Genomic DNA, 57,381 nt, shown 5'->3' with positions numbered 1-57,381 from the left:
CGCGGGCACCCGGTGGAGCAGATCTGGCGCAAGCTGCGCATGTTCCGCATTTTCACGGGCACCAGCGAGATCCAGCGCAATACCATCGCCAAGGCCATCCTCGACCCGGCAGCCTGAATGCCGACCCACGGCGACGCGGCTGCAGACCGCGCGCCGGCCAGAACAGGAGACAAGCATGAACCGTCGTCAGTGGCTTGCCACGGCGGGCGCCGCCGCACTGGGCGGCATGGCCTGCCGCACCGGCCTGGCTGCCGCCCCCGCCTATCCCTCGCGGCCGATCCGCCTGATCGTGCCGTTCATTGCCGGCACCGCGCCCGATGCGTCCGCGCGCAGCCTGGCGGCCGAGCTCGGGCCGCTGCTGGGCCAGTCGGTGGTCGTCGAGAACATCGGCGGCGCCGGCGGCATCATCGGCGCCCGGGCGCTCAAGCGCGCCGAGCCAGACGGCTACACGCTGGGCGTGCTGGCCAACCAGCACGTCATCAACGTGCACCTGTACCGCGATCCGCCCTACGACGCGACGCGGGACTTCACGCCCATCACCACGGTATCCGGCGGCCCGGTGGTACTGGCCGTGCCGGCCGCGTCGCCGTACCGGACCGCGCGCGAGCTGGTGGACGCGATGAAGCGCCAGCCCGGCGCGCTGAACTACGGTTCGGGCGGCAAGGGTTCGGTGGCGCACCTGGCCGTGGAAAGCCTGCTGCACCAGACGCGCACCGAGGCCGTGCACATCCCGTACAAGGGGGCCAGCGAGATCGTCACGGCGATGGTCAGCGGCCAGACCCAGTTCGGCATGCCCGTGCTGTCGACGGCCGCGCCGTTCCTGCGCAACGGGCAGATCCGGCCGCTGGCCGTGTCGTCGGCGGCGCGCTCGGTCTACTTCCCGGACGTGCCGACGCTGGCCGAGGCGCTGCCACCCGGCTTCGTGCTCGACAACTGGAGCGGCGTCTTTGCGCCGGCCGGCCTGCCGCCGGCGCTCACCAAGCGGCTGTTCGACGCCATCGCCACGCTGCAGGCCAGCGGCAAGCTCGACGCATCGACCAAGGCCAACTCGGGCGAGCTGCGCAAGAGCGCGTCGCCGGCCCAGTTCGCGCAGATGGTGGCGGCCGAGAACGCGCGGTACGGCAAGCTGATTGCCGAGATCGGCATGCGCGGCGAGGCGGGCTGAGCGGCGCGGCCGGGATCAGAACGACCCGACCAGCGTGCCCAGCACGATGACGGCCACCAGCGCCAGCAGCGGGCCGACGATGCCGACCATGACGATGCCGCCGTAGCTGTCGCGATGGGTGGCGCCGCATGGCGGCGCCGCGCAAGCGCAGGCTGCGCTTTCACGCCGGCTGGGATACGATGTCGACCGATCCCGCAGCCGCCCTCGCAAGGAACCGCCGCTTGTCAGAAGTCCTCCGCCCCGCTCCCGCCGACGCATTTCCCACGTTCGAGACGTCCGATTTCGCGGTGGAAGGGACGTTCTACTTCGATATCGTCCGGCTCGAAGACCGCGACGACATTCCGCGCGGCTTCCTGCATCGGCACAACTACTACCACCTGCTGTGGATGACCCGCGCCAGCGGCACCCACATGCTCGACTTCGCGCATTTCGACGTGCGCGACCATTCGGTGTTCTTCCTCTCGCCGGGGCAGGTGCATGCGTGGACGTCGACGGTCAAGCCCTACGGCTACGTGCTGAACTTCAGCACCGACTTCTTTGCCCGGATGTTCCCGCGCGCCGACGACGCGGCCAGGTTTCCGTTCTACCAGCCCACGCGCGGCCACAGCGCGCTCTACCTGACATCCGGCCAGCACGACGCCATGCTGCCGCTGCTGGCCGAGATGGAGCGCGAGGCACGCGACCGGCAAGCCGGCTTTGCCGACGTGGTGCAGGCGTGCCTGCTGGTGCTGCTGACGCGGCTGCGCCGGCTGTGCCCCGAGGGCGAGCAGGCCGGCGAGGCGGGCCCGCGCCAGGCGCTGGCGCGGCGCTTCACGATGCTGGTGGAAACCCACTACCTGCGCTTTGGCGCGGTGGGCCAGTACGCCGAGGCGCTCTGCGTGAGCGAGCGGCAGCTCAACGACGCGGTCAAGCAGACCATCGGCCGCACCGCCAACCAGGTGATTCAGGAGCGGGTGGTGCTGGAGGCCAAGCGGTGGCTGTCGAACACCGAGACCGGCATCGCCGAGATCGCTTTCCGGCTCAATATCGAGGATCCGGCCTACTTCGCGCGCTTTTTCAAGAAGCAGACCGGCCTGACGCCGGGCGACTTCCGGCGCAAGCACTGCCGCCCGCTCACCTGAGCGGCGCGAAAAAGTGCAATACAACGTCTGAACTGTCCTAACGCCGCTGGCGCGGGCCTGCCTAAAGTGTCCCGACAAGAAAACCAGAGGAGACAACGATGTTCAGCGCAGCCGCCCGGCTGCGGCGCCTTGTCGTGGCCGCCGCACTTGCCTTCACCACCTTCCATGCCATGGCCGAGTATCCCGACCGTCCGCTGCGCGTGATCGTGCCGTTCGCCCCTGGCGGCGCCACGGACGTGATTGCCCGCACGGTGGCCCAGGCCATGTCGGCCCGGCTCGGCCAGTCGGTCGTGGTCGAGAACAAGGCCGGCGCCAACGGCAATATCGGCGCCGTCACCGCCGCACGCTCGGACCCCGACGGCTACACGCTGCTGATGGCCACGTCGAGCCACGCCATCAACGCGTCGCTGTACCAGAAGCTCAACTACAGCCTGACGCGCGATTTCGTCGCGCTGTCGAACCTGGCGTCGGTGCCGCTGCTGCTGGTGGTCAATCCATCGGTGCCGGCCAAGTCGGCCAGCGAGCTGGCGACCTATGCCAAGACCAATCCGGGCAAGGTCAACTACGGCTCGGGCGGCACGGGCACCGCATCGCACCTGGCCGGCGAGCAGTTCAGCACGCTGACCGGCGCAAAGATGCAGCACGTGGCCTACAAGGGCGGCTCGCAGGCGCTGAACGACCTGATGGGCGGCCAGGTGCAGGCCATGTTCGCCAACCTGCCCGAAGTGCTGGCGCAGGTGCAGAGCGGCAAGCTGCGCGCGCTGGCCGTGACCGGCACCCGGCGCCACGCCGCGCTGCCCGACGTGCCCGCGTTTGGCGAGACGGCCTACCCGTCGATGACCATGCGGTCGTGGTTCGGCCTGTTCGTGCCGGCCGGCACACCGCCCGCCGTCGTGGAAAAGCTCTCGCACGCCATCGTCCAGAGCGTGGCCGATGCGGCCGTCAAGGAACGCCTGAAGGGCCTGGGCGCCGATCCCGTGGGCGACGAGCAGCCCGCGTTCCAGAAATACGTGAACCAGGAAGTGGCGCGCTGGGCCGTCCTAGTCAAGCAGTCCGGCGCCAGCGTCGACTGACCCAACCCTCCGCCATTCGAGACCGAAAGGAAACCTCATGCTGTACGACGTCCGCACCTACACCTGCCGCCCGGGCACCATCAAGAAGCATCTGGCGCTCTACGCCGAGCACGGCTTCGACACGCAGAGCCGCCACCTGGGCAAGCCGCTGGCCTACATGCAGACGGAGACCGGCGACGTGAACAGCTACATGCACATCTGGGTCTACGAGAACGCGGCCGACCGCGAGGCCCGCCGTCAGGCGCTGCAGAAGGACCCGGCCTGGGCCGACTACCTCAAGCGCAGCGCCGACGCGGGCTACCTGATCCGCCAGGAGAACCGGCTGATGACGCCGGTTTCGTTCTTCCAGCCGTGAAGCAGTGAGCGGCCACGCGGCCGCCAGATGGACTGAGGGAAGCAGGGCGCGCGCCTTGCTTCCCTTTTTTATTTTTGGCCTCGCACCCGCAGCGCTGTACGGCCCGAAGCGGCGTCAGGCATCCACCCGTCATCCATCGCCAGCCATTTTGTAATCGCGATATGGCGCGCTGTTCAGCGCGGGCAATTTCTACCGTTACGCCGTTGCAACCGTTTTCGTTCAGGGTCCGGGAGCCTTGGACAATGCAGAACGGCGGCCTAAGCTCGCCTCAGGCGCCCATGTTGACGGGAGCCTCAAGACAACGATTGGAGACTCCCCATGAAATCGCTGAAGAGATGGCTCGGCGTCACGCTCGCCGGGCTGATGGCCCTTGGCCTTGCCGCATGCGGCGGAGGCGGTGACGACGACCCCGGCATCGCGCCAACGGTCCAGTTGCTTTCGTCGCAACCCGAATACGTCACCGGCGGCACCGCGCTGATCGACATCGGCGTGCCCACGTCGGTCAACAACGACCGTCCGCTCAGGGTGCTGCTGAACGGCAACGACGTCACCGCGCAGTTCCGGCCCAGCCCCACCGACCCGTCGCACCGCGAGGCCGTGCTGAGCGGGCTGGCCAACGGTGCCAATGCCGTGGTGGCCAGCGTCGGCAAGGCATCGAACACGCTGACGATGACCAACTATCCGATCACCGGCCCGGTGATCTCCGGCCCGTGGCAGACGCCGTTCGTATGCCAGACCAGTTCGTTCCAGCTGCCCGACGGCAGCACGCTCGGCGCCCCGCTGGACGAGAACTGCAGCGTCGCCACGCGCGTGAACTACCTGTACATGCCCACGCAGGGCGGCGCGCTGAAGGTGATGAGCGATACGTCGGCACGCCCGGCGGACGTGGCCACCGTCACCACGCTCGGCGGCGCGCAGGTGCCGTTCATCGTGCGCGTGGAAACAGGCACCGTCGACCGCGGCATCTACCAGAACGCCGTGATCCACGACCCGACCAGCGAACCGGCCCCCACGCCCACGTCGCCGCCCAAGGCATGGAACCGGCGGATGATCGCCATCGAGGGCTTTGGCTGCCCCGGCGGCTGGTACATCCAGGGCAGCGCGCAGGGCAACATCCAGTCGGCCGGCTTCGACTTCAGCCTGCTCAACACGCAGCGGCTGGCCGAAGGCTATGCGATGTTCGCCAACACGCTGCAGCATGCGTCGAACAACTGCAATGCGGTGCTGGCCAGCGAGGCCGCGATGATGTCGAAGGAGGCCACCATCGAACGCTTTGGCGTACCGCTCTTTACCGTGAGCGCGGGCTGCTCGGGCGGCTCGTACGGCAGCGCCCAGCCGGCCGACCGCATTCCCGGCCTGTTCGATGGCGTGCTGATCTCGTGCACGTTCCCCGACCCACTGTCGATTGCGTTCTCGGGGTCCGACGGCCACCTGATCACGCACTACATCACGCTCAATCCATCGGCGCTGACTGACACGCAAATCGCGGCCGTGACCGGGTACAAGAGCCGCAAGGCGTTCGAGGATGCCGCCAACCAGGCCCAGCGGACCGACCCCGTGCCGGGACGCGTGGACTACGCGGGCTACAACTCGGGCGTGTTCAACGCGGCGGTGCCGGCATCGCTGCGGTATCACCCGGTGAACAACCCCACCGGGGTCCGGCCGACGGTCTATGACGCCGCGCGGAACATCTACGGCGTGGACAAGGCCACCGGCTTCGCACTGCGGCCGTTCGACAACGTCGGCGTGCAGTACGGCCTGGCCGCGCTGAACAGCGGCGCGATCACGACCACGCAGTTCCTGGACCTCAACGAGAAGGTGGGCGGCTACGACCAGGATGCCAACTACGTGCCGAACCGCGTGGCCGGCGACCCCGGCGCCATCCTGCGCGCGTACCAGAGCGGCCTGCAGCTCGGCACCAACGGCGGGCTGGCCAGCATCCCCGTGTTCGACGTCACCGGCATCTACAACGAGGACACCGCCTACCACTACCAGTGGTTCCACTTCGCGCTGCGCGAGCGGATGGTGCGAGCCAACGGCGACAGCAACAACCACGTCATGTGGCGCGGCAACCCGGTGCCCGCCGACACGGCCTGGAACACGTTCATCACCTGGGTGGCCGCGTACAAGGCCGACGTCACGACCACGGCGCAGAAGGATAAGGTGGTGACGTACAAGCCGGCCAACGCGGTGGACGGCTGCTGGAGCAACGCGACGACGTTCACGCAGGAGGTGCAGACGCTGAGCCAGATCGCCAACACCACGTGCAACGGCCTGTTCCCGTCGTGGACGGCGCCGCGCATCGTGGCGGGTGGCCCGGTGGCGGCCGACGTCATCAAGTGCGCGCTCAAGCCGATTGCCGCCACCGACTACGCGGTGATGTTCACAGGCGCCGAGATGACGCGGCTGCAGGCCATCTTCCCGAACGGTGTCTGCGACTGGTCGCGCCCCGGCATCAACCAGTCTGGCGTGGTGCCGAACGGATCGTTCGGGCCGTCGCCGGTGAACCTGGTCTTCGACATCACGAAGTCATAGCCGCCGCAAAAGCTGGCGCATGCAGGCCGGGCACCCGCCCGGCCTTTTTTCTGGGCAACCGATAAATCGATCCAAACAATCAATTTATCAGCACAATGCCCAGCACCTATAGTCGAGGCGCCCTCCGTCGCATGAACGGACGGCTTCGACAGATAAAAGACCGAGGAGACACCCGATGGATGGACGTGCACAGGGCCGGCACGCGGCGGCGCTCGCGCTGGCGGCAATGCTGGCGGTGGCGGGCTGCGGTGGCAGCGACGACGACAACGGCGGCGGCAACACCGGTGGCACCGGCGGGGGCACGGGCGGCACGCCGCAGGCGCGCACCCCGGCGCAGACGCTGACGATCACGGGCCGGCAGGACTTTGCCGGCACCTACGGCGACGTGGGCCAGTACGAGCAGGTGACCGGCACGCTGCGCGGCGAGGTAGACCCGAAGGACCCGAAGAACGCGATCATCCAGGACCTGGCGCTGGCGCCGGTCAACGCCAACGGCATGGTCGAGTACACCGCCGACTTCACGATGCTCAAGCCCAAGGACATGAGCAAGGCCAGCGGCGTGCTGCGCTACGACGCGCCGAACCGCGGCAACATCCTGACGATGCCCAACCCGGCCGCGACGCCCAGCGACGCCGTGTACTTCGAACGCGGCTACGTGATGCTCTACTCGGCGTGGCAGGGCGATGTGCCGAAATCCAGCCCGGCCCGCCTGACTGTGTCGGTACCGGTGGCCAAGAACGCCGACGGCACGTCGATCACGGGCACCTATCGCACCGAACTGGTCCCCAGCACGGCCACGCCCGCGATGTCGCTGCCGGGCGGCGTGTTCAACGGGACGATGATCCCGTACGCGCCGGCCAGCCTGGACAACACACAGCCCGGTTATTCGCTGACGCGCCGCCAGAACGAGACCGACGCGCGCGTGGCCATCCCGGCCGCCGACTGGAAGTTTGCCAAGTGCGACGCCAGCGCGCCGTTCCCCGGCACGGCCGATCCGGCCAGCATCTGCCTGCGCGGCGGCTTTGACCCGCAGTACCTCTACGAACTCGTCTACGTGGCCAAGGACCCGAAGGTGATGGGCGTGGGCCTGGCCGCGCTGCGCGACACGGTGACGTTCTTCCGCGCCAAGGCCGCCGACAGCGCCGGCACGCCGAATCCGCTGGCCGGCCGCATCCGCTACACCATCGGCCAGGGCACGTCGCAGTCGGGCAATGCGATGAAGACGTTCCTGCACCTGGGCTTCAACCAGGCGCTGGACGGGTCGAAGGTGTTCGACGGCATGTACGCCCACGTGGCCGCGCGCCAGACCAACATCAACACGCGCTTTGCGGTGCCGGGCGGCGGCGGCGGGCTGCGCACCGACCACACCGCATTCGGGCAGACCGCGCCGCGCGGGTTGGACAAGGACTATGTGGACGACGTGGCCGGCAAGGCCGGCGGCGTGATGACCCGCTGCGCGGCCACCAGCACGTGCCCGAAGTTCTTCCTGGGCCTGTCCGGCACCGAGTTCTGGCAGTTGCAGGGCTCGCCGGTGCTGACCGACGCCAACGGCTTCGCCGACCTCAAGCAACCGGACAACGCGCGCATCTACTACTACACCGGCACGCAGCACGGCGGCGCCGGCGGCACGGCCAGCATCAACTACGCGCCCACGCGCAACGTCTATCCGGCCGGCACCGTGATCCACTTCAACGACACGTTCCGTGCGCTGTTCCTGGACCTGGAGGACTGGGTGGTCAAGGGCACCGCGCCGCCGCCGAGCCAGGTGCCGACGCTGGCCGACGGCACGCTGGTGCGGCCGGCCAGCCTGGTCTTCCCGGCGATGAAGGGGCTGTCCTGGCCCGTGGGCGGTGTCTCGACGCCGATCCCGGACTTCCAGTACCTGGCGCGCTACAACGGCTACGCGCTGCTCGATTTCGGGCCGCAGTACCGGCGCGAGGACGAGTCGGGCATCGCGACCATCCTGCCGCCCGCGAACCTGAACCGCGACTACGCGATCCTGGTGCCGCAGGTGGACGCCACCACGGGCATCCCGCGCGCCGGCATCCGCTCGGTGGAGGCACGGGCGCCGCTCGGCACCAGCATCGAGTTCAACTACGTCGCCACGCCGGGCATCGTGGACCTGTCGAACCTGACCGGCGCGTTCATCCCGTTCCACAAGACCGAGGCGGCCCGCATTACCGCCGGCGACGGACGCCCCTCGCTGGAATCGCTCTACACCAACCAGGCCGGCTACGTGGCGGCGGTGACCGCCGCGGCCAGCGACCTCGTCGCGCAGCGGCTGCTGCTGCAACGCGACGCCGACGCCATCGTGGCGCGGGCCGTGGCAAACCCGGTGCTGCCGTGATCGGGTGAAAGGGGGGCCGGCTTGCCGGCTCCCGCTGGATAACGAATTGCTGGCTCAGGTCGTGCCCAGCCGTTCGCGCGTGCGGCGGGCAACGTCGCGGGTCCACGGCGAAGCGGCCCAGTACCGCGCGGCGAACTGCTCGATCTCGGCGCGGTACTTCAGTGACAGGCCGATCATGTCGAGCCCCTCGATGAACATGCGACGGTGCCGCTCGGACAGCGCGAAACCGTGCGTGCCGATCGGCGTGGTGACCTGCATCGTCTCGACGTCGACCGACACCGTGTTGCCCGCGTACGCATCGACGGCGTCCATCAGCGCCTCGATGACCTCGCGCGGCAGCATGACCAGCAGCAGCCGGTTGTTCATCGCGTTCGAGTAGAAGATCTCGCCGAAGCTCGGGGCGATGACGGCCCGGATGCCGAATTGCTGCAAGCCCCAGACCGCGTGCTCGCGGCTGGATCCACAGCCGAAGTTGGCCCCGCCGACGAGGATGCGCGTGTCGGCATACGCGGGGCGGTTCAGCACGAAGTCCGGGCGCGGCTTGCCCTGGCCGTCGAAGCGCTGGTCGTACAGCACGCCCTTGTCGAGCCCTGCCTTGTCGATGCCGCGCAAGAACTGCTTGGGCATGATCTGGTCGGTATCGAGGTTCTCGAAGCGGATGGCGGCCGCCTTGCCGGTGATGCGGGCCTGCTCAGACATGTGCGGTCTCCAGTTTGCGGACGTCGGTGATCTTGCCGGTGATGGCCGCCGCGGCCGCCATGGCCGGGCTCATCAGGTGGGTAATCGCGCCGCGTCCCTGCCGGCCCTCGAAGTTGCGGTTGGTGGTCGACGCGCAGCGCACGCCATCGGCCAGCACGTCGTCATTCATCGCCAGGCACATCGAGCAGCCGGGCTGCCGCCATTCGAAGCCGGCGGCTGTCAGGATGTCGGCAATGCCTTCGCGCTCGGCCTGTGCCTTGACCGCGCCAGACCCCGGCACCACCATCGCGCGCACGCCGTCGGCCACGCGCCGGCCACGCACCACGCCGGCCACGGCGCGCAGGTCCTCGATGCGGCCATTGGTACAGGAGCCGATGAACACGTGCTGGATGGCCGTGCCTTCGAGCGCCGTTCCGGGCCGCAGGTGCGTGTACGACAGCGCCCGTTCCACCGAGCGCTGGCCCGCCTCGTCGATCTGGTCCTCGGGGAACGGAATGTGGCCGGACACCGGCACCACCTGGTCCGGGCTGGTGCCCCAGGTCACGTGGGGCTCCACGTCGCTCGCATCGAAGGTGAAGTCGAGGTCGAACACCGCGCCGGCATCGGTCTGGAGCGAAGCCCAGTGCGCCTGCGCGGCGGTGCGCTGATGCGCGTCCATGTCGGCGGCGCGGCGCAGCACGTAGTCGATCGACACGGCATCCGGCGCGATCAGCGCGCCGCGCGCGGCGGCTTCCACCGTCATGTTGCACAGCGTGAAGCGCGCTTCGACGCTGAGCGCCTGGATGGCCGAGCCGCAATATTCGACCACGTAGCCGCGCGCGCCCTGCGCGCCGATCCGGCCGATGATCATCAGGATCAGGTCCTTCGCGGTGGTGCCGGCCGGCAGCGTGCCGTCCACGCGGATGCGCATCGTCCGGGCCATGCGGTAGACCAGCGTCTGCGTGGCCAGCACGTGCTCCACCTCCGACGTGCCGATGCCGAAGCCCAGCGCGCCCAGCGCGCCATATGTGGTCGTATGGCTGTCGCCACACATGACGACCATGCCGGGGCGGATCATGCCGTGCTCGGGCGCCACCACGTGCTCGATACCCTGTAGCGTGTCATTGGTATCGAACAGCGGGATCTGGTGCTTTTCGCAGTTCGCGCGCAGGTTTGTCGCCTGCAGCGACGATGCCGGATCGGCGATCACGCGGATCTTCGTCGGGTGCGTGGGGATGATGTGGCTGACCACCGAGACGTTCTGTCCCGGCATCAGCACGCCGCGCCCCTGCTCGTGCAGCCCGGCGAATGCCTGCGGGCTGGTGTACTCGTTCATCAGGTGCAGGTCGCAGAACAACAGCACGTTGTCGTCGTCGATCCTGGCGACCGTGTGGGAATCGACCAGCTTGTTATATAGGGTACGTGGAGACATATTTGGCCTGTTTCACAATCATTCGGCGGTAATGCCGCGTTGCCGGATCAGCTGGGCCCATACCGGCAGTTCCTGCTCCAGCCGCTTGCGTGCCGCTTCCGGCGTGGTGGGCATCGGATCGAAGCCCTCCTTGGTCATGCGGTCGCGGGTGGCGTCGGCCGTCAGGGCGGCGTTGAGGGTGGCGTTCAGCTTGTCGATGACCGGCTTGGGCGTGCCCGCCGGCGCGAACACCATGAACCACGTCTCGAAGTTGTAGCCCGGCAGGCCGGCCTCGGCGGCCGTCGGCACATTGGGCAGCAGCGGCGAGCGCCGGGACCCGGTCACCGCCAGCGCGGTCAGCTTGCCGGCCTGCACATGCTGCTGGGCGGCCGAGATGACCGGGAAGCTCATGTCGACCTGCCCGGCGATGGTGTCGACCAGGGCCGGGCCGCCGCCGCGATACGGCACGTGGACGATCGACACATTGGCCACCGACTTGAACAGCTCGGCCGACATATGGAACGTGCTGCCGTTGCCGGCCGAGCCATAGGTCAGCTTGTCCGGCCTGGCCTTGGCCAGCGCGATCAGCTCCTGCAGGTTCTTGGCCGGGATCTTGTTGTTGACCACCAGCACGTGCTGCGACCCGGCCACCATGCCGATGGGCGCCAGATCCTTGAGCGTGTCGTACGGCATGCGCGGGAACAGGCCGGGGTTGATTGCCAGCGACACGGTTTGCAGCCCGATGGTGTAGCCATCGGCCGGCGACTTGGCCACGGCGTCCACGCCGATGTTGCCGCCCGCGCCCGCGCGGTTGTCGACGACGATCGTGCCGCCCAGGTTCTTGGCCCAGGCATCCGAGATCAGGCGGGCGGCGATATCGGCGCTGCCGCCCGGGGCGTAGGGCACCACGAGGCGCACAGGGCGCTGGGGAAAGGACTGCGCAAACGCGCTGCTCATGGCGGCGGCACACGCGATGCCAGCGGCAAGTCGATGGAATGTCATGGGGGTCTCCGTCCGGGTCGTTGTTGTGGAAAGCATCGTAGCACTTGCCCCCAGAAGCATAATTTAGGCAGAATCACATCTTTATTGCCTGCAATTCACCAATGGACGCGTTCTCCGACGTCGCCTTTTTCATGGCGATCAACAGGTTCGGCAGCATGGCTGCCGCCGCGCAGGAACTGGGCGTGACGCCGTCCGCCGTCAGCAAGCGGCTGCTGGCGCTGGAGTCGCGGCTGGGCGTGCGGCTGCTCAATCGCACCACGCGGCGCATCAGCCTGACGCCCGAAGGCGAGTCGTACCTGGTGGAAGGCGGCCGCATCCTGGCCGAACTGGAAACGCTGGAACGGGCGGTGGCCGGCAACAGCAGCACGCCCCACGGCCTGCTCAAGATCGGCGCGACGCTGGGCTTTGGCCGGCGGCACATCGCCCCGGCGCTGGCCGCGTTCGCGCAGGCGTTCCCCAAGATCGAAATCCAGCTCTACCTGAGCGAACGGCCGCTGAACCTGACCGAACTGGGGCTCGACGCCGTGATCCACTTTGGCGACCTGCCCGACGTGCGGCTCACGGCCCGGCTGCTGGCCAACAACCGGCGCCTGCTGGTGGCCGCGCCGTCGTACCTGGCACGCGCCGGCCTGCCGGCCACGCCGCGCGACCTGAGCCGGCACAGCTGCATCTTCATCCGCGAGGCGGACGAGACCTTCGGCACCTGGCACCTGCGCAACGGCACCCAGCAGGAGACCGTCAAGGTGCGCGGCACGATGAGTACCAACGACGGCGAATCGGCCGTGATCTGGGCGCTGGAAGGCCAGGGGCTGGTGGTGCGCTCGGAATGGGACATCGCCGACCATCTGCGCAACGGCAGCCTGTGCCGCGTGCTGCCGCAATGGCACTTCGCGCCGGCCGACATCCACCTGGTCTACAGCGGCAGCAGCTCCCGGTCCGACAGGATCCGGGTACTGGTCGACTTTCTGCTGGAACGGTTCGAGGCCCACCGCCAGGGCAGGCCGGGGGGTGAGGGGCGGTGGTGAGGATCGGGGACGTTCGCAGCCGCAACCGGCCAGTGCCTGTCCCCCGGCAAGCGTCCCGCCTACCGCACAAACACCCCCAGTCCCTCGTGATCGTAGTACTCCAGCCAGACCTGGTCGCTGGAGAACGTCGCGCGCGAGATCGTCCCCGGCGTGGCGTTCTCGTTGTGGAGCGTGAAGGTGAAGACGTCGCCGTCCCAGTGGGTCAGCGGCAGCACCAGCGGCCGGGCGCCCAGCGTCATGACCAGCGCGCCGCCCTGCTCGGCCACGGTCAGCGGGCCGTAGTAGTCGTTGCGATAGGTGCCGGTGTACGTGGACAGCGCGCGTGCCGGCAACGGGTTGGCCGGCGGCGACTGGCCCACCAGCCGGCCCTCGGGGACGAGCAGCGGCGCGAAGGCTTCAGTGAAGATCGCGTTCCAGTCGCGGCGGAAAGCGCCGTACTGGACCAGGTCGAGAAACTGGGCGTTGAGCGTTTCCGGGATACCGATCGGATAGCCGTTGGTCAGCGTGACGATGGCCAGGTTCAGCGACGGCACCGCAGTGAAACTGGTGGCCGCCCCCACCGCGAAGGCGCCCGAGTGGTTGTAGGCGGTCAGGCCCAGCTCGGTCGTGCCGACGTTGAAGCCGTAGCCGTAGTAGCCGGCGGGCCGGCCATCGACGGGCGGGCTGCTTTGCATCTGCTGCGTCAGCGCGGGCGCCAGCGCAGCGGCATCGACGATGCGCTGGCCGCCGTACTCGCCGCGCGCCAGCAGCATGATCAGCCACTTCGCCATGTCGTTGACCGACGAGCTGACGCCGCCCGCGGGCGATTGCGCGTCCGGCATCGTGCCCATGCCCTGCACCCAGGCGCCATTGACCTTCACGTGGCCGAGCGCGCGGTTGTCGCGCGCGGCGAAATCCGCGTAGCGCGAACTGGTGCGGGTCATGCCCAGCGGCTGGTAGATTGCCTGCGCGGACAGCGTGGCCCAGTCGATGCCGGCCGCCGTGGCCACGGCCTCGGCCGCCGCGGTCATGCCGAAGTTCGTGTACTCGTAGACCGCGCGCAGCGGATGCACCGGCAGGTAGCGCAGGCGCGTGAGCACTTCGCGCCGGTCATAGCCCATGTCTTCGAGCCGGTCTCCGGCGTGGTCAGGCAGGCCGGAGCGATGCGCATAGAGGTCGCCGACGGTGACCGCGGCGGTGGAATCGGGGTCCGATAGCTGGAACCATGGCAGTTGCCGGACCACCGGCGTGTCCCACTGGATGCTGCCCCGGCCCACCTGCCGCGCCACCACGGTAGCCCCGATGGGCTTGGAGACCGAGGCAAGCTGGAAAACCGTGTCGGCATCGACGGGCGCGGGATCGCTGACCAGCCGGCGGCCAAACCCCTTCGCATAGACGGTCTGGCCGTTGCGCACCACGGCCACGGCCATGCCGGGCACGCCGGAGCGGGTCATCAGGTTGCTGGCCAGCGTATCGAGCTGGGCGATGGCCTGCGAGACCTGCGCGTCCGGCACCGGGGCCGGACCCGGCGCGGGCGCGGGATCGTCATCGCCGCCACAGGCCGGCAGAGTGGGAATCAGCAGGCCGCCCAGTGCGGCGCCCAGGAAGCGGCGGCGATCATGCATGTTGCCCACGGTGGTCTCCCGGCAAGGCGCGGCAAGCGCGGATGCTTGGAATTTACTGTAAGCGCTGGCCGATGGCTTCCACGCCGTGCGGCGCACCGGCCCGTCAGCGTGGGGCAACGCACAGACAGGGCAACCGCGACGGCCCAGGCCAACCGGCGTATGATCGGCCACGTAGCGCCCTCGCCCGCCGGATCGCCGCGATGACTCCTCGCCCCCATCTGTCTCCCAAGCTTCACCTGACCGCGACGCATGGTTTTGCGCTGCACGACAGCCGGCAGCCGTCGTTCCGGCGCGAATGGCATACGCATGACTGCGGCATGCTGCTCTGGCCGCGCATGGGCCGGCTCAAGGCCGTGTGGGACGCGGCGCCGGACGATCCCGATACGCGGCACGCCGCCGCGCTGGTGCGTGGCACGGCTGTGCTGCTGCCGGCATCGACGTCCCATCTCACCGCCTCCGAACACGCGCGCCAGCATCACGGCGAGCTCTACCTGCCGCCCGACCGCATGCCGGGCGGCCACCGGATGGGCGCCATGCATCTTGACGCGCCGACCATTGCGATGCTCGAAGCGTTGCTGGCGCCGACGGTGACGCCGTCGAGCGCCGCGTGGCTGGTGCGTGCCATCGTCGAGCAGCTGGTGACGAGCCGGCCGCTGGCGATGCCCGGCGAGCCGGCATCGCTGGCCCGCCGCATGATGCGGCGCTTCACCCAGGCGCTGGAGCGCGACCTGCCGCTGCCAACCATCGACGCGGTGGCCGCCGAACTGGGCGTTTCGATCCGCCAGTTGCAGCGTGCATGCCAGACCGAATGCGGCGCCAGCCCCGTGGCCCTGCGCCGCCGTGTGCTGGCCGCGCATGCGCGGGCGATGATGGCTGCCGGCCGGTCTGCGGCCAGCGTCAGCGTGCAGCTTGGTTTTGCATCGAGCGGCCACCTGCACCGGCTGCTGCGCGACACGGCGGGGCCGGGCTAGCCAACCCGTTGCAATCGATCAGGCGCGCGCGACGAGCGCGTCGATCTCGATCTCGGTCCACGCGCAGTCGGGCAGGCTGGCCACGCCCAGCGCGCTGCGCGCCGGCAAAGGCTGGTGCGGAAACGCCACGCGCAGCACCGCCGATGCGGCGTCCAGCACCGCCGGATGCCGCGTGAAACTTGGCGCCGCGCGGATGAAGCCGCGCAGCCGCACCACCTGGATCACGCGCGACAGATCGCCGTTGCACGCCTGCCGCAACGCGGCCAGCGCATTCAGCACCGCGACTTCCACGGCCTGGCGGGCTGCAGGCACGTCGTCATCGGTCCGGCACTCGCCCGCCATGGCCACACCATCGCGGCGGCAGACCTGACCCGAGATCGACACCCATTGCACGTCGGCGCCGGCCGGTATCGCGCAGAACGGCGCATAGTGACCCCTGGGCGCCGACACCGGCGGCAAGGCCAAACCCACTGCCGCCAGCCGGGATTCGGGCGATTCCGGTTGAACCGGTGGCTGCACGCTCATTGCCCGCCCCACGTCGACGCACCGCTGAGCCAGCAGCCCACCGTGTTGCCCTGTGCATCGAGCCGGGGTGCCACCAGAATCTCCGACGGGCTGCCCATCGCGTCGCCCTGCCATACCGCAATCGATGCGATGGCGGCGCTGCCCAGCAGGCCCTGGCCGGCCAGATAGCCCCAGAGCGCGGCCGCCGCGATGCCGGTGGCCGCATCCTCGGGATAGCCCGACGACTTCGGGAACTGGCGGGCATGCACCACGCGCCGGCCGTCCGGCAGCGTGTCGCCCCAGGCATAGGGATAGAGGCCCGTGGAACCGATCGATGCGCACAGCGCTTCCATGGTGGCGAAGTCGGGACGCAAGGCATCGAGCGCGGCAACCGATGGCAGCTCCACCAGCGTCTTCACCCGGCTGGTGGCCGCGTTGGTGGCGGGCCACGATCCGGCGGGCAGGCCCATCTGCGCCGCCACGCGATCGCACTGGTCCGGCGCCAGCGCTTGCGTCCGCACCGCGGGCTGCGAGATCCATGCGCGCTGCCCCGCCTCGTCCCAGCGCGCCTCGACCACCCCGCTCAGGGTGTCGATGCGCGCGGTCGGCGTGGTCCAGTCGCCCCACTGCCGCAACGCCCAGAGCGTGCCGACGGTGGCGTGGCCGCACATTTCCATTTCGTGCTGCGGCACGAAGAAGCGAAAGCGCCAGTCGCAACCGTTGGCGCCGGGCAGCACGAACGCCGACTCGTGCCCGTGCCGGGCCGCCACGGCCTGCATGGCGTCCGCGCTCATGCCTTGCGCGTCAGCCACCAGCGGCACCGGGTTGCCGCCCTGTCCGTCGCGCACGAACACGCGCACCATGTCCACCTTATTCACCCGTGGCTCCCACCGACTTCGCAATCGCGCCCCAGTACGGAATGTCCTTCTGGACCGCTGCCTGCAGCGCGGCCGGCGTACCGGGACGCGCCGTCACGCCCTTGCCGGCCAGGTCGTCGGCCACGGCCTTGTCGGCCAGCACCTTGTTCAGCGCCGCGTTGAAGCGCTCGACGATGGCCGCCGGGGTGCCCTTCGGGAACGCGATGCCGTACCAGAGTTGCTGCTCGAAGTCGCGCACGCCCTGGCTGGCGAACGTCGGCACATCGGCCAGCAGCGGCGTGGGCGCCGTCGTGGCAATCGCCGTGATCTTGCCGGCCTTGATGTATGGCGCCAGGCCCACGGGGTTGTCGAACATGATCTGCACCTGCCCGCCGATCAGGTCCGTATAGGCCGGCGCGGCACCGCGATACGGCACGTGCACCAGCGGCACGCCCGCCAGCTTCTGGAACTGCTCGCCCATCAGGTGCGACACGGTGCCCACGCCCACCGAGCCAAAGCTGTGCTGCGACTTGTCGGCCTTGAGCCGCGCGATCAGCGCCTTGGCATCGCGCGCCTGCAGCGTGTTGTTGACAGCCAGCACGTACGGCGACGTGCCGATGAAGCCCGCGTAGCTGAAATCCTTTGCGGGGTGGTAGGGCAGCTTGGGATAGAGCGCCACGCTGACCGCGTGCGTGCTGGTGGTCACCACGCCGGCCGTGTAGCCGTCGGCCGTGGCGCGCGCCACGTACCCCGAGCCCAGCGTGCCGCCCGCGCCGCTGCGGTTGTCGATGACCACGGGCTGGCCCAGTTCGCGTTGCAGTTGCGGCTGGATCGACCGGACCACGAGATCGGTGCCGCCGCCCGCAGGAAACGGCACCACGATGACGACGGGCCGCGCCGGCCACGTTTCGGCGTGCGCGGCGCCGGTGCTGGCCGCAAGGGTCAGGCCGAGCGCCAGCGCGGCGTGGCGCACGGCGCTGGCGGGAAGGGACAGGATCGACACGGGTTGGCTCCTTGCTTGACGTGCAAGCAGTCTAGGCACGGGGTGCCGGGCTATCGAACCGGAACACGACGGCGCGCGATCCGGAATGCGACAGGGGCGGCGGGATGCGCTGGGACTTTGGTCCAATGGATGGACGGCGGCGAACGGCCTACCGTGTGCGGAGTCGATTCCCGATCTCTGGGGGAGGCACGAGCATGCCGACTGTCCATCCGCCCCAAGTCGTCACCGCCGCCGCGCCCGCGCCGGGCCTGGATGTGGTGGACCGGGTGTCCGAAATGTGTTTCGGGCTCTACATGGCGCTGACGTTCGTGGGCGCCGTCGCCTCGGCCTCGGGCGGGTCTGACACGCCCGAGACCATGCTGCGCGCGGCGCTGGGCTGCAACCTCGCCTGGGGACTGGTCGACGCCATCATGTACCTGGTGCGCACGCTCGCCGGGCGCGGCATGTTGCAGAAGCTGGCGGCCACCGTGCAGGACGGCAACCCGGCCACCGGCATCGCTGCGATCCGCGACGCGCTGCCCCCGGCCATGAACCCGCACATCGCCGACGACGACCTGGAGCCAATGCGGGCGCGGCTGGCAGCGGGCGCCACCGTGGCGGCGCGGCCTTCGCTGAACCTTCGCGATGGCCTGGCGGCGATCCGCATCTTCTGCATCGTCGTGTTGTCGACGTTTCCCGTGGCCCTGCCGTTCGTGCTGCTGCACGACGTGGGTACGGCGCTCATCGTGTCGAGGGTGCTGACGCTGATCATGCTATTCGTCGGCGGCGCCGCGCTGGGCCACTACGGCGGCATGAACCCGTGGCGCGCCGGGTTCGGCATGATGGCGCTGGGCGTGGCGGTGACCGCGGCGGTCATCGCGCTGGGGGGCTGAGATGCGGGCGGGGTGGGCCTTGGTCGGCCTTGCACTGGCCTGCGGCGGGGTCCAGGCCCAGCAAGTGGCCGTCGACCCGCCCGACGCCGGCGGCGACGCGCCGGCGGCCTGGAGCTTCCTGGCGACCGGCTTCTGGAACATGCCCCGGCCGGAAGGCAACTACGGCTCGGGCATCTTCGCCGCCGACCGTGGCGCGCTTCACCTGGAAGCGCGCATCAACTACGAGGCGCTGGACGCCAAGTCCGGCTTTATCGGCTGGTCGTTCTCGGGCGGCGAGAAGATCCAGTACAAGGTGACGCCCATCGTCGGATTCGTGGCGGGCAGCGCCCACGGCCCCATTGCCGGCGTGGAGGCCAGCCTGTCGGTCGGCAAGTTCGACTACTACATCGAAGCCGAATACCTGCCGGGAACGGGGTCCACCACGCCCTACACCTATGCCTGGAGCGAACTGGGCTTCCGGCCGGTGCAATGGCTGCGGCTGGGGCTGGTCGCGCAGCGCACCCGCATCTACGGCGGCGACCGCGAGTTCCAGCGCGGCGGCATGCTGCAACTCACGTACGGCAAGGTCACCGGCAGCGTGTACTGGTTCAACCCGAAGTCGCAGGAGCAGGTGGTGATTGCCGCGGTGACCGTGGCGTTCTAGCGGATGTGGCACGGTGCAAGGGACGTCCGCTTTTCGACCTTGCGGGACAAATGACGAATACTGTATATTTATACAGTATCTCGTGGCTGCCGTTTCTGGCGCTGCGCGTCCTCACCCCACATCGAAAAGGCCATCATGTTCGTGGATCGCACCGAAATCATCAACGCCGCCAAAGCCCTGCGCGCCAGCCAGGAAGAATCCCGGTACAGCCGCCTCGTCGCGCTTGCGAACAAGCAGCTCAAGGCGATGCACAGCGCGATCCAGAAGGGCAAGGAAGAGTTCGAGACCACGCTGGTGCTGGAAATCAACGAAGACAACCCCCAATCGGCACTGGAACCCCGCGCCCAACGGCTCGCCGACGACCTGCGCGCACAGGGCTATGCCGCCACGGTGAGCACGTTTGCCGAAGTGAACACGGACCGTTTGAACTGGACGCCGAATATCACGGTCGTCATTGGGCTGGGGGAGATTGCGGAGGGGGTTGCGGCGTAGGGTTACCAGCGGGACAGGTCCGTTTTTCTCAGGCGGAGGGAGGGCGCCAGACGGGCCCAGCCCCCCCTAATCGCCGTTACCAGCGATAACGTACGCCGAGTTTGGCGCCGATTGCATTGCTGTCGCCGAAGTCCTGCACGCTGGTGCGCGCCAGCAGTTCGCCATAGACCGTGTAGCGGTCGTCATCCCAGTTCAGCGAAGCGCCGATGCCCAGGCCAGCCCACAGCGCCTGTTCCTTGCTGACGACACTGAGGTCGGCCACGCGTGCCGACGTGCCGTGCAGGAAGTCGTAGTACAGGTTCGTGATGCCATAGACGTGCGAGCGGCTCGTCTTGCCGTTGCCGGCCGCCCACCTTGCCTCGTGGTCGAGCGACACGCCCAGGCGCGAGACCAGGCTGTTGCCGTTGTCGCGCGACACGTTGGCGCCGTATTGGTCGGTGAAGGCGTCGAACCGCACCTGCGACCAGGCGAGCTGTGCCTGCGGCGTGATCGACCAGTTGCCGCCCAGCGCCAGCTGGTGGCCGGCTTCCAGGCTGGTGGCCACGCCGCTGCCCCGGTTGCCATTCGCCAGCTTGGTCGCCAGCGTCGACGAACGGATATCGGTGTCGTACCACGTCACCGTTGCGCGGGCATCGACATAGGCACCATTGTTGCCGTACCACGTGGCCGTTCCGCCAAAGCCATAGCCAGTCGCATCGACCGAACCGTTGCCCAGCATCGACGATACGTTGGAATTGGCGATGCCGTAGTGGAAGGTGGGGCCTACCACCAGCGTGCCGGCGTCGTTCTGGATGACCGGGGCGTCAACACCGCCCTCGAACTTCCACATGCGGACGTTGTAGCTGGCGCTGGTGGTGCTGGTCGACGGGTCGACATGGGTGGTGGAGCCCTCCACACGCGCCCACGCGCCGCGGCCGATGATCGGCTTGCCGGCGTCCTGCTCGGCCTGCACCGAGGCGTTCGGGGACCACGAGCGATTGCCCACGCGCTGCTGCAGCGTGCCAAGTTCATTGAAGCGCTGCAATACGCTGGAATAGGCTTCATACAGCGGCACGGTCGGGGCCAGCAGCGGGGCCGCAGCGGTGGCCGTGCCCGAGTTGCCTGTCGGGGCTGTTTCGGCCAGCGTCGAACGCAGATACCAGTCGCCATCGTCGGGCGTCGATACGCCGTTCTTGGCCAGGCGATACGCATACGCACCCGCCAACACCGCCTGCTCGCCCTGATAGGTATAGTCGCCGGCCAGTGTGAAGGTGCCATGCGATGCGCCTTGCACGTCGATGATCTTGATCCCCTCGACGGTCGGAGCGCCGGTGCCGCCGACCTTCACGGCGCGGATCTGGCTGGTGCCAGACGTGTCGCCGGTGACCACCATGCGTCCGGTGGCCGAGCTATCGCCGCCAAATACCGTATTCACGCGCACGGTGCCGCCATTGCCGATGTAGTTGCCGGCGATGGTCAGCACGCCCGCGCCGCCGCCCGGCGTGACCGTGCCGCTGTTGGTGACATTGCCGAAGATCGTGCCGCTGCCGGACAGCGTACCGGCAGCGTTGACCGTCACGGGGCTGGTGATCGAGCCATCGATGCCCAGCGTGCCGAGGTTGACGATGGTCGGGCCGGTGTAGGTGCTGGCCGCCGTCAGCACCGTGGTGCCGGTGCCGTTCTGGGCTAGGCCGCCGGCACCGGAGACGATGCCGCCGTAGGTGTAGCTGTCCGAGCGGTTGAAGGCCAGCGTGGCGCCGTCATTGACGACGACATTGCTGGCCAGGCTGCCGCTGTTACCGCCATTGCCGATCTGCAGCGTGCCTTGTTGCACCGTCCACGGCGTGGTCACCGTGCCGGTCCCGATCAGCGCCCACGTGCTGGTGCCGGTCTTGGTGAAGGTATCGAAATAGCGGTACTGTGCCGCGTCGCCGATGGTGGACACGTCGAACACGCTGTTGGTGGCGCCGCCAAGGCGGAAGGCGTCGTTGGTATCGGTGGCGCTGGCGACCACGTTGCCGATGATGTTGGAGCCGGCCTGCAGTTCGAGCGCAGAGACGCCTGTGCCGGTGGCAAATTCGATGGCATTCGCGTAGCCGGTGCCGGCGCGGATGGTGCCGGAGTTCAAGATCGTAATGGAAGGCGTGCCCGATTGAACATAGACCGCCACGTTGCCGACCCCGCCCTCGACAAGACCGGAGTTGTCGAGCGAGGCCCTGACACCGCCCGTGAAGCGGATGCCACGGCCGCCGCCCGCGCCGCCGCTCAGGTCGGCACCGCCTCGAATGGTGCCTTGGTTGACGAGGCTGCTGCCCGTGGTCACGTTCACGTTGACGCCGACTCCCGCCACCCCGCCAGTACCATCGCCTCCCACAATCAGACCCGTCGCCGAATTGACGAGATTTGCCCCGGTCGACAGCGACACGCCGGAACCCAAGCCGCTCACGCTCAGATCGGCGCCGGTCGCACTGCCTCCCTTGATCGAGCCATTGTTCACCAGGCTGGTGTTGGCCAGCACCGACACGGCTGCGCCGCCACCGCTGCCGGCCACCGTGGAGTCGCCGCCAGTCACGGTGCCATTGATGACAGCCTGGCCGCCGCCGTTGAGAACGAGCGCGGTGTTCGCCGTGGCGCCGGCCGTGCCGGCATAGTTCCCGTTAAAGATAAGCGGCGCCGCGGTCGACGTGACAAAGTTGCCCACGGCGGCATCATTCTTGGAGAGTACAAAGCCGTTCGTGTCGATCGTGATCGGCTTGGTGGGGGCCGGGACTGCCAGGACACCGGACACTGTAAAGCTCGCAGTCAGGCGAATGACCGCGCTCTGGTCCCCGTCAGCATTGGCCGCCGCCATGGCGGTCTGCAATTCGGCCAGGTTTGAGGCGAAGTACTCGCCGGCGGACGCCCCTATCGGAAATAGCAGTGCGACGCCGAGCGCGATAGCAGAAGCTTGCGGCGCGCACACCCCGGCGCGTCGGATTCCACGACAAATGTTGGACTGCATGGATCTACCCTTATATGTATTGTTTTTGCTACAAAGACGTAGCGGGGGTGATGGTAGATCACGCCATGACGTTATGTAACGGCTGCAAGCGGAAGATGTCGCGGGACGGCTACGGTTATCAGCGTGGCCGAACCGCTCACGTCCCGCCTGTCTTGCAACGCTAGAACCTCCAGCGCAAACCCACCGTGCCAGTGTGGTCCTGGTTGCCGCCGCCGAACTGGCCGGTATAGCGCAAGGCAAGCGTGGCCATGGGCGAGATGGCGAAGTCGGCGCGTAGTTCGGCCAACGCCGCGTTCTGCGCGATCGGCGCGCCGGTCACTGTGAACGGTTGGCTACCGTCGAAGGCGAGCGTGGTAGCCGGGCGGATATCGCCGAAAGCATGGCGCCAGCCCGCTCCCACGTAGACTGCCGCGTCAGTACCAGCCACCCGGCCACGCGCGCTGGTACGCAAGCCAAGCGTGGTCGTGGTCAGCGTGTTGCTGTCGCCGGGGCTGTGCAGCGCCGCCGAGCCGCCCGTTTCCGCAAAGCTCCGCGTGCGTGTGTCGCTCCAGGCCACGCCGGCGTACGGTTCGAGCTGGGTGGCCGCCGATAGCGGCATGGCGAAGCCAGCTTCCGTAAAGACTTGCGCCGTGCTGGCGTGATAGCTGGCCGTCAGGGACTGTACCGTGCTGCCGCCCAGATTCGCCTGCCGGTCCGTGTCGGCGTCGTGCCAGCTATAGGCGGTGCCGAACAGCCACTTGAGCTTGCCGCCGCCGAGCGTGAACGCGCGGCCCCCATACAGCGTGGCGCTGAACGAATCCGTGATCGCGCGCGAGGATCGCTCGCTCACGCGCAGCGTGCTATTGGCGTAGCCGAACGCTCCGCCCACGCGCCAGCCCTGCCCTACTGCGCCATCGCCACCGAGATAGAATCCGCCGGTCTGCTGGCTTGCGGACGCTGCATCAGCGCTCCCGTGGAAGCGTTGCCAGTTGCCCAGTACCTCCACCCACAGCGGCTGGGCAGCGGAGATAGGCATCGCAGCGGCCGGCACGGCGCCGCCCAGCTGCGCAATCGGCGCGCCGGGCAGCATGCCGGCAGACAGGCTGTCGTTCAGATGCGCGACCGGCACCGCCCGTGCCCCACCCGCCAGGGTCATCAAGCCCGTCGCCACGCTGGCGTGCGCTTCGCCGGAGAGGCTGTCGAAGACGGCGGGCGGCGCACCCGCCGGCAACGTCACCACGGCTTCGTGCACGGGGTTGCTGTCCGGCAAGGTCTCCAGTGCGTTGGCCACGGCACGCTGGTTGCCCGTCACGGCCGCATCGGCAAAGCGCATCGGACGCGGGGTGGCACCGCCCGTGCCGCCCGTGCCGCCTGTGCCGGCCCCAGGAGCCGGATCGACCGGCGAACCAGGTTCCGGCGCCGTGACATCTTTGCGCGTGAGCGCCAGCGTGACCTCGTTGGCGCCGTAGGTCAGGGTCGGTTCAAGGAACGCGTAGTTGGAGGCCGTCGAGGCAAAACGCCCCTGCAGCGCCCCGGCAGTCAGGATGGTGTAGCGACGGGTGGAGGCAAAGTTGCCGTCAGGGCCCACATGGACCGCCGCACCCGCGAGCGTCGCCGTGCCGCTGACCGCCACGCGATCGCTTGCCGACGAAGCTGGATCGGCCTCGATGCGATAGGTCGAGCCGGCGGCCAGCGTCAGGTCGCCATGCACGGTCAGCGTGCCGATGGAATTGCCTGGGGCCAGCGTGCCGCCCGACGCAATCACGGTATTGCCCACGCTGCCCACCCCGCCGAGCGTCGCACCGTTGTTCACCGTGACCGCACCCATCACACTGCCATTCACCGCCAGCGTGCCCGCGTTCACCGACGTCGCACCGGTATAGGTGTTGGCACCGCTCAAGGTCAGCGTGCCAGTGCCCACCTTGATGAGCCCCCCGCCGCTGCCGCCCCCCGCGCCGCCATCCTCGATCGTGCCGCTCACTGTCGTCGAGGCATTGTCACCACCCACCGTGAGCATGTTCTGACCAAGCTGGAAGCGGCCTGCCCCTGCAATGGCGCCGGCACTGATCCGGTGGTCAAGCGTCGGACCGAACGTGCCTGAGAAATCGACCCGGCCACCTGCCTCCGCTACGAGCGAGGCGTTGCCGCCGGTACTCCAGCCCCAGAATTCGGTCAGGCTGCCGCTACGGGTGGTGACCCGGCTGTTGCCGCCATTGCTGCCTTCCTGGAATGACATCGTGCCGCCGTCGTTGACGATGGTGGCATTGGCCGCCGTGCTGCTGCCCAGCAGATAGGTGAAGCCGCCGAGGTTCGTCACCTGCGCGTTGCCGAGCGTCCCGGCGCCGAAAAGCTGGATGTAGCCGGACCGATTGGTGAGCTGACGTCCACCGAGGTCAAAGTTGCCGTACAGGCGCAGCGTGGCGCCCCCGTCCACACTCACCGCCCCTGTGCCGAGCGCACCGTTGACGTTGGCGCTTAGCATGCCGGCATTGACCTGCGTGCCGCCGGAATAGGTGTTCACGGCGTTCAGATCCAGCGTGCCGCCCCCGGTCTTGGCGAGGCTGCCTGCACCGTCGATCGCACCGCTGTGGGTCAGCGTACCGTTCGCAACCTCGAAGGTGCCGCCATCCGCGCCCAGCGTGGTGCCCCGCGCGGTCGTCATGGTTGCCGTGGTCCGCAGCGTGCCGCCGTTCAGCGCCAGCGTGCCGGCTGCGTCGCCGAGGTTGGCGTCCGAGGCAACCGCCAGGGTGCCGCCCAGGATTTTCCAGTTCGTGACGTCGGTATTGGTCCCGGCAAGCGTCCACACCGACGCACCAATCTTCTCGAAATGCTCGAAACCGCGGTAAAGGCCAGCGTTGCCAATGCCGCCGGCAAGCGTGGAAGTGCCAGTGTCGCCGGCCAGCACGAATGTGTCGTCTGTGCCGTTGGCCTCGATTGTTCCCACGGCGCTGTTGGTCCAGAACTCGAAACGGTTTCTACCGTTCGTGAACTGGACAGCGGCCGCGCCGAAGCCGCCTGACAGGATGGTCCCCTTGTTGACGATGGTCAGGTTGCTGCCGCGCACGCCCACGCCAGACGCGCCTGCGGTGCCGAAGTTGGCACGCGAACCATCGTTGTTCATGCCGCCCAGGCCACCGGCGCCCCCGGAGCCCCCTGCGATCGTGCCCTCGTTGAGCAGCGTCGAGCCGCTGGCGAGCTCCATGCCGGTGCCGCCCTTGCCGCCGCTGCCGCCTTGGCTGGCGTACAGGTCGTAGACACCGTCTCCGCCCGATCCCCCTGCCCCGCCGCCGCCGCCGAACACGACCGCACTTGCTTCGATATGGACGGTGGCCGCACTGGTCACCGACATGCCGACGCCGCCGTCGCCGCCATTGCCCGCGCCCTGGAAGTTCGCCGTCGGCTTGGAACCGCCGCCATTGCCACCATTGCCGCCTCGGCCGGCGGACACCACGGCGCCCGCCTTGACCGCGATTTCCGCACCGCCAGCGTGGACCGCGCCATACCCGCCCTCGCCGCCACCGCCCCCTGCGCCCAGGTAGGCCGCAGGCGGAGACGACGCATCGCTACCGCCATTGCCGCCCGTGCCGCCGCTCCCGCCCAGGATCGCGGTAGAAATGGCAAGCGGTGCAGAGCCCACGATCAAGCCGTCCGCGCCACCGCCGCCGCCGCCGCCGCCACTGGCCGCAAACGCGAGGTTGTCGAAGGCACCGTCGCCGCCAACGCCGCCGCTTTGCCCCGGTGCGGTCCCTGCTGCGCCGGCTGTATTGCCGGGCACTGTCATGTACTGGCTGATGCCGCCTTGGCCGCCGGCTGCATTGCGCGCGCCACCGCCGCCACCCGTGCCATCCCCATCCAGGACGGTCGGTCCGTTCTGGCCAGACGCGCCCTGGGCGAAGCCGCCCAATCCGCCTGGTGTTGGAGCGCTATACCCGCCGGCACCGCCATTGCCACCGGCGGCTTGCACCGGCGTCGCGGCGAGGGACATCGAGAGAATGGAAACGGCGCCGGCAATGGCGCGCAAGCACGGCTGTTCACCGGCGGCGAGGCGTAAGCGTTTTGTCATGCAGATTTGTGGCCGGCCAGGCCGGCGACCCTTTTTCCCTGCGCGGCCGCCAGCTGGTTGCCAGCTATGCACGCGCCATCGTCGTTTTAGTTCTTGCGGTCGGGCTCCCGTGCGAACGGTCGTGGCTTGGGCATCAACCCGAGCCATGCACAAGGAGGCCATCCTCGAAGCGGGATTTTCTCAACTCCGACGGTGGAAAGATACGCTTTGCCGACCTGTCACCCTGATGCCTGCCCTGGTTGTCGCTTTTGAACGACTCCGCTTCAGTGGTTCAGACGCGCGGCAGATGGGTTGCGACAGCGGTCAGCCGCGTCGCCTCATTGGCGCTGTAACGCGCCACCGCTCGCCCTCAACTCCCCCGCCAACCGCCTATACTCCCATCGTCCCTTCACCCCTTCATGAACTATGGAATACGCTCCTGCCATCAGCCAGCTTGCTGGCCTGCTTGCCGATCCCGGCCGGGCGGCGATGCTCTGGGCGCTGATGGACGGTAGTGCGCGGCCGGCGGGGGAGCTGGCGGCGATTGCCGGGTTGTCGGCGTCGTCCACCAGCGGCCATCTGGCGCGGTTGTCGGAAGGCGGGTTGCTGGCCGTGGAATCGCGCGGTCGCAACCGGTATTACCGGCTGGCAGCGCCGGAGATCGGGGTGGCGATCGAGGCACTTGCGACGGCGTCGCTGGCCAGCCAGCCGCCGCGTCTGCGGGCTGTGCCGGTGTCGCGCGCCACGCCGCCCGCGTTGCGGCAGGCGCGCACCTGCTACGACCATCTGGCCGGGGAACTTGCGGTGGGGCTGTTCGAACGAATGTCGCAGGCAGGGTGGCTGGCCGTGGCGGGCACGCGCGTGGATCTGACGGCCGATGGCTCGCAGGCGCTGGCGCTGCTGGGCATCGACCTGGCCGCCGCGCGGCGCAAGCGGCGGCAGTTTGCGTGCACGTGCCCGGACTGGAGCGAGCGCAAGCCGCATCTGGGCGGCGCGCTGGGTGCCGCCCTGCTGGAGACCATGCTCGACAAAGGCTGGATCGAACCGACCCGCACGTCGCGCGCGTTGCGCGTGACGCCGCGCGGGCATCGTGAAATCGTAAAAGTGGCCGCATGAACGGAGACCACTGGCCACCAAGGAGCCACGGATGGCAATAGAACTGGACGACGACGCGCAAGACGCCGTGAGCCGGCTGTTCGCGCTGATCAACCTGGGGGACACCCAGCAGACCACGCGGCACTTCGCGCTGTTCGAAGAAGCGCTGGAAGACGCCGAGGAGGACGAGGCCGACGCCGACATGCTGCTCTTCCAGATCAAGGAGATCATCGACTGGGAGGCCGGCTTCTATGTCGACTGGAAGGATGCCGAGTCCTTCATCGGCTGCCTGAACCAGCTGTGCGAGCGGATCGACCTGGAGATCGACTGGGGCACCGACGACCCCGAGGACGAGGACTTCCTGGAAGGCACGAGCGTGCCCGAGCTGATGGAGCTGGCGACCGACCAGCTACGCGTGGCCGGCTACACGCTCTGGAACTGGGATACCGGCGGCGACGCCTACGCGGGCTGGATCACGCGCAGCGAGGACGACGACGAGATGCTGGAGATCGCCGACACGCTGGCCTTCGACCTGCGCAGCGGCGACCAGCCCTACTGACCCGGCCCGCCGCGCGGGCCCTGCTCAGCCGAGCGTGGCGATGGCGGGCGCGCCGTCGGGGTCTTGCAGCGACGCGGCCAGTGCCTCCGGCACCAGCGCGGACGCATCCGGCTGCAGGGTCGCCGCCAGGCGCGTGACCGGGCGGCGCGTCTCCGGCACGCCCAGCGTTTCCTCCAGCGCGTTCAGGAACGCGCGCACGCTGGCCGGCATCAGCTTGCGCGCGGGCATCAGCACGTAGACCTTGAGCGGCGACGACGAATAACCGGGCAGCACGCGCACAAGCTGGCCCTGCACCAGTTGCTCGTGGACGAAGCGCGGCGACAGCCGCGTCACGCCCAGCCCGTCGACGGCCGCCTGCAGCCGCACCTCGGCGTTGTGCGTACAGATGCGCGGCTGCACATCGAGCGAGTACGTCTGCACGCCGTCGCGCTCGAATTCCCAGTGCGAGTCGTCCAGGTTGCCGACGGTCGGCCAGCCCTGCAGGTCCTGCGGCGCGTGCGGCAGCCCGCGTTCGCGGATCAGCGAAGGCGCCGCGTAGAACGCCCGCTCGATCAGCACCACGCGCTTGCTGGCGAACGAGCTGTCGTGCAGGCCGGTATCGGTCATGACGAAGGCCAGGTCGTACCCGTGGCGGATCAGGTCGGGCTGGTCCCAGGCCATGTCGAGCTGCACGCGCAGCGACGGATGCAGCTTCAGCAGCCGGTTCACGGTCGGCGCCAGGTGCTGCGAGCCCACCTCGTACGGCGTGGCGATGCGCAGCGTGCCGCTGACCTCGGCGCTGACCGACGCCGCTTCGGCGCTGATCTCGCGCAGCGCGCCAAACAGCGGCGCCACGCGGTCGTACAGCTGCTGGCCGCGTTGCGTCACGCGCACGCGGCGGGTGGTGCGCTCGAACAGCCGCACGCCGAGCTGGCCCTCCAGCCGCGCCACTGCCGCGCTGGCTGACGACTTTGGCACTTCCGCCAGTTCCGCCCCCTGCGTGAAGCCGCCGCCTTCCACCACGCGGCAGAAGATTTCCCAGTCCTTCCAGTCGATCGTTTTCATGCAGGCCCTTCGAAGCGAGATACCGGGAAAACCCTTACCCGATGGGCCGCGATTGTCCCACAACGCGAACAATCGTGAAGTCCACGTGCCCGGTAGGGACATTACGGGATGGTGACAGCGCGATGACATCCCGCCCTGTAGAGCGATTTATTCGCACCTTCCTTGACGGTTGACCGGGAAAACCTACATTGAGAATCAATTGCATCCCGGCCTAGGATGCTTGGCATTGCCCGATGGGCTTTTTTGCGAGGAGTCGAGCCATGTACAAGAAGATCGCCGCCGTAGCCGTCGCCGGACTGTTCTCCACCGCCGCGCTGGCCGGCGCCAACTGCGCCAAGCATCCGAAGTCCGAATGGATGCCCGAGGCCGATGCCAAGGCCAAGATTGCCGCGCAGGGCTACAACATCAAGAAGTTCAAGATCGACGGCAACTGCTACGAGATCTACGGCACCACCAAGGACGGCAAGAAGGCCGAGATCTACTTCGATACCAAGACGCTCGACATCGTCAAATCCGAAATCGAGAAGTAGACATGGCCACCCCGGCGGATCGGGTCCGGACGTCCGACTCGATTCGCGTCTGGGACCTGGCCGTCCGCTTCACGCACTGGAGCGTGGCGGCCATCGTCCTCTATGACGTGATCGACGATTCCGGCGACCAGATGCACCGCGTGCTGGGCTACGTGGCGGCCGGGCTGGTGCTGTTCCGCATCCTGTGGGGTTTCATCGGCACCGAGCACGCGCGTTTTCGCGCGTGGCTGCCGCGCCCTGCCGGGGTGCTGGCGTACAGCCGCGCGCTGCTGCGCGGGCGGGCGCCCCGGTTCATCAGCCATACGCCGCTGGGCGCCGTGACGATGCTGGCGATGTGGGCGCTGATCCTGGCGCTGGCCGTCACGGGCTGGATGTCCCGGCTCGATCCGTTCTGGGGCGAGGACTGGCCGATCGACATCCACCGCTGGCTATCCAACACGCTGCTCGGGCTGGTCGTGCTGCATGTGGCGGCGGCCATTGCGATGAGCATCAAGGGCCGGGAGAACCTGATCGGCGCGATGCTCACCGGATACAAGCGCCGGGGGCGCGACTAGTCGCGCGTCGGCCATGGCGTGGCGGTGGCCTGCGGCGGCGCGGTTGCCAGGGCTGTGGGTGTCGCCGGTTGGTCGGCTGGCCCTCTCCCCCAACCCCTCTCCCGCGCGCGGGAGAGGGGAGCACCCAGACGGCATTTCAAGCGTGATCGGTTTGCTCCCCTCTCCCGCCTGCGGGAGAGGGGCCGGGGGTGAGGGCCGGCCGCCCAACAGCCGCCATCGCCAGCAGAAAATGAAAAAGCCCTGCTCGATGAGCAGGGCTTTTGAATTGGTGCCCAGAAGAGGACTCGGTCACCCATGCGCGACCCCGGGGTTGCGCTTGCAAGCGCAACCCATTCGAGTCCTCGCGGGCAGTCCTCAAGGACTGCCCTTTCTGGGCCTACAAATGAAAAGACCCTGCTCGTTGAGCAGGGTCTTGGAATGGTGCCCAGAAGAGGACTCGAACCTCCACAGTGTTGCCACCGCTAGGACCTGAACCTAGTGCGTCTACCAATTCCGCCATCTGGGCTTCGTTTCGCTGCATTGCTGCTGCGACGCGAGCCGCGAATTCTACAGAAGGTTTGGGAATTTGCAAGCCCTTTGTGGCAAGGGCGTGAAATCAGCTGTTCTGCACGCCCAGGTACAGGCTGCCGTCGAGCACGTAGCGGTTGCGGCCGGCGCGCTTGGCGCGGTACATCGCGCTGTCGGCGCGGTGCAGCAGCGGCTCCAGCCGGGCGGCGTCCGGCACCGCGCATACGGCGCCGACGCTGATCGTCACGTACGGCTGCACCGGCGTGCCGTTGTGCGCGATGCCCAGTTCGCGCACGGCGGCCACCATGGCGCGGGCGACGGCGCGGGTTTCTTCCATCGACGATTCGGGCAGCACCACGGCGAATTCCTCGCCGCCCAGGCGCGCGCAGAACTGGGCGCCGCGCAGCACGCCGACCAGCGCCGCCGCCACCTGCCGCAGGCATTCGTCGCCGCGCGGGTGGCCGTAGAGGTCGTTGTACTGCTTGAACAGGTCGACATCCAGGATCAGCAGCCCCAGCTCGGTGCCCCGCTCCCATGCGCGCGACACGGCCGCGTGCGATTCGCGCTGGAAGTAGCGCCGGTTCGGAATGCCGGTCAGCGCGTCGATGTCCAGGTCGGCCTGCACGCGCGACAACTGCTCCGCCGTCTCGCCAAGCTGCGTGGCCAGCGCCAGTTCGCGCGACTGGTAGCGGCTGACGTCGCGCATGAACACCAGCAGGCCGATCTGCCGGCCGTCCATGCGGCATACCGGCTCCACGGCCACCTCGTAGCCGGCGCCCTCGGGAATTGCCGAAGCACCACTGCCCGGCTCGCCGAGCGCGCGATGCCAGAGCGCCGGCGGCATCTGCCCGCGCCGCAGCTCCGGCACCAAGCGCGCGGCGGCCGGGTTGAACTCGACCACCCGCCCGTCGCCGCCCAGGATCACGCAGCCCTCGCGGATCGTGTCGAACACGCGCAGCCGGGCGTAGTGGCCGGTGTCGTCCAGGTGCGTGCGCAGCGCGCAGAACCAGACCAGCAGCGTCATCAGCGAGAAGGTCGCGGGTGTCAGGTCGCCGCCGAGCGGGCCCGTCCAGCGATAGAGATAGGCGATGTGCGCCGCCAGCGGCAGCATCAGGCCGGCCATCAGCACGTTGCGGCCGCGTACCGACAGCGCGTCGTTGGGCACCTCGGCCGTGGCCAGGAAGAACAGGCTCAGGCCGAGCATCGCGTAGGTCCACGCCGCCACGGCCGTGTACCCGATGCCGTGATGGAATACCGCGCCCGGTGACACGCCGGGCGGCATCAGCTCGATGGACGTCCAGATCAGGTGGTGGCGCTCGTTGGTGAAGACCAGCACCAGGCTCAGCAGCGCGGCCAGCACCGGCACCCACAGCATCGACCACGGTACGACGTAGCGCGGACGGCTCAGGTGGACCATCGCCACCAGCCAGCCGATGGGCACCGCCACGATGCCCGCGTACTGAAACTTGGCCCAGAAGATGCGCCCCGCCAGCTCGGTCTCGCTGATTTCCAGCAGCCGGCCGCCGCTCCAGATGGCCGCCCCGCCGGCCAGCACCAGGAATGCGCGCACGGTGGGATCGTCACGGCGCGGCCAGGCGGCAACGGCCATGCCCGCACTACACACCACGGCAATGGTCAGGCAAAGGACGAGAGGATACGAGGGCATTGACGATGGGGCCGAACCGGAAGGCCGCCCCGTGTGGCGGTGCGGGGGGCGAGCCATTATAGGCCGGCGCCGGGCCGGCCCGGCGGCTACTTCCGGCTGCGCTCGCCGCCGCGGGCGTCCTGGATGATCATCGTCCGGTCCAGCACGCCGTTGTCGTCAAAGTAGGCGCTGAAGTGCGCCGGCACGTAGCCCGGCAGGTACATGCGATAGGACCATGCCTCGCGCTTCATCAGCGAGTAGTACTGCACCGGCTCGCGCGGGCGGCCCCAGCGCTCCAGCACGTCCTGCTTGGTCCAGACGCCGGGCCGGGCCGTGTAGATCTCCGCCTCGGTCAGCGTCTGGCGGAAGCCGGTCAGCCGGCCGCTGGCGTCAAAGTCGGCCACGTAGATCTCGTAGCCGTACGGCTGCTTGGAATAGATCCAGCGCTGCGTGCCGTTGGCGAGCTGGAACGTGTCGGTGGGCGCGCCAAACGTGTCGCGCACGGCCGACTGCGGGCTGCCGATCAGCTTCTGCCCCGTGTCCACCGGTTGCAACGATGCGCAGGCGCTCAACGCAACGGCCGCGGCGATGGCGGCCATCCAGACAGGGAATCGAATCGGCATGGCGGGCTCCGGAGAATCTGTGCGGGGACGGACGTGCCAAGCATACTCCACCTGCCGCGCCGCGCACTGCCCGCCGGCCGCCCGCCGGATCAGGGCCGCGCCTGCCGCCACGGCACGCGCACGATCTCACGGTCGTCGATGGGCCAGTGCAGCGCCGCGGCCACCACGCCCAGCGCCATGGCCCCCATCCACACCAGATCATAGGAACGCGTCAGCTCGAATACCAGCCCGCCCAGCCACACCCCCAGGAACGATCCCAGCTGGTGGCCGAAGAACACGAAGCCGAACAGCGTGGTGATGTAGCGCACGCCGAACACCTGCGACACGATCCCGCTGGTCAGCGGCACGGTGCCCAGCCACAGGAACCCCATCACCGCCGCAAACCCGTACAGCGTCACCGGGCTCAGCGGCAGCAGCACGAACAGCGCCATGGCTGATGTGCGCGCCAGGTAGATGCCCGCCAGCAGGTACTTCTTCACATGCCGGCCGCCCAGCCAGCCAAACGCGTAGGTGCCGCCGATATTGGCCAGCGCGATGATGGCCAGCGCAATCATCGCGCTGGCCGGCGCCATGCCCTTGTCGCGCAGGTAGGCCGGCAGGTGGTTGGCGATGAACGCGAGCTGGAAGCCGCACGCCAGGAAGCCCAGGTTCAGCAGCCAGAACCCCGAATGCCGGAACGCCTCGGCAATGGCCGCGCCCATCGGCGGGTGGCTGCCGCCCGCATCCGCGCCGGGCGCGCGGTCCTGGAACGGCAGCGCCAGCGGCAGCAGCACCAGCGCCGCCACCGCGAACACCATCAGCGCGAGTTGCCAGCCCGCCACCGACAGCAGCGCCTGCGCCGCCGGCACCATCAGGAACTGGCCGATGCCGCCCGCCGCCCCGGCAATGCCGAGCGTCCGGCTGCGCGCCGCGGGCGGCACCATGCGGCTCAGCGCGCCGTAGACCACGCCGAACGTCGTTCCCGACTGCGCGATGCCGACGAGGATGCCCGCCGCCAGCACGAACGCGGTGGACGACGGCGCCATCGACATGCCCCACAGCCCGGCCGCGTACAGCGCCAGCCCGCCCAGCATCACCTTCCACGACCCGAAGCGGTCCGCCACCATGCCCGTGAACGGCTGGGCGATGCCCCACACCAGGTTCTGCACGGCCATGGCAAAGCCGAAGGCCTCGCGCGTCCAGCCGCGCTCCGCCACCACGGGCAGCAGGAACAGGCCCTGCACGTGGCGCACGCCCAGGGCCAGCCCCATCACCAGCCCGGCCGCCAGCAGCAGGAAGGCGGGCCCGCGCCACCACGGCGCGGCGTCGGGCTGCGATGCGCGGGCATCATGCGTGGCAGGGGTGCGGATCATGGCGGTCTCCCGGAACGGGGTGGTTGATCCTTGCGATTTCATGCGATCGGGGCGCGCCGCGCAAACGACTCTTCGGGCCGCCAGGCATTCCCACGGCGCATGGCAGACGGTCGGCATTCCGTGCTGTAATGGGTGCCCGTCCCCGCCATGCCCGAGTCGCCCGCCATGTCCGTCCCCCTCGTCCGGCTGTTCCCGCTCGACCTGCTCAAGGGCTTCGTGGCCGTGGGCCGGCGCATGAGCATCACGCAGGCGGCCGACGACCTGTGCCTGACCCAGTCCGCCGTGAGCCGGCAGATCCGCGCGCTCGAAGACCAGCTGCAGGTGCGGCTGTTCGTGCGCCAGCATCGCGGCGTGGCCTTCACGCCCGAGGGCGAGCGGCTGTTCCGCAGCGCCGACGGCGCCGTGCAGCAGTTGCAGGACGTGGCCGCCGAACTGCGCAAGCGCGACGGCCGCCAGCCGGTCACGGTGACGGCCAGCATCGGCGTGGCGGGGTTGTGGCTGCTGCCCCGGCTGGGCAGCCTGCAGCGCCGCCATCCGCAGCTCGACGTGCGGCTGTCGGCCAGCAACCAGATCAGCGACCTGCGCGCCGACGGCATCGACCTTGCCATCCGCTACTGCCCGGCGTCGGCCGCCCCGTCGCACGCGATCCGGCTGTTCGACGAAACCATCGCGCCCGTGGCCAATCCGTCGCTTGGCGTGGGGCGGCTGGCATCCGCCGAGGCACTGGCCGACCTGCCGCTGCTGGAATTCGACGATCCGCGCCCGTGGCTGCACTGGCGCAACTGGCTGGGCGCGCAGGGCTACCGCCACGCCAGCCGGCGCGGCATGCTGCGCTTCAACCAGTACGACCAGATGATCCATGCCGCGCTGGCCGGCCAGGGCGTGGCGCTGGGCCGGCTGGAACTGATCCGGGCGCTGATCGACGGCGGCCAGCTCAGCGTGATTGCGTCGGCCGGCGCGGCCATGCCCAGCCCCAACGCGTTCTGGCTGATCCACGCCACCGAGACGCCGCGCGACGACGTGCGCCACGTGGCCGACTGGATCGCCGAGGAGGCCGCGGCCGTCAGGTCGGGCGCAGCACCAGCCGCTGCTGGCCGCCCGGGATGATCTGGCATTGCGCGGTGCTGCCCGCCGCCGTGCGCAGCGCGCTCAGGAAGTAGATGCCGTCCGCGTCCACGCGGCAGCGCTGGCCGGCCAGCAGGACGACGTCGGCCGATGGCCGCGCCGGGCGCCCGGCGTGGCGGACTTCGGCGGTCATCCACAGCCGGCCGGCACGGCACGCCACTTCGGCGCCCGCGCGCAGTGTCACCGGTACGCAATCCGCGTCGATCAGCAAATCCCAGGTCATGGCAGCTCCGTTTGCATGCCTGGAGTGTGGCAAAGCGGCGCCGGCCTGCCATGACCAATCGGGCGCCCAGCCATGACTTTGGCGCCACGGGACCTACGAAGGGGCTACAGAAACGGGGCGGGCTGTCCGTTAAGATGGGCGTCGGCGCGCAATCTATCGGCCCCCAGCGGGCCACACACCATGGACCCCATCTCGTTCGAATTCGTCACGGTCGAAGAAGCCCGGAAGGTGCTGGACGACGGCCCGCCCGCCATGCCGGCCGTCGACTGGAGCGAGCTGCGCCAGCCCGACAACCCGGTCAACCTGTCGCTCACGCCCACCGCGCTGCGCTGGCTGGCCCAGTTGCCGCGCGAGGTGCGCCCGCTGGAGCTGTTCTATGCCTACCCGCGCATCGGCAACCAGCTTGGGGCGCTGGGCAACGCGGCGGCCGTATCGGCGTTCCTGGCCGGGCTGCTGATCGACGACCGGGGCGGCCGGCAGGGCTTTCCGGGCGGCATCGCCGGCGAACTGACCCGGCTGCAGGACTTCCTGCTGCAACTGCTGCAGCCCGGCGGCGGGGCCGACCTGCCGGCGGCATAGCGCGCGGCCTAGAGCTGGTCTTCCACCGGCAGCCACTGCAGCACGCCGATCCCCATCCGCTGCCAGACGTTCATGTCCGGCTCGGAATCGAACGTTTCCTCCTTGCCATTGTTGCGCGTGGTCCACGTCAGCGATTCGGCACCGTTGGCATCCTTCTTCAGTTTCACCCGGTAGGCGATGTCGATCAGCCGCCGGTCCATGTCCTCCACGAGCTGCCGGGACAGCGCCGGGCTGTCCAGCACCACGCCCATCTCGGTATTGAGCTTGATCGAGCGCGGGTCCAGGTTCATCGAGCCGATGAACAGCAGGTGGCGGTCCACCGCATACGCCTTGGCATGCAGGCTGGCCCGGCTGGACGCGAACATGCGGTGCTTGGTCGACCGGCTGCGCGCCAGTTCGGCATTGGCCGCCGTGGCCTTCAGCTCCCACAGCTCCACGCCGGCCCGCAGCAGCGCCTTGCGGCGCGGCGCGTAGCCGGCATGCACGGCCGACACGTCGGTGGCCGCAAAGGAATTGGTCAGCACGCGCACCTTGACGCCGCGCCGGGCAATGCCGGCCAGCCACTTCTCGTTCTCGTCGTCGGGAACGAAGTACGGCGACACCAGCACCAGCTCGGTCTGCGCCTTTTCCAGCATCGCGCGCAGTTGCGGAATGGCATGCGTGGACGGGTCGTCCTCGTCTTCCTCGATCTTGTCCGCCTTGTCCGCGATGACCCGCGCGCCGCCCATGAAGCCGGGCAGGTGGCCCACCTCGATCCCCTTGGCCAGGCCGGAATCGAGCAGTTCCTGCACGAACGGGCTGGCCCGCGCCAGGTCGCCGCGCGCCTCGATCCGCTTGCGGAACGCCTTGAGCTCCTCGGGCGCCTCCTTGCCCTCGGGCGTCAGCGTGGCCACCGGGTAGGCCATCTCGCTGTTCCAGTATTCGTCGAAGACCTTGCTGGCGGCCGGCACGACCGGCCCGGCCACCATCACGTCGAGGTCGCTGAACGCCATGTCCGGCTTGGCCGAGAAATACGCATCGCCGATGTTGCGCCCGCCCATGATCGACACCAGGTTGTCGACCGTCATCTGCTTGTTGTGCATGCGCCGGTTCAGCCGGCCGAAGTCCCAGACCATCTCCAGCCAGCGCGCCTTGCGGTTGGCGAACGGGTTGAAGATGCGGACCTCGATGTTGGGATGGGAGTCCAGCGCGGCCCAGACCTTGTCCTGCTTGGCCGTGTGGATGTCGTCCATCAGGATGCGCACGCGCACGCCACGGTCGGCGGCGTCGATGATCTCGCCCAGCAGCGCACTGCCGGTGGTGTCGATGTCGTAGATGTAGTACTGGATGTCGAGCGTCTTCTGCGCGGCCCGTGCCAGCGCCACGCGCGCCGTCAGGGCGTCCGGGCCGGCGCCCAGCGGGTAGAAGATCGACTGGCCGGGATTCTTTGCCAGCCGTGGCGCCAGCGAGCGGGCCAGCAGCGTGTTGCCGGTGTCGGTGGCCGCGTAGCTGGGCGTGCGCCCGGCGTTGGCCGGCAGGCTGGCGCACCCGGCCAGCAGGCCCAGGCAGAGCGACAGGACCATCACCCACACCAGCGAGCGGGCCTGCCCCCAGCGGCGCGCCGCAGCCGGGGCCGCCGCCGCGGCATTCCATCGAATCAGCGCCTGCGCCATGGTGTTCTCCCCGATGGTTCAGCCGGTATCCGTTCGGCCGCTGCCGGCGCTACCGTGTCCCGCATGCTCCCCACCGCCTGGTTGTTGTCGACCGCGCCGTTGGGACAGCCTGCCCACGACGATTCTATCCATTCCCATCCGCTTGCCAGTGTGCGGCGCACCCCGCTGGCGGGGTAGTCGGCGCCGTCCGGTTCGGCTGTCGGCGTTTTTCTGGCAATTGCTGCACCCGCACGCGGCACGGGCGCCACGCGGGGGCGGCGGCGGGGCGGCGGGGCCGGCCTACGATGCCGGAGCGGCGGGCGTCTGCCAGCCCAGGCCGAGCGATTTCTGCAGCGAGACAAAGTCCTTGAGCAGGTCGGCGTCGCCCGAGATGCGGTTCTGCTGCGCCACCACGCGCGTGCGTTCCACGTCCAGCCATTCGAGCATGCTGGCCGTGCCGGCGCGGTAGCGCTGCTGCTGCAGCGTCGACGCGCGATCGGCCGACTGTTCCACACGCCGCAGCACCACCACGTGCTCGCGCTGGTGGCCGTAGCGCGACAGCGCCACGTCGGCGTCGCGCAGCGCCTTGAGCACCGTGCCGCGATAGTTGGCGTCGGCCTCGTCGCGGCCGGCCTCGGCGCTGTCCACGCCGGCCGCCACCCGGCCGAAGTCGAGGATGTTCCATTGCAGGCGCGGCAGCGTCAGCCAGGTGCCGTTGTCCTTGCGCGCAAGGTGGCCGGGGTCCATCGCGCTGAAACCCAGCGAGCCCAGCAGCGACAGCTTCGGGAACCAGTCGGCCTTGCGCACGCCGATCTGCGCCGTGCTCGATGCCAGCCGGCGCTCGGCCGCGCGGATGTCCGGGCGCGCCCTGAGCAGCGTGGCGGGGTCGCCCACGGCCACGGTCTCCGGCACGGTCGGCAGCGGGCGCGGGGCGGCCAGTTCGGCGTCGAGCGTGCCCGGCGCGCGGCCGGTCAGCAGCGCGAGCTGGTCGAACGATTCGGCAATGCCGGCCTGCACCGGCGACATCTGCGCGCGGGTGTTGTCGAGCTGGGTCAGCAGCCGCTCGACCTCCAGTTGCGATGCCACGCCACGGGCACGCCGCTGCCGGGTCAGGTCCAGCATGTCGGCCTCCAGCGTCTCGGACGCCTGCAGGTGCGCCAGGCTGGCCTGCTGCTCGCGCAGCGTGATGTACGCCTGCGCCACCTCGGCGGCAAGCTGCACGTGCGCGTCGGCCAGCTGCGCCGACGCGGCATCGGACTCCGCCGACGCGGCCTCGATCGAGCGGCGCGTGCCGCCGAACAGGTCGATCTCCCAGCTTGCGTCGAACGCGGCGACGTAGAGCGACAGCGGGCCCCTGCCGCCACCGGACGATTCGCCGCCCGACAGCGCCGACAGGTCCGGCGACCGCGTACGCAGCATGGCGGCATCGAACCCCACCTTCGGCAGCAGGTTGGCCTTGTTGCTGGCCAGCCCGGCACGCGCCTGGCGCACCCGGGCGCGGGCGGCGTCGATGTCGGGGCTGTCGCGCAGCGCGGTCTCGATCAGCGCGTCCAGCTGGCTGTCGCCCAGCGCATGCCACCAGTCAGCCGCACGCGGCGCGGCCGGCTCGGCGCCGGCCGGCGCGTGCGGAAAGCGGCCCGCGTCGATGGCGTTGGCAGCCACCTGCCGCGCGCTACGGTAGTCGGGGCCGACGGTGCAGCCGGCGGCCAGCAGCGCCGCGGCCATCGCCAGCAGGCGGGGCAGCCTGGCACGGGAAAAGACAATCATCATCAGTGACCGGTGGAAACGGGGGCGCCCGGACGGGGCGGCTTGAGCAGCAGCGCCAGCGGCACGCAGCACAGCAGCGCGATGCCCAGCGCATAGAAGGTTTCGGAAAACGTCATGACGGCCGCCTGCCGGGCGATCTCGCCGCTGAGCTGGGCCACCGCCTGCAACTGCGCGTGGGCGTAGTCGCCGCCCTGCGCCACGAAGCTTGCGATGCTAGACGCCATGTGCTCCTGGCCAATCGCGCCATTGGCCGTGACCGATTCGCGGATCACCGCGTCGTGGTAGGCGTTGCGGCGGTCGATCAGCGTGCCCAGCAGCGCCAGCCCGATCGACCCGCCCAGGTTGCGCGCCATGTTGTAGAGCCCTGCCGCGTCGCCGGCCTCGTGGGTGGCCACGGCCGCCATCGACGCCTGGTTCAGCGGCATCATGGCCAGGATCTGGCCAAAGCCGCGCAGGATCTGCGACGCCGTGAAGTCGTGGCCTACGCTGTCCACGGTCAGGCCGATGTCGAGCATGCAGCTCGCAAAGAAGCAGACCAGCCCGGTGATGACGAGCCAGCGGCTGTCGAACTTGCCCAGCATGCGCGGCAGCACCGGCATCAGCAGGAACGCGGGCAGCCCGGACAGCAGCATGATGCCGCCGGCCTGCTCGGCGTTGTACCCGGCGATCAGCGACAGGAACTGCGGCAGCAGGTACGACACGCCGTACAGCCCAGCGCCGACCGTCGTGACGATGACGATCACGCTTGCGTAGCTGCGGTTCAGCAGCAGCCGCAGCCGCACGATGGGCCGCTGCGCCGTGAACTGGCCGATGAACATCATCGTCAGCCCGATGGCCGACAGCACCGACAGGTAGATGATGAACCGCGACTCGAACCACTGCTCGCGCTGGCCTTCCTCCAGCACCACGGTCAGCGAGCTGAGCCCGATGGCCAGGCCGACGATGCCCAGCCAGTCGGCCTTGAAGAACGCCTCCACGTCGGCCCGCTCGGGCTTGAGCCCGAAGTACAGCAGCGGCACCAGCACGGCCGTGATCGGCACGTTGAGGAAGAAGCACCAGCGCCAGTTGATGTTCTCGGCCAGCCAGCCGCCCACCACGGGGCCCAGCAGCGGCCCCAGCAGCACGATCAGGCCGAACATCGACATGCCGATGGGCATCTGGTGGCGCGGCAGCCGGGTGCGCACGATGGTCTGCGCGGTCGGGATCATCGCGCCGCCGGCAAACCCCTGCCCGATGCGGCCGATCACCATCGCGGTCAGGCTATGCGACAGCCCGCACATGACCGAGAACGCCGTGAACAGCAGCGCGTTCCACATCAGGAAGCGGCGCAGCCCGAACACGCGCGTCAGCCACGCCGTGAGCGGGATGATCACGATCTCGGCCATCAGGTAGCCGGTGGACACCCAGGTGCCCTCGGTGCCGGCCGCGCCAATCTGGCCCTGGATCTGCGGCAGCGCGGAGTTCGTGATCGAGATGTCCAGCGTGGCCAGCAGCGCGCCCAGCGAGCCGGCGGCCACGGCGATCCAGTCGGCGGCCGTCGCGTTGGGCTGTGGCGCCGCGCCCGCGGCCGGCTGGCCGGCGGCGGCCGCCTCAGCCATGGCTGGCTCCGGCCGCCGGCGCCTGCGCGCGGGCCGGATGCAGCTCGCGCGTATCCACGTCGACCACGACGGACAGCCCCGGCACCAGCACCGGGCGGGCATCGTTCGGCACGTCCACGTGGATGCGTACCGGCACGCGCTGGACGATCTTGGTGAAGTTGCCGGTGGCGTTCTGCGCGGGCAGCAGCGCGAACTGCGAGCCGGTGCCCGGCGACAGGCTTTCCACCACGCCATGCAGCGGCTCGCCGGACAGCGCATCGACATGCAGCGTCACCGGCTGGCCAGCGCGCATGCGGCCGACCTGTGTTTCCTTGAAATTGGCGGTCAGGTACAGGTCCTGCACCGGCACCACGGTCAGCAGCCGCGTGCCGGGCTGGGCGAACTGGCCCACGCGCACGCCCTTGTCGGCCACGCGGCCCGCCTTGCTGGCGCGCACCACGGTGTCGTCCAGGTCCAGCCGCGCCTTGCGGGCGCTGGCTTCGGCCACTTCCAGCTGGGCCTGGGCCTGCTGCAGCCGCGTCTGCAGCGTCACCACCTGGCTCTGCTCGACCTTGAGCGCCGCCTCGTTGGCGGCCAGCGTGGTGGCGGCGCGGGTCTGGGCGTTGCGCAGCTCGGCCGTGCGTTCCTCGGTCTCGGCGCCGGTCCGGACCAGCGGCGCGTAGCGTTCCACCTGCGACGCGGCGTAGCGCGCGTTGGCACGGGCGCCGTCCACCTCGGCGGCGGCCTGTGCGATGCGGGCCTTCTGCTGCTGCAGGTCGGCATCGGCGCGGGCCACATCGGCCTGGCGCGACGCCACCGTGGCCGTGGCCTCGTCCAGCGCCGCCTGGTACTGGCGGTTGTCCAGCCGCACGAGCTGCTGGCCGGCGGTGACCTGCTGGTTGTCGCGGACATACACCTCGGCCACGTAGCCGCTGACCTTGGGGGCCACGGTCACGCTGTCGGCCTGGATATAGGCGTCGTCGGTGCTTTCGATGAACCGGCCGTACAGCCACCAGCGAACGCCGAACACCAGCGCAACGAGCAGCAGCGCGCCGCCGATGCCGAACAGGATGATGCGGCGGCGGGTGGATCGGGAAGCGGAAACGGATTGCGGAGCGGCGCCGGCGGGTGCGGCGACCGAGTCGGGGGCGGACATGGGGCGTGGGGGCTTTTGTGTGGAGTGCCGCGCAATTATTCCATTTGGAATAAATCAGTCAACTGATATATTTCAGCCTGTTCACACAGGGGATGGGGCGACATGGCGCGACACAGGCCAGCGGCGGAAGGCGGCTACCAGCGTGGGGAAGAGACCCGGGCGCGCATCATCGAGGCGGCGATGCGGCTGTTTGCCGCCCACGGCTTCGACGGCGCGTCCACGCGCGACATCGCCCGCGAGGCCAGCGTCAACGCCCCGGCCTTGCAGTACTACTTCGACAACAAGGAAGGGGTCTACCTGGCCTGCATCGACTACTTTGTCGAGCGCGCCTGGGCGACGTTGCAGGACGTGGTGGCCGCCGCCGAGGCCCAGCTGGCGCGGGCCGACCTGTCGGATGCCGAGCTGGTCGACATCTACCTGGCGCTGCAGGCCCGCTTTGCCAACTTCCTCTATGAATGCCCCGAGACCGACCACTGGCGCCAGTTCATGGCCCGCGAGCGCGCCGGGCTGGGGCCGCCCACCGCGTTCGAGCGCATCGACGCGGGCATCAACCGCCGCCTGTTCGCGCTGACGTCGGCACTGATCGGGCGGCTGACCGGCCGGCCGGCCTCTGACGAAACCACGCGCATCCGGACCATCGCCATCGATAGCCAGATTGCCGCCTTCAAGGTGATGCGGCGTCACGTGCTGCGCGCGCTGCAATGGGAACGCTATGGCGAGGACGAGACCCGCCGTGTGCAGGAAGTGCTACAGGAACACACGCGGATCTTGCTGCTCGGGCTGGTGGCGTTGCGTGACCGCCAAGGTTCCACGAACTAGAGCAAACACTCTAATCGAGGGCGATCCCTCGATAGCCACCGTCAACTTTTCGTTTGAAATCAGTCACGTAGCGGCCATCGCCTGACCCCGTAGTAACCCGTCCAAACTCGCAATTTGGCGTTTCTACGATTGTGCTCCGCAAAAACTCCTTGCTTGTCTATCTAGTAGTAGATACTATTCGAGCCATGGACGACGCCGAGCGGCAAGACAGCAGCAAGAAGCAAGACGCAGCCCGGCAGATTCCACGCAACACCCGCAGTCAGCAGTACCGGAAACGGTTCTTTTTTTAGCGCAGCGAATCTACCTACCAGTAGATAGCAAGCAGGAAGAACCGGACATCGAACAGTATCCGGCCCCGCGATCCACAGCGTGATCGCCCGGCCAACCAGACAGGAGAGCCATCATGACCGCCAAGACCATCCTTTCCGCCGCCGCCCTTGCCGCAGCTTTCGTGACCGGTGCTGTGCAGGCCGCCCCCGCCGTGCAGAAGGCCGGCGAAGTCTACGGCTACAGCTTCCGCGTGCAGGACGCGCGCAGCAGCTTCACCGACGGCGCCCGCCAGGGCCAGTTCGACACGTTCTCGGAAGGTGCCCGCGTCGGCAAGGCTGACCCGTTCACCGATGGCGCCAAGGTCGGCAAGGCCGATCCGTACACCGACGGTGCGCGCATCGTCGCCGGCCTGGACCGCGTGGGCGTGTCCGCCAGCCCGGCCCGCAGCGCCGACCCGTACTACGACGGCGCCCGCAGCGTGAACCAGCCGCGCAACCCGTTCTATGACGGTGCCCGCACCCGCGACATCTACACCGACGGCGCCAACGCCTGAGCCCCGCCCGATGCAGGCGGCCCAAACGCAGTAGCCGGAGTCCATGACGGGCTCCGGACCCTCTCCACGGAGCCCATCATGACTTTCCGCAACAGCGCCCTGATCGTTGGCGGATGGCTGGCACTGACCGCCGCCAGCGGCGCCGCAGCCGCCCTCGTCGCCACCGCCCTGCCCGTCTGAAGACACCGAAGGCCGCCATCTGGCGGCCTTTGTCATTCCCCCGCCGGCCGTGCCTGCAGCAGGTTGATGAAATCTGCCAGCGCGTACGGCTTGCGCAGCGACACCGCGTGCGGCAGCGCGGCGCGCTGCGCCGGCGTCAGCACCACGTCGTAGCCGCTCACGAAGATCACGCGCAGCCCCGGCCGCAGCCGGCAGGCGTCGATGGCCAGGTCCACGCCCGATACCCCGCCCAGCCCCACGTCCGTCAGCAGCACGTCCACGCCATCGGCGCGCAGCGCGGCCATCGCCTCCACGTCGTTGCGCGCCTCGACCACGTCGATGCCGAACATCCGCATCAGCTCGGCCGTGCTGGCGCGCAGCAGGTCGTCGTCCTCGACAAAGACCACGCGCTGGCTGCGCGGCGGCACCACGCCCGGCCTGCCATCGGGCACGTCGGCCACCGGCTGCGGCGGCGCCCCATCGACGAGCCGGGTGTGCGCGGGCTCCATCGGCACCGCCGACAGCCGCGCGCCGCCCGCCAGCACATGCCGGACCTTGCGCGCCAGCGCGTCGTGCGTGTACGGCTTGCTCAGCAGTTCCACGCCGGGATCGAGCCGTCCCGTGTGGACGATGGCGTTGTCCGTATAGCCCGACGTGAACAGCACCGCGATGCCCGGCAGCCGCTCGCGCACCTTGCGCGCCATCTCGGTGCTGCGCAGCGGCCCCGGCATGACCACGTCGCTGAACAGCAGGTCGATCGGCACGCCGCTCTCGACGATGGCCAGCGCGCTCGTGGCGTCACGCGCCTTGAGCACGCGGTAGCCCAGGCTGCCGAGCATCTCCACCACCGTCGCCCGCACGTCCTCGTCGTCCTCCACCACCAGCACCGTCTCGGTGCCGCCGCCGGCCGGGCCCACGTCCACCTCGGTCTCCAGGTCCTCCGCCTCGTGCGCGCGCGGCAGGTACAGCCGCACCGTGGTGCCGACACCCACCTCGCTGTAGATCTTCACGTGCCCGCCCGACTGCCGCACGAAGCCGTAGACCATGCTCAGGCCCAGCCCCGTGCCCTGTCCCTCGGGCTTGGTCGTGAAAAACGGCTCGAAGACCTGTTCCTGGATATCGGGCGGCATCCCGGCGCCGGTGTCGGTCACGGCCAGCATCACGTACTGGCCCGGCTCCACGTCGGCGTTGCGGCGAGCGTAGACGTCGTCGATCACCGCGTTGCCGGCTTCCACCGTCAGCCGGCCGTGGCCGTTCATCGCGTCGCGCGCGTTGATGGCCAGGTTCAGCAGCGCGTTTTCCACCTGGAACGGGTCCACCAGCGTGTTCCAGAGCCCGGCCGCGATGACTGTTTCGATCTCCACGCCGTCACCGAGCGCCCGCCGCAGCATGTCGTCGAGCCCGCGCACGAAGCGGCCCAGGTTGACCACCTTCGGCGCCAGCGGCTGGCGGCGGCCGAAGGCCAGCAGCTGCGACGCCAGCTTGGCGCCGCGCGCCACGCCGGCCAGCGCGTTACGCACGCGGGTCTCGGCGCGGTCGTCGCCGGCCACGTCGCGGGTCAGCAACTGCAGGTTGCCGCCAATCACCTGCAGCAGGTTGTTGAAATCGTGCGCCACGCCGCCGGTCAGCTTGCCGATGGACTCCATCTTCTGCGCCATGCGCAGCGCCTCGTCGGCGTGCCGCAGCGCCTCGGCCGCGTCCTTGTCGCTGGTCACGTCGCGGCCGACGCCATGGATGCGCCCGCTGGCCGGATCGATCGACAGCGTCCACGCCATCCAGCGCACCGCCGTGCTGGCGCACAGCATCCGGCATTCGTAGCGCACTGGCGCGCCGTGCTGGCGCAGCGCGATCAGTTGCTCGGTGACGGCCACGAGGTCCTCGGGATGCACGAACGCCAGGCAGGAGCGCCCGGCCAGCGCCGCGGCGTCGTGCCCGAGCGTGCGGTGCCACGACGGGCTCACGCGTTCGAGCATGCCGTCGACGCTGGTCACCATCAGCAGGTCCTCGCTCAGGTCCCACAGGCGGTCACGGTCGGCCACGGTCTCGATCACGCGGCGCTCCAGCGAATCGTTCATCGCGCGCAGTTCGCGCTGGGCCTGTCCGCGCAGCCGCGACAGCCGCAGGTTGGCCGCCACGCGCGCCAGCAGCTCGCGGGCGTTGAACGGCTTGATCAGGTAGTCGTCGGCGCCCGAGGCCAGGCCGCTCACGCGCGCTTCCTCGCCGGCGCGGGCCGACAGCAGCAGCACCGGCGTCTGGCGCAGCGCGTCGGACGCGCGAACTTCGCGCAGCAGGCCAAAGCCGTCCAGCCGCGGCATCATCACGTCGGAGACGATCAGGTCCGGCAGGTGGCGCTGCGCCAGTTCCAGCGCCTCCTGGCCGTCGGCCGCCACCAATACCTCATGGCCGGCCGATGCCAGGATGCGGCGCATGTAGTCGCGCAGGTCGGCGTTGTCGTCGGCCACCAGCAGCCGGCCGCGCACGTCGGCCTGCGCATTGTCGGTGGCGATGGCGGGCAGCGGCGTCGCCGGAGTCTCGTCGGCCTCGGGCATCCAGCGCCGCGCCGCATCGGCAAAGGCCAGCGCGCGGGCGCTGGCGGCCGGCGCCGGGGGCGCGGGCTCGGCCACGCCCACCGTGCGCGGCAGCGTCACGCGGAAGCGCGACCCCTCGCCCGGCGTGCTGTCCACCTCGATCGTGCCGCCGTGCAGCCGCACCAGTTCCTGCACCAGGGCCAGCCCGATGCCGCTGCCTTCGATGGACCGGCCAACCGCGCCGGCCACGCGGTGGAACCGTTCGAACAGCCGGGGTAGCTCCTCGGGCGCGATGCCGATGCCGGTGTCGGTCACGCTCAGTTCCACCTCGCCCGTCTGGCGCATCCGCACGGACACGCCGATGGTGCCCGCGTACGTGAACTTGAACGCGTTGGACAGCAGGTTCAGGACCACCGTCTCCCACATGTCGCGGTCCACCGCCACGGCCACCGGCAGCGGCGGGCAGTCCACGCGCAGCGTCATGCCGGCCGATTCGATCGCCGAGCGGAACAGCGACGCCAGGTCGGCCGTGAACGCCGGCAGGTCCGTGGGCTGGGCGTGCATCTGCACGCGCCCGGCCTCGATGCGCGAGAAATCCAGCAGCGCGTTCACCAGCTTCAGCAGCCGCTGCCCGTTGCGATGGGCGATCTCGGCCAGCGCACGGTCCGGCTCGGGCACGCCGTCGCGGCCGAGCATTTCCTCCAGCGGGCCCAGCATCAGCGTCAGCGGCGTGCGGAATTCATGGCTGATGTTCGAGAAGAACGTGGTCTTGGCGCGATCCAGCTCGGCCAGCGCCTCGGCCCGGCGCCGTTCCTCCTCGTAGGCGTGCGCGTAGCTGATGGCCTGGCCGATCTGGCCGGCCACGAGGTCCAGGAACGCGCGGTAGCGGTCGCCGAACAGCCGGCACGGGTTCAGGCCGACCACCAGCACGCCGCTGGGCGCGCTGTCGCCCGACAGCTGCACGGGCAGCACCACGGCCGCGCGCGGCGGCATCTGCCAGGCGCCACCGGGCAGCGGCGTGGCAAAGCGGGCGGACAGGTCGCCGACGTGGACCGGCTGGCCGGCGCGCATGGCGTCGCCCGCGGGCCAGGGGGCGGCCGGGTCGTCGGCATCCAGTTGCGCGGGCGCGGCCGGATGATCGGCGGCCAGCCCCGTGGAGCCGGCCAGCGTCAGCGTGGTGGCGCCCCGGCCGGCCAGGTAGAGCAGCGCGAACGGGATGTCGTACGGGTTGGTCCGCAGCGCGGCCACGCCGAGCCGGCAGGCCTCGGCGCCGCTGCGCGCGTTGTTGGTCGACGACGCCAGCTCGCGCAGCAGGTTCAGCTGGCGCTCGGCCACCACGCGCTCGGTGTCGTCGCTGTTGGCGCAGATAATGCCGCCGGTGCCGCCGTTGTCATCCGGCACCGGGCTGTACGAGAACGTGTAGTACGTCTCCTCCGGGTAGCCGTTGCGCTCCATGATCAGCAGCTTCTGCTCGACGAACGTGCCCTCCACGCCGTTCATGGCCGTGGCCAGCAGCGGGCCGATCTCCGGCCAGATCTCGCGCCAGACGCGCGCCGTCGGCTGGCCCAGCGCCACCGGGTGCTTGCCGCCGATGATCGCCTTGTACGGGTCGTTGTAGAAGAAGTACAGCTCCGGGCCCCAGCCGATCCAGATCGGCTGGCGCGACGTGAGCATGATCCGGATGGCCGTCTTCAGGCTCTGCGGCCACTGCGCGGGCGGGCCCAGCGACGTGGCGGTCCAGTCATGCTGGCGGATCAGGGCCGCCATTTCGCCCGCGCCGGCCAGGAATGCCGGGGCGGTGCCATCGTGGTCGGTCGGCGGCAGGAAGCCGTCCGCTGTCGTCATTGCTGTTCTCCCCGTCGCGCCCGCGCTGGCGGGGCGAGACGATTCTCCGGGCGCGGCGCCGCGCTGGCAACCCCGCATTGTGTCCGTTTGCTCACACCCTTGTGCATTTACATGGCCGGGGCCGCCGTATAGTCTGGCCATCTCCGCGTCCTTTGCCCGCCGCCGATGGTCGACACCCCGCTCAACTACCTGCTTGCCGTGGCCCTGACCGCCACGCTGACGCTGCTGGCGGTGGCCATCCACTACGAGGCGCTACGGCTGATTTCCGAATTCCATCCGCGGCGGCTCAGCGGCAAGCTCAATATTGGTGCAGTGATCGTGCTGATCATCGTGACCCACTGCATCGAGGCCATCGTCTTCAGCGCCGGCTACTGGCTGGGCGCCGACGTGCTGGCCATCGGCCAGCTTACCGGCATGCGCGAGCACGGCCCGGTGGCCTATATCTATTTCTCGCTGGAAACGTTCACGACCCAGAGCATCGGCGATATCTTCCCGATCGGGCCCCTGCGGCTGCTGGCCTCGGTGCAGCCGCTGGTGGGCCTGATCCTGATCGGCTGGTCCACGTCGTTCACCTTCCTGATCATGCGGCGCGACTGGCGCGGCGAAGAGGAAGGCCACGGCTAGGGGCCGGGATACGTGCCAGTTTCGATGGTAGGCAGGGCCGGCTGACCTCGGAATCGGCGTCCTTCCTACACGGTTGTGGGAGACAGGGAAGTTGCCGGGCGCCGGCTTCGGTGAAAAGATAAGTTGCCGTCATCCCGGCGGCCCCGCATCCCGCCTCAAGTCGATTCCGCCCCGGCCCGCCGGGGCAACAAGAACACCGGAGAACCACGTGTCGACCATCCTGGATAGCCAGCCCTGGCGCGTCCCGTCCCACCTCCTGCCATCCCGTCCGGCGCGCCGCCACGCCGCACGATGGCTGGCCCTGGCGCTGCTGGCCGCCCTGGCGCTGCTGCTGGCGCCGCGCGCCCACGCCCAGACGCCCGCGCCGCTGGCCGAGTGGCAGTACTCGGTGGGGGTACCGCTCAAGAAGATGTTCGTGGGCGAGCCCGACCACGACTGGGACGTGCGCGTGGGCGCCGCCCTGAGCGCCCGGCCGCGCTACGAAGGCACCACCAATTACTACCTGCTGGGCGGGCCGGTCATCGACATCCGCTACCGCGACCGCGCGTTCTTTTCCACCGGGGAGGGGCTGGGCTGGAACATCATCCACACCCCTAACGTCCGCGCCGGCGTGGCGTTGACGTACGACCTGGGCCGCCGCGAGAAAAAGGACCACGAGCACCTGGGCGGCCTGGGCAACATCGGCATGGCGGCGGAAACGAAGGTGTTCGCCGAGTACGTGGTGTCGAAGGAATTCCCGCTGGTCATCCGCGCCAACATCCGGCGCCAGTTCGGCGGCGCCAACGGCGTGATCGGCGACATCGGCGCCTACATGCCGCTGCCGGGCAGCAGCGACAAGTTCTTCTGGTTCGCGGGCCCGACCATGACCTTTGCCGATTCGGCCTACATGAGCCGCTGGTACGGCGTGACGGCCGAGCAGTCGGCCCGCTCGGGGCTGGCGCAGCACCGCGCCGGCGCCGGCATCAAGTCGTACGGCGGCGGCGTGTCGGCCATCTGGATCTTCAACAAGCACTGGTTCTCGACGGCCGACGTGGGCATGTCGGCGCTGGTCGGCGACGCGCGCAGCAGCCCGGTCACGTCGCGCTCCACAAGCTGGACCGGCGACATCTCGATCAACTACCAGTTCTGACCGGCGCGGCGGCCCGGGGGCGTCAGTCCTCGCGCCGCGCCAGGTAGCCCTCCACCACCCGCTTCAATCCCGGCAGCTTGCCCGTGAAGAAATGCCCCGCGCCGGGCAGCACGAACACGGGCAGTTCCTGCGGCCGTGCCCAGTTGAAGACGTTGGCCAGCGGCACGCGCTCGTCGTGCTCGCCGTGTACCACCAGGCTGTGGGCCGGCACCGCCGGCGTGTCGTACGACAGGTGCTCGGACAGCGCGCCAGCCGGCATGCCGGTCAGGATCAGGTGCGCCACGGCCTCGCCGTCGGCGGCCAGCCGCTCCGCGGCGCGGGCCTGGATGAATCCGCCGAACGAGAAGCCGGCCAGCGCCAGCGGCAGCGCCGGATGCGCGGCCCGCACGTGGCGGATCACGGCCAGCACGTCGTCGGTCTCGCCATCCCCGTCGTCATACTGGCCCTCGCTCTGGCCCACGCCCCGGTAGTTCGGCCGCAGCGCCAGAAAGCCATGCGCCTGCAGCACGCGCGCCAGCAGTTGCGGAATCTTGTGCTCGGCGGTGCCGCCCTGGCTCGGGTGCGGATGCGCGACCACGGCCACGCCACGGGGCGCGCCATCGGGCGGGTCGATCAAGACTTCGAGCTGGCCGGCGGGTCCGGCAATGAACTGGCGTACGGTGGTGGCGGGGGTGAAGGACGAGGACATGGAACGGCGCAGGCTCGGTGGCTGGACGGGAAAAGGCGAGGCCTGCCCTGGCAGGCATTGTGCAGCCGCAGCATACCGCCAGCCGGACCCGCGCGGCAATCTCCGCGCCCGCAGGGCGAGGCGTGGTTCAGTGGGGGTGGTCGGCCTTGATGACCGAGGCAATCTCCTGGCGCCGCACGCTGACGACGTCGTCGAGTTCCAGCCCCTCGGCCACGACCAGCATCTCGGCGCCGCGATTGATGCCGTAGATCACGCCGTACCAGAGATCGGGCCCGGCCACGGCGTTCAGCCGGACGCTGAACTCGGTCTCCATGTCCTGGCTGAAGACGGTCACCAGGTCGCCGACCTCGGGCTTGGCGGCCTCCTCCGCCAGCGGATATTCCCGGGCCGCCACCGTCAGTGGCGTCTGCGCAATGCCGCGCGCAAACCTCGCTTGCATCGTTGTCTCCTGCGCGTTGTTTTACCTTGTAAGGATATAGGCGCCGTCCGAAAAGGCACGGTAAACCTCGGCCCGCCCGGCCGAACCGGCGGCGGCATCACCCGGTGGCCGGCGCGGCCGGCTCACCACGCGTAGCGCACGCCCAGCAGCCCTGTGATGCTTTCGTATCCGCCGTTGCCGTACTGGTAGCCAAGGTTGCCCCAGAGCCGCCAGCGCTGGCCGATGCGCGCCTGCGCGCCGACCTTCGTCTCCACGCGGTTGCGCGGGCCGTCCTGCGTCACCACCACGCCGTCGAACGCCATCGCGTTGCCATGGCTGTTGTGCCACCAGTTCAGCTCCAGGTACGGCATCCACGTCGGCACGCCCTCGCCGGCCGGCGCGTGGAACAGCCGCGTGCCGACGCGCGTGGCCACGCCGCCGCTGCGGTCGCTGCGGACCACCGTGCCGGTGCGCTCGGTATGGCTGCCGGCGTGGTAGTCCGTGTAGACCAGTTGCACCTGCGGCTCGACGTGCACCACGCCGACGCCCGTGTGTCCCACCGGCAGCGCCCAGCCGGCCTCCACCGACCCTGACCAGAGCTGGCTCGTGTAGTCCTCGCCGGCCAGCCCGCCCCCCTTGACCGTGTGCCGGAAGTTGCCGTACTGGACCCAGCTGTCGACATAGGGGCCGGCGGGGCCCTCGGCGTCGCGGTGCCACGTGCCGTAGAGCCCGGCGGCCACGCCGTTCACGGTGCCGCGCGCGATGGCCGGGTTGTCGCGCGCGCTGGCGTGCGTGGTGGACGTGCCGTAGCCGGCCATCACCCCTGCCTGCCAGCGCCCGCTGGCGGTCACGCGGTGCAGCACGTCGATGCCGGCCTGCATCACGAAGGTATCGGCCGACGCGGCAAGGCGGCCGCCGTCCGCGTTGCCGTCGGCATGGCCGCCCGCCAGCCTGGCCCAGCCGGTGGACCGTGCCGGCCGCCCCTGGCCCGGCCCGTCCGAATCGGGCAGCCCGGCGCGGTCGTGGTACGTGTGCTGGAACATCGCCTGCGCCACCATCTGGTTGGCCAGGTAGGCGCCGGTCTCCGGGCGCGGTACCGGCGTGGGCGCCGCCGACAGCGAGCGCAGATACCAGTCGCCATCGTCGGGCGATGCCACGCCGCCCTGCTGCAGCGCGTATTCGTAGGCGCCGGCCACGACCCGGCCATCGAGCGTGAACACGCCGTCCGAGCGCCCGTCGACCTGGACGATGCGGATGCCGTTGACGGTCCGCGCGCCCGCGCCGCCGGCATTGCGGATGCCCACCAGCGTCTGGCCCGACGTGTTGCCGTTGATGACCAGCCGGTCGGTGGCCGAATTGTCGTCGCCAAGCGCGGTGTAGAGCGTCAGCCGGCCGCCGTTGCCGGTGTAGTCGCCGCCGACGGTCAGCGTGCTGGCCGGCACCGGGCTGCCCATGCGGATTTCGCCATGGTTGACCAGCGAGCCGGCGATGGCGAACACCCCGGCCGGCCGGCCGTCGAACCCCGGCGCGGCATCGGCCACGGCCAGCACGCCGTGGTTGACCACCGAACCGCCCACGCCGCCATAGCCGCCCAGCAGCGCGCCGGGCGCCACGGTGACCTGCCCGGTGCCGGCCAGCCGCGCGCCGTTGTCCAGGATCAGCGCGCCGGCATCGACGGTGGTATTGCCGCCGTAGGTCTGGTCGCGCGTCAGCGTCAGCGCGCCGGCGCCGGTCTTGCCAAGCCCGCCGGGGCCGCTCACGACGCCATCGAACGCGCCGTCCGCCGCCTGATTGAGCGTCAGCGTTGCCGTCCCGAGCGCCACCGCGCCGCTGCCAGACAGGTTGTTGACCGTCTGGTCGAAGCCGCCCAGATCGAACGTCGCGGCCGGGCCCAGGCTGACGCGCTCGCTGGCGGCCACCACGTTCGCCGCGCCGGCCAGCAGCGTGCCGGCTTCCACCCGGGTCGGGCCGGTATAGCGGTTGGCCTTCGACAGTTGCAGCGTGCCAGGCCCGAGCTTGGTCAGCGTGCGGCCGTCCCAGCCCGTGGCCGGGTTGGGCGCCTGGTCGATCAGCCGCGCGTCGAGCTCGAACTTGTCGTCGGGATCGGCCAGCGTGAACGTGCCGGCGGCAAGGTCGGGCGTCGTGCTGTGGGCCGCGTACCAGGTCAGGCCCAGGCCGACGACAAAGCTCTGCGGGCCGTAGCTGGAGGTCAGCGTCAGGTAATCGGCCGCGCTCGACTTGCCGCCCAGCCGCACCGCGTCGAACGTGCCGGTGAGCCCGTTCGGCGTGTTGGCGTGGATCACGGTGAACGCGCTCGACGCCAGTTCGGACACGCTGGCGGCGTCGTCGGCCGAATAGCCGACCAGGTTGAACGTGGCGCCCGGGCCGATGGTGGCGGTGCTGGCCGTGATATCGCGCTTGTTGCGGCCCACGGCCACGTCGAGCGTGCCGTTCATTGTGAAACTGTTGCCGACGGTCAGCGACGAGCGGCCCGCGATGGCCGTGGTTGCGCCGGCTTCGGTCGTGAAATCGCCCGTGGTCGTGAACGTGCCGTCCTGGCCCAGCAACAGCGCGCCGCTGCGCACCGACACCGCGCCCTGCGTCGATCCCGCGCCGGTCAGTGCCGTGATGCCGGAGCCGGCCTGGATCAGCGTGCCGGCGCCGCCCAGCACGCCGGCGATCTGGAAGTTGTCGCTGCGCCGCAAGACCAGCTCGCCATCGTTGGCGAAATTGCCATTGACGAAGCCGCCCGCGCCGCCCGTTCCCAGCGTCAGCCGGCCGGTGCTGCCAATCGTCGTGCCGCCCGTGCCCGCGATGGCGACCGTGCCGCCGAGCGCCAGGTTGCCGTCGACCGATACGGTCGCCGCGCCGCTGCCCTGCATGCTGACATTGCCGGTGAGCGTCCAGTCGGCGCCCGCGCCGGCCGCCAGCGAGGCAAACCCGTTGCCTTCGGTGGCCGTGAAGTCGCCGGCCTCGGTGCCGGTGCCGGACAGCGCGATGGCGTTGCCGGTGCCCTGGCTGGCCACCACGACGTTGCCGGTGCCTTGCAGCACCGACCCGGTGCCCAGTTCCACGCGGTTGTTCGCCCCGGTCAGCAAGATTGCCGGCCCGCCCCCGCCGGCAATCACGCCGTTGTTGGTCAGCGTGCCGCCCTGGCCCAGCTGCACGGCCGTCCCCACGTTGGCCACGATCGACCCGCCCGCGGTGTTCACGATCCGCACCGCATTGGGCGTCGTGCTGCGGATGCCCCCGATATAGCCTTCGATGCTGCCTTCGTTGCGGATGTCCACGGTGCCGCGCTCGATGATGATGCCGTACGCATAATCGCGGTTGCCGACGCCGCTGCGGATTGACGCGCCGGCGTGATTATTGATGGCGACCGTGCCGGTGGATTCGATATAAATGCCGTCGGCGGTGGAGCGGACGGTGCCGGAGGTGCCGGCATTGATCGTGCCGTAATTGTCGATGGTGCCGCTGGTATCGGTGTCGTAATAAATCGCATGGCTGGCCTGCACGCTGATATCGCCATAGTTGACGACATTGCTGCCCACGCCCCCGCCCGTCATCAGCACGCCAAAGGTATTGCCGTGCACGAGCCCGCTGGCCTGGTTGACGAAGGTGCCCGGCACGTTGAACCGCACCGCCGACGCCCTGCCGTCCAGCGACGACTGGATGGTGCCGGCGCTGGTGAACGTGACCGGGGCGATGCCGGCCACCGCCACCGCATCGCCATGCTGGGCGGATACGGTGGTGCCCGCGTCGAGCTGGTAGGCGGTGTCCGTGGATAGCGTCACGCCCGTGGTGCTGGGCCCCACCACCGTTGCCGACTGCGCGGACGTGGCCACGCCCACCAGTACCGTCGCACAGACACCGCGCCTGCCATGGATCCGTTTTCTCATAGGCCGCACCCATCTCCGGAAAAGCGATATTCCACGCCACCGCAATGGATTATCAAGATAATCCATCCGCGATTATTAATATCGCAAAGACTGACTTTGAATGGAAATGCCGCCGATAATCCGGATGCATTTATCGGATCATTTTTATATCAACCATCCGTATCAATCAAATGGGTCACCGGAAAATGTGGAAAATCGCCGCCCGGCCACGGCGCGATGCGGCGGTGTTGCAGGCACGCCGCCGGCGCGTGCACCCCACCGAATCGGTGCACGCGGCGTAACGTGCCTCTGGCAGAATGCATGGGCGATGACCCAACGCTACTCCCCCATGTTCCTGTCGGGCCAGGTCTACAGTGCCCCGCGCTGGCCCTTCACGCGCTGGGTTGCCGAACCTGGCCGGGACGTGCCGGCCGAAATCCGCGAGGCGCTGGTGGGCAGCCTGTTCGGCACGCTGTCGATCTTCTTCGGCGGCATCCTGAACACGCTGATGGTGGCCACCGTCATCACGCTGCATCTGCGCCGGCCCGAATTCCTGGTCTGGCTGGGGCTGGAAGCGGTCATCTGCCTGGCGCGCGTGGTCGTCCTGTTCCGCGCCCGCGCCGCCGCCCGGCAGGGCCGCGCCACGCCCACCGACCTCCATATCCTGCTGACCCTGGCCTGGGCGGCCAGCGTCGGGCTGGGCGCCTACCTGAGCGTCATCAGCGGCGACTGGCTCAGCGCGGCCATGGCGTGCCTGTCGGCCGCGGCCATGTGCGGCGGTATCTGTTTTCGCAATTACGGCGCGCCGCGCCTGACGGCGCTGATGATCCTGCTGAGCCTGGGCCCGATCTGCGCGGGCGCGCTGCAGGCCCACGAGCCGCTGTTCCTGCTCACGCTGCTACAACTGCCCGTGTATGTCTTCAGCATGACCAGCGCGTCGTTCCGGATGAACGCGATGGTGGTGGCGACAATGCGTTCCGAGCGGGAAAACGCCTACCGCGCCCGCCACGACTCGCTGACCGGGCTGCTGAACCGGTCGAGCCTGCTGGCGGAAATCCGCGAGGCCAGCGCGCTGCGCATGGCCGCCGGCCGCTACCTGACGCTGCTCTATATGGATCTGGACGGCTTCAAGCCCGTCAACGACTCGTTCGGCCATGGCAGCGGCGACGAGTTGCTGGTGCGGGTGGGCGAGCGGCTGCGCGGCGCCGTGCCGGGGCGCGGGCTGGTCTACCGCATCGGCGGCGACGAATTCGTGATCGTGCTGCGCAACGAAAGTACCCAGAGCGTGCAGGCGCTGGCGCAGGACCTGCTGCGCGAGGTAAGCGCCCCCTACCTGCTCTCCTCCGGCCACCAGGCCCGGCTCGGGGTCAGCATCGGCATCGCCCATGTGCGGCCCGAGGGCCTGACCGCCGACGACATCCTGCACCTGGCCGACCGGGCGCTGTACCGCGCCAAGGCGCGCGGCAAGGGCCAGTTCCAGTTCGCCACCTCCGACGACTGACCGGGCGGCCCCGATACTGCCGACCTAGTAAAAGATTTAATTCTGTAACACAAAAGTCTGATGCCTATCAGAGGCATTGATCAATACGATATGACTTGTCGCATTCCATCTGCGATAGTTCCACCTGTCTCCCGCCGGTCGCACCGCAGCGCCGGTGGCAGCCTGGAAGCAGACCCACAAACGTCCACGCATGACCCGCCCGTCGCGCGCCATGCACCAAGGAGTCCAGTCCCATGAAAAAGCTCACGACCGCTTTCGGCGCGCCTGTCGTCGACAACAACAATATCCAGACCGCGGGCCCGCGCGGCCCGGCACTGCTGCAGGATGTCTGGTTCCTGGAAAA

46 protein-coding genes and 1 tRNA gene (1 of these 47 only partly in view) are annotated in these 57,381 nt (G+C 69.2%); 23 read left to right on the top strand and 24 right to left on the bottom strand.

The features are described from left to right. Positions 1–117 carry the 3' portion of an acyl-CoA dehydrogenase family protein gene (locus tag QTN24_RS19265; protein WP_313839062.1) on the top strand. It extends 1,056 nt beyond the left edge of the window, so only the last 117 of its 1,173 coding nucleotides appear in the window; its start codon lies beyond the left edge, outside the window; its stop codon occupies positions 115–117. Between the two features lie 58 nt (positions 118–175). Continuing rightward, positions 176–1,165 carry a tripartite tricarboxylate transporter substrate-binding protein gene (locus QTN24_RS19260; protein WP_313839061.1) on the top strand — a complete coding sequence of 330 codons (990 nt, stop codon included), beginning with the start codon at positions 176–178 and terminating at the stop codon, positions 1,163–1,165. Positions 1,166–1,180: 15 nt separating this feature from the next. Here QTN24_RS19260 and QTN24_RS19255 read toward each other — a convergent pair whose 3' ends face one another. After that, positions 1,181–1,375: a hypothetical protein gene (locus QTN24_RS19255; protein ID WP_313839059.1), complete on the bottom strand. Its 195-nt coding sequence runs from the start codon at positions 1,373–1,375 to the stop codon at positions 1,181–1,183. Positions 1,376–1,386: 11 nt separating this feature from the next. Here QTN24_RS19255 and QTN24_RS19250 point away from each other — a divergent pair, with 11 nt between their 5' ends. The 5 genes from QTN24_RS19250 (at position 1,387) to QTN24_RS19230 (ending at position 8,596) form a co-directional block, all read left to right on the top strand. Then, complete coding sequence (locus QTN24_RS19250) at positions 1,387–2,286, top strand: helix-turn-helix domain-containing protein (protein WP_253700296.1); 900 nt, start codon at positions 1,387–1,389, stop codon at positions 2,284–2,286. A gap of 98 nt (positions 2,287–2,384) precedes the next feature. After that, positions 2,385–3,359: a tripartite tricarboxylate transporter substrate binding protein gene (locus QTN24_RS19245; protein ID WP_313839057.1), complete on the top strand. Its 975-nt coding sequence runs from the start codon at positions 2,385–2,387 to the stop codon at positions 3,357–3,359. Between the two features lie 37 nt (positions 3,360–3,396). Further along, positions 3,397–3,714 carry an NIPSNAP family protein gene (locus QTN24_RS19240; RefSeq protein WP_313839055.1) on the top strand — a complete coding sequence of 106 codons (318 nt, stop codon included), beginning with the start codon at positions 3,397–3,399 and terminating at the stop codon, positions 3,712–3,714. Positions 3,715–4,032: 318 nt separating this feature from the next. Further along, positions 4,033–6,249 (top strand): DUF6351 family protein, encoded by a 2,217-nt coding sequence (locus QTN24_RS19235; RefSeq protein WP_313839053.1) that lies wholly within the window; start codon positions 4,033–4,035, stop codon positions 6,247–6,249. Positions 6,250–6,424: 175 nt separating this feature from the next. Next, on the top strand, positions 6,425–8,596 hold the full coding sequence (locus QTN24_RS19230) for an alpha/beta hydrolase domain-containing protein (RefSeq protein WP_313839052.1): 2,172 nt from the start codon (positions 6,425–6,427) through the stop codon (positions 8,594–8,596). A 54-nt stretch (positions 8,597–8,650) separates the two neighbouring features. On the opposite strand, the gene leuD is transcribed toward QTN24_RS19230, so the two are convergent. From leuD to QTN24_RS19215, 3 genes are read right to left on the bottom strand one after another with little or no spacing between them, the layout of a single operon-like run. After that, the gene (gene leuD, locus QTN24_RS19225; protein WP_313839051.1) at positions 8,651–9,295 is read right to left on the bottom strand and encodes a 3-isopropylmalate dehydratase small subunit; all 645 of its coding nucleotides are present in this window, start codon (positions 9,293–9,295) and stop codon (positions 8,651–8,653) included. Next, positions 9,288–10,706, bottom strand: coding sequence for a 3-isopropylmalate dehydratase large subunit (leuC, locus tag QTN24_RS19220; protein WP_313839049.1), 1,419 nt, complete (start codon positions 10,704–10,706; stop codon positions 9,288–9,290). The genes leuD and leuC overlap by 8 nt, the downstream gene beginning before the upstream one ends. Positions 10,707–10,724: 18 nt before the next feature. Beyond that, entirely contained in the window at positions 10,725–11,687 is a 963-nt protein-coding gene (locus QTN24_RS19215; RefSeq protein WP_253700297.1) for a tripartite tricarboxylate transporter substrate binding protein, read from the bottom strand. 101 nt (positions 11,688–11,788) lie between these two features. Here QTN24_RS19215 and QTN24_RS19210 point away from each other — a divergent pair, with 101 nt between their 5' ends. Then, positions 11,789–12,712 (top strand): LysR family transcriptional regulator, encoded by a 924-nt coding sequence (locus QTN24_RS19210; RefSeq protein WP_124685619.1) that lies wholly within the window; start codon positions 11,789–11,791, stop codon positions 12,710–12,712. Positions 12,713–12,771: 59 nt separating this feature from the next. Here QTN24_RS19210 and QTN24_RS19205 read toward each other — a convergent pair whose 3' ends face one another. Further along, positions 12,772–14,316 carry a serine hydrolase gene (locus QTN24_RS19205; protein ID WP_124686708.1) on the bottom strand — a complete coding sequence of 515 codons (1,545 nt, stop codon included), beginning with the start codon at positions 14,314–14,316 and terminating at the stop codon, positions 12,772–12,774. A gap of 200 nt (positions 14,317–14,516) precedes the next feature. On the opposite strand from QTN24_RS19205, the gene QTN24_RS19200 reads away from it, so the two are divergent. Beyond that, complete coding sequence (locus tag QTN24_RS19200; protein ID WP_313839047.1) at positions 14,517–15,287, top strand: helix-turn-helix domain-containing protein; 771 nt, start codon at positions 14,517–14,519, stop codon at positions 15,285–15,287. Between the two features lie 18 nt (positions 15,288–15,305). Here the strand turns inward: QTN24_RS19200 and QTN24_RS19195 are convergent, their stop codons facing one another. The 3 genes from QTN24_RS19195 to QTN24_RS19185 are packed head-to-tail and all read right to left on the bottom strand — an operon-like array spanning position 15,306 to position 17,645. Then, positions 15,306–15,812 carry a RidA family protein gene (locus QTN24_RS19195; RefSeq protein ID WP_313839045.1) on the bottom strand — a complete coding sequence of 169 codons (507 nt, stop codon included), beginning with the start codon at positions 15,810–15,812 and terminating at the stop codon, positions 15,306–15,308. Beyond that, positions 15,809–16,654: a PhzF family phenazine biosynthesis protein gene (locus tag QTN24_RS19190; protein ID WP_409559059.1), complete on the bottom strand. Its 846-nt coding sequence runs from the start codon at positions 16,652–16,654 to the stop codon at positions 15,809–15,811. Before QTN24_RS19190 ends, QTN24_RS19195 begins: the two co-directional genes overlap by 4 nt. Positions 16,655–16,661: 7 nt before the next feature. After that, positions 16,662–17,645, bottom strand: a complete 984-nt coding sequence (locus QTN24_RS19185) for a Bug family tripartite tricarboxylate transporter substrate binding protein (RefSeq protein ID WP_409559058.1) — start codon at positions 17,643–17,645, stop codon at positions 16,662–16,664. Between the two features lie 200 nt (positions 17,646–17,845). On the opposite strand from QTN24_RS19185, the gene QTN24_RS19180 reads away from it, so the two are divergent. The 3 genes from QTN24_RS19180 to QTN24_RS19170 all read left to right on the top strand — a co-directional run bounded on the left by QTN24_RS19180 (position 17,846) and on the right by QTN24_RS19170 (position 19,658). Then, a complete protein-coding gene (locus QTN24_RS19180; RefSeq protein ID WP_313839042.1) occupies positions 17,846–18,523 on the top strand; it encodes a VIT1/CCC1 transporter family protein in 678 nt (225 codons plus the stop codon). 19 nt (positions 18,524–18,542) lie between these two features. Further along, positions 18,543–19,166 carry a hypothetical protein gene (locus QTN24_RS19175; RefSeq protein ID WP_313839040.1) on the top strand — a complete coding sequence of 208 codons (624 nt, stop codon included), beginning with the start codon at positions 18,543–18,545 and terminating at the stop codon, positions 19,164–19,166. A 135-nt stretch (positions 19,167–19,301) separates the two neighbouring features. After that, entirely contained in the window at positions 19,302–19,658 is a 357-nt protein-coding gene (locus tag QTN24_RS19170) for a hypothetical protein (protein WP_253700304.1), read from the top strand. 76 nt (positions 19,659–19,734) lie between these two features. On the opposite strand, the gene QTN24_RS19165 is transcribed toward QTN24_RS19170, so the two are convergent. After that, complete coding sequence (locus QTN24_RS19165) at positions 19,735–22,638, bottom strand: autotransporter outer membrane beta-barrel domain-containing protein (RefSeq protein ID WP_313839037.1); 2,904 nt, start codon at positions 22,636–22,638, stop codon at positions 19,735–19,737. A gap of 160 nt (positions 22,639–22,798) precedes the next feature. After that, complete coding sequence (locus QTN24_RS19160) at positions 22,799–26,680, bottom strand: autotransporter domain-containing protein (RefSeq protein ID WP_313839035.1); 3,882 nt, start codon at positions 26,678–26,680, stop codon at positions 22,799–22,801. 405 nt (positions 26,681–27,085) lie between these two features. Between QTN24_RS19160 and QTN24_RS19155 the strand changes: the two genes are divergently transcribed. Together QTN24_RS19155 and QTN24_RS19150 are read left to right on the top strand one after the other, a co-directional pair. Next, positions 27,086–27,775, top strand: a complete 690-nt coding sequence (locus QTN24_RS19155) for an ArsR/SmtB family transcription factor (RefSeq protein ID WP_124685626.1) — start codon at positions 27,086–27,088, stop codon at positions 27,773–27,775. A gap of 31 nt (positions 27,776–27,806) precedes the next feature. Further along, positions 27,807–28,313 (top strand): hypothetical protein, encoded by a 507-nt coding sequence (locus tag QTN24_RS19150; protein WP_124685627.1) that lies wholly within the window; start codon positions 27,807–27,809, stop codon positions 28,311–28,313. A 24-nt stretch (positions 28,314–28,337) separates the two neighbouring features. Here the strand turns inward: QTN24_RS19150 and QTN24_RS19145 are convergent, their stop codons facing one another. Continuing rightward, a complete protein-coding gene (locus tag QTN24_RS19145; RefSeq protein ID WP_313839032.1) occupies positions 28,338–29,357 on the bottom strand; it encodes a LysR family transcriptional regulator in 1,020 nt (339 codons plus the stop codon). A gap of 260 nt (positions 29,358–29,617) precedes the next feature. Here QTN24_RS19145 and QTN24_RS19140 point away from each other — a divergent pair, with 260 nt between their 5' ends. Both QTN24_RS19140 and QTN24_RS19135 read left to right on the top strand, forming a co-directional pair. Next, positions 29,618–29,887 (top strand): PepSY domain-containing protein, encoded by a 270-nt coding sequence (locus QTN24_RS19140; protein WP_124685628.1) that lies wholly within the window; start codon positions 29,618–29,620, stop codon positions 29,885–29,887. A gap of 2 nt (positions 29,888–29,889) precedes the next feature. After that, positions 29,890–30,441, top strand: coding sequence for a cytochrome b/b6 domain-containing protein (locus QTN24_RS19135; protein ID WP_313839027.1), 552 nt, complete (start codon positions 29,890–29,892; stop codon positions 30,439–30,441). A 418-nt stretch (positions 30,442–30,859) separates the two neighbouring features. Here the strand turns inward: QTN24_RS19135 and QTN24_RS19130 are convergent. The 4 genes from QTN24_RS19130 to QTN24_RS19115 form a co-directional block, all read right to left on the bottom strand. Continuing rightward, positions 30,860–30,946: transfer RNA gene (locus QTN24_RS19130), tRNA-Leu, on the bottom strand. Positions 30,947–31,036: 90 nt separating this feature from the next. Next, complete coding sequence (locus QTN24_RS19125) at positions 31,037–32,614, bottom strand: diguanylate cyclase domain-containing protein (RefSeq protein ID WP_313839026.1); 1,578 nt, start codon at positions 32,612–32,614, stop codon at positions 31,037–31,039. Between the two features lie 86 nt (positions 32,615–32,700). Then, positions 32,701–33,216, bottom strand: coding sequence for a hypothetical protein (locus QTN24_RS19120; protein WP_124685631.1), 516 nt, complete (start codon positions 33,214–33,216; stop codon positions 32,701–32,703). A gap of 89 nt (positions 33,217–33,305) precedes the next feature. After that, the gene (locus QTN24_RS19115; RefSeq protein WP_313839023.1) at positions 33,306–34,568 is read right to left on the bottom strand and encodes an MFS transporter; all 1,263 of its coding nucleotides are present in this window, start codon (positions 34,566–34,568) and stop codon (positions 33,306–33,308) included. Positions 34,569–34,733: 165 nt separating this feature from the next. Here QTN24_RS19115 and QTN24_RS19110 point away from each other — a divergent pair, with 165 nt between their 5' ends. After that, a complete protein-coding gene (locus QTN24_RS19110; protein ID WP_124685633.1) occupies positions 34,734–35,675 on the top strand; it encodes a LysR substrate-binding domain-containing protein in 942 nt (313 codons plus the stop codon). On the opposite strand, the gene QTN24_RS19105 is transcribed toward QTN24_RS19110, so the two are convergent. Next, a complete protein-coding gene (locus tag QTN24_RS19105; RefSeq protein ID WP_313839022.1) occupies positions 35,632–35,916 on the bottom strand; it encodes a DUF2917 domain-containing protein in 285 nt (94 codons plus the stop codon). The genes QTN24_RS19110 and QTN24_RS19105 overlap by 44 nt on opposite strands. A gap of 180 nt (positions 35,917–36,096) precedes the next feature. On the opposite strand from QTN24_RS19105, the gene QTN24_RS19100 reads away from it, so the two are divergent. Continuing rightward, on the top strand, positions 36,097–36,495 hold the full coding sequence (locus tag QTN24_RS19100; protein ID WP_124685635.1) for a hypothetical protein: 399 nt from the start codon (positions 36,097–36,099) through the stop codon (positions 36,493–36,495). Between the two features lie 8 nt (positions 36,496–36,503). On the opposite strand, the gene QTN24_RS19095 is transcribed toward QTN24_RS19100, so the two are convergent. The 4 genes from QTN24_RS19095 to QTN24_RS19080 all read right to left on the bottom strand — a co-directional run bounded on the left by QTN24_RS19095 (position 36,504) and on the right by QTN24_RS19080 (position 42,626). Next, the gene (locus tag QTN24_RS19095) at positions 36,504–38,147 is read right to left on the bottom strand and encodes a phospholipase D family protein (protein WP_409559053.1); all 1,644 of its coding nucleotides are present in this window, start codon (positions 38,145–38,147) and stop codon (positions 36,504–36,506) included. A 279-nt stretch (positions 38,148–38,426) separates the two neighbouring features. Further along, positions 38,427–39,893: an efflux transporter outer membrane subunit gene (locus QTN24_RS19090; RefSeq protein ID WP_313839201.1), complete on the bottom strand. Its 1,467-nt coding sequence runs from the start codon at positions 39,891–39,893 to the stop codon at positions 38,427–38,429. Between the two features lie 2 nt (positions 39,894–39,895). Next, the gene (locus tag QTN24_RS19085) at positions 39,896–41,491 is read right to left on the bottom strand and encodes an MDR family MFS transporter (protein WP_124685637.1); all 1,596 of its coding nucleotides are present in this window, start codon (positions 41,489–41,491) and stop codon (positions 39,896–39,898) included. Then, complete coding sequence (locus QTN24_RS19080) at positions 41,484–42,626, bottom strand: HlyD family secretion protein (RefSeq protein ID WP_313839020.1); 1,143 nt, start codon at positions 42,624–42,626, stop codon at positions 41,484–41,486. The genes QTN24_RS19085 and QTN24_RS19080 overlap by 8 nt, the downstream gene beginning before the upstream one ends. A 102-nt stretch (positions 42,627–42,728) precedes the next feature. Between QTN24_RS19080 and QTN24_RS19075 the strand changes: the two genes are divergently transcribed. Both QTN24_RS19075 and QTN24_RS19070 read left to right on the top strand, forming a co-directional pair. Further along, a complete protein-coding gene (locus QTN24_RS19075) occupies positions 42,729–43,445 on the top strand; it encodes a CerR family C-terminal domain-containing protein (RefSeq protein ID WP_313839019.1) in 717 nt (238 codons plus the stop codon). Between the two features lie 403 nt (positions 43,446–43,848). After that, positions 43,849–44,268, top strand: a complete 420-nt coding sequence (locus QTN24_RS19070; RefSeq protein WP_313839017.1) for a copper resistance protein CopQ — start codon at positions 43,849–43,851, stop codon at positions 44,266–44,268. A 212-nt stretch (positions 44,269–44,480) separates the two neighbouring features. On the opposite strand, the gene QTN24_RS19065 is transcribed toward QTN24_RS19070, so the two are convergent. After that, the gene (locus QTN24_RS19065; RefSeq protein ID WP_313839015.1) at positions 44,481–48,800 is read right to left on the bottom strand and encodes a response regulator; all 4,320 of its coding nucleotides are present in this window, start codon (positions 48,798–48,800) and stop codon (positions 44,481–44,483) included. A gap of 165 nt (positions 48,801–48,965) precedes the next feature. Here QTN24_RS19065 and QTN24_RS19060 point away from each other — a divergent pair, with 165 nt between their 5' ends. Then, complete coding sequence (locus tag QTN24_RS19060; protein WP_124685641.1) at positions 48,966–49,424, top strand: ion channel; 459 nt, start codon at positions 48,966–48,968, stop codon at positions 49,422–49,424. A 256-nt stretch (positions 49,425–49,680) separates the two neighbouring features. Next, positions 49,681–50,553, top strand: a complete 873-nt coding sequence (locus QTN24_RS19055) for a MipA/OmpV family protein (protein ID WP_313839200.1) — start codon at positions 49,681–49,683, stop codon at positions 50,551–50,553. Positions 50,554–50,575: 22 nt separating this feature from the next. On the opposite strand, the gene QTN24_RS19050 is transcribed toward QTN24_RS19055, so the two are convergent. From QTN24_RS19050 to QTN24_RS19040, 3 genes are all read right to left on the bottom strand, one after another. Beyond that, positions 50,576–51,241, bottom strand: a complete 666-nt coding sequence (locus QTN24_RS19050) for an alpha/beta fold hydrolase (protein WP_313839013.1) — start codon at positions 51,239–51,241, stop codon at positions 50,576–50,578. Between the two features lie 127 nt (positions 51,242–51,368). Continuing rightward, positions 51,369–51,680: a hypothetical protein gene (locus tag QTN24_RS19045; protein ID WP_124685643.1), complete on the bottom strand. Its 312-nt coding sequence runs from the start codon at positions 51,678–51,680 to the stop codon at positions 51,369–51,371. Between the two features lie 122 nt (positions 51,681–51,802). Further along, positions 51,803–55,558 (bottom strand): autotransporter outer membrane beta-barrel domain-containing protein, encoded by a 3,756-nt coding sequence (locus QTN24_RS19040; protein WP_313839008.1) that lies wholly within the window; start codon positions 55,556–55,558, stop codon positions 51,803–51,805. Positions 55,559–55,865: 307 nt separating this feature from the next. On the opposite strand from QTN24_RS19040, the gene QTN24_RS19035 reads away from it, so the two are divergent. Continuing rightward, positions 55,866–57,038 carry a GGDEF domain-containing protein gene (locus QTN24_RS19035; protein ID WP_253700310.1) on the top strand — a complete coding sequence of 391 codons (1,173 nt, stop codon included), beginning with the start codon at positions 55,866–55,868 and terminating at the stop codon, positions 57,036–57,038. The last annotated feature ends 343 nt before the right edge of the window (positions 57,039–57,381 follow it).

Origin of the sequence: Cupriavidus sp. SZY C1 (assembly GCF_032190535.1) — a bacterium.
In the GTDB taxonomy this organism is placed as follows: domain Bacteria; phylum Pseudomonadota; class Gammaproteobacteria; order Burkholderiales; family Burkholderiaceae; genus Cupriavidus; species Cupriavidus pauculus_C.
This window is presented reverse-complemented; position numbering and strand designations above follow the sequence as displayed.

Bases quoted from the DNA above. Each gene is read 5' to 3' on its own strand.
- QTN24_RS19240 (WP_313839055.1), top strand. From the start codon at position 3,397: ATGCTGTACGACGTCCGCACCTACACCTGCCGCCCGGGCACCATCAAG.
- QTN24_RS19235 (WP_313839053.1), top strand. From the start codon at position 4,033: ATGAAATCGCTGAAGAGATGGCTCGGCGTCACGCTCGCCGGGCTGATG.
- QTN24_RS19230 (WP_313839052.1), top strand. From the start codon at position 6,425: ATGGATGGACGTGCACAGGGCCGGCACGCGGCGGCGCTCGCGCTGGCG.
- QTN24_RS19245 (WP_313839057.1), top strand. From the start codon at position 2,385: ATGTTCAGCGCAGCCGCCCGGCTGCGGCGCCTTGTCGTGGCCGCCGCA.
- QTN24_RS19195 (WP_313839045.1), bottom strand. From the start codon at position 15,812: ATGAGCGTGCAGCCACCGGTTCAACCGGAATCGCCCGAATCCCGGCTG.
- QTN24_RS19260 (WP_313839061.1), top strand. From the start codon at position 176: ATGAACCGTCGTCAGTGGCTTGCCACGGCGGGCGCCGCCGCACTGGGC.
- leuC (WP_313839049.1), bottom strand. From the start codon at position 10,706: ATGTCTCCACGTACCCTATATAACAAGCTGGTCGATTCCCACACGGTC.
- QTN24_RS19165 (WP_313839037.1), bottom strand. From the start codon at position 22,638: ATGCAGTCCAACATTTGTCGTGGAATCCGACGCGCCGGGGTGTGCGCG.
- QTN24_RS19110 (WP_124685633.1), top strand. From the start codon at position 34,734: ATGTCCGTCCCCCTCGTCCGGCTGTTCCCGCTCGACCTGCTCAAGGGC.
- QTN24_RS19095 (WP_409559053.1), bottom strand. From the start codon at position 38,147: ATGGCGCAGGCGCTGATTCGATGGAATGCCGCGGCGGCGGCCCCGGCT.
- QTN24_RS19100 (WP_124685635.1), top strand. From the start codon at position 36,097: ATGGACCCCATCTCGTTCGAATTCGTCACGGTCGAAGAAGCCCGGAAG.
- QTN24_RS19120 (WP_124685631.1), bottom strand. From the start codon at position 33,216: ATGCCGATTCGATTCCCTGTCTGGATGGCCGCCATCGCCGCGGCCGTT.
- QTN24_RS19215 (WP_253700297.1), bottom strand. From the start codon at position 11,687: ATGACATTCCATCGACTTGCCGCTGGCATCGCGTGTGCCGCCGCCATG.
- QTN24_RS19060 (WP_124685641.1), top strand. From the start codon at position 48,966: ATGGTCGACACCCCGCTCAACTACCTGCTTGCCGTGGCCCTGACCGCC.
- QTN24_RS19190 (WP_409559059.1), bottom strand. From the start codon at position 16,654: ATGGTGCGCGTGTTCGTGCGCGACGGACAGGGCGGCAACCCGGTGCCG.
- QTN24_RS19085 (WP_124685637.1), bottom strand. From the start codon at position 41,491: ATGGCTGAGGCGGCCGCCGCCGGCCAGCCGGCCGCGGGCGCGGCGCCA.
- QTN24_RS19075 (WP_313839019.1), top strand. From the start codon at position 42,729: ATGGCGCGACACAGGCCAGCGGCGGAAGGCGGCTACCAGCGTGGGGAA.
- QTN24_RS19170 (WP_253700304.1), top strand. From the start codon at position 19,302: ATGTTCGTGGATCGCACCGAAATCATCAACGCCGCCAAAGCCCTGCGC.
- QTN24_RS19145 (WP_313839032.1), bottom strand. From the start codon at position 29,357: ATGAAAACGATCGACTGGAAGGACTGGGAAATCTTCTGCCGCGTGGTG.
- QTN24_RS19150 (WP_124685627.1), top strand. From the start codon at position 27,807: ATGGCAATAGAACTGGACGACGACGCGCAAGACGCCGTGAGCCGGCTG.
- QTN24_RS19115 (WP_313839023.1), bottom strand. From the start codon at position 34,568: ATGATCCGCACCCCTGCCACGCATGATGCCCGCGCATCGCAGCCCGAC.
- QTN24_RS19040 (WP_313839008.1), bottom strand. From the start codon at position 55,558: ATGAGAAAACGGATCCATGGCAGGCGCGGTGTCTGTGCGACGGTACTG.
- QTN24_RS19135 (WP_313839027.1), top strand. From the start codon at position 29,890: ATGGCCACCCCGGCGGATCGGGTCCGGACGTCCGACTCGATTCGCGTC.
- QTN24_RS19050 (WP_313839013.1), bottom strand. From the start codon at position 51,241: ATGTCCTCGTCCTTCACCCCCGCCACCACCGTACGCCAGTTCATTGCC.
- QTN24_RS19210 (WP_124685619.1), top strand. From the start codon at position 11,789: ATGGACGCGTTCTCCGACGTCGCCTTTTTCATGGCGATCAACAGGTTC.
- QTN24_RS19065 (WP_313839015.1), bottom strand. From the start codon at position 48,800: ATGACGACAGCGGACGGCTTCCTGCCGCCGACCGACCACGATGGCACC.
- QTN24_RS19205 (WP_124686708.1), bottom strand. From the start codon at position 14,316: ATGCATGATCGCCGCCGCTTCCTGGGCGCCGCACTGGGCGGCCTGCTG.
- QTN24_RS19180 (WP_313839042.1), top strand. From the start codon at position 17,846: ATGCCGACTGTCCATCCGCCCCAAGTCGTCACCGCCGCCGCGCCCGCG.
- QTN24_RS19045 (WP_124685643.1), bottom strand. From the start codon at position 51,680: ATGCAAGCGAGGTTTGCGCGCGGCATTGCGCAGACGCCACTGACGGTG.
- QTN24_RS19125 (WP_313839026.1), bottom strand. From the start codon at position 32,614: ATGCCCTCGTATCCTCTCGTCCTTTGCCTGACCATTGCCGTGGTGTGT.
- QTN24_RS19200 (WP_313839047.1), top strand. From the start codon at position 14,517: ATGACTCCTCGCCCCCATCTGTCTCCCAAGCTTCACCTGACCGCGACG.
- QTN24_RS19105 (WP_313839022.1), bottom strand. From the start codon at position 35,916: ATGACCTGGGATTTGCTGATCGACGCGGATTGCGTACCGGTGACACTG.
- leuD (WP_313839051.1), bottom strand. From the start codon at position 9,295: ATGTCTGAGCAGGCCCGCATCACCGGCAAGGCGGCCGCCATCCGCTTC.
- QTN24_RS19090 (WP_313839201.1), bottom strand. From the start codon at position 39,893: ATGATTGTCTTTTCCCGTGCCAGGCTGCCCCGCCTGCTGGCGATGGCC.
- QTN24_RS19080 (WP_313839020.1), bottom strand. From the start codon at position 42,626: ATGTCCGCCCCCGACTCGGTCGCCGCACCCGCCGGCGCCGCTCCGCAA.
- QTN24_RS19160 (WP_313839035.1), bottom strand. From the start codon at position 26,680: ATGACAAAACGCTTACGCCTCGCCGCCGGTGAACAGCCGTGCTTGCGC.
- QTN24_RS19140 (WP_124685628.1), top strand. From the start codon at position 29,618: ATGTACAAGAAGATCGCCGCCGTAGCCGTCGCCGGACTGTTCTCCACC.
- QTN24_RS19070 (WP_313839017.1), top strand. From the start codon at position 43,849: ATGACCGCCAAGACCATCCTTTCCGCCGCCGCCCTTGCCGCAGCTTTC.
- QTN24_RS19155 (WP_124685626.1), top strand. From the start codon at position 27,086: ATGGAATACGCTCCTGCCATCAGCCAGCTTGCTGGCCTGCTTGCCGAT.
- QTN24_RS19035 (WP_253700310.1), top strand. From the start codon at position 55,866: ATGACCCAACGCTACTCCCCCATGTTCCTGTCGGGCCAGGTCTACAGT.